Origin of the sequence: Kosakonia sp. SMBL-WEM22, assembly GCF_014490785.1 — a bacterium.
Taxonomy (GTDB): domain Bacteria; phylum Pseudomonadota; class Gammaproteobacteria; order Enterobacterales; family Enterobacteriaceae; genus Kosakonia.
The window spans coordinates 864,926-922,596 of sequence record NZ_CP051488.1 but is presented as its reverse complement, the minus strand read 5'-3'; the positions used below and the strand labels follow the sequence as shown (position 1 = coordinate 922,596).

Genomic DNA, 57,671 nt, shown 5'->3' with positions numbered 1-57,671 from the left:
CCTCACTGCGCGCGCCATACACATTGACCGTATCTTTCCAGCCTGCGCGATGCGCCGCGGGCGGCTTGCCGTTTTCGGAGAGGATGCGGAACTGCGTACCGTGAATATGGAACGGATGCAGCATCATGTCCCCCTCCCCGGAGATGACCCAGCGCTCAAACTGCCCTTTTTGCACCGCAAATTGCGGCGTCACCATATCAAACGCTTTACCGTTAATCCGGTTGGCATTGTGGAAATCAAAGCCCTGGCCACCGTGATCCCTATGGCCATGATCCATCTGCATGCTGTGCATATCGCCGTGATGCATTCCCATGCCTGCCATCGCGCCATCGCCATACTTCTGCTGCAGCGCCTGCATACCCATCATATCGAGCATCGGATCCATCGACAGTTGCAAGGTGCGCTGAGTTAAGCCCTCAAGCGCAGGTAGTGCGGGCAGCGTGGCGAGCGAATCTGGCAGATCGCCCGAGGCGGTCACCTGCAGCGGCTGAATACGCAGCACTGGCACCGGCTGGTCGAACGGCGCGACGGTCATCCCCATCTGCTTAACCGGCAGCGTCACCAGATCAAAAGCCTTACCATCGCTGATATCCACCAGCACCTCGAATCGCTCGCCCATCAACATCGGCAGCTCCGTCACCTTAACCGGCTCACTCAGCAGCCCGCCGTCGCTGGCGATGACATAGAGTGGGCGCTGGTCGCTGGTAGCGAAATTGAGCGAGCGCGCGTTGCAGCCATTGAGCAAGCGCAGACGCAGCCAGCCGCGCGGGGCCGCATGCTGCGGGTAGACGGCGCCGTTGGCGAGCAGCGTATCACCAAACCAGCCCACCGCCGCGCTCATCACATCGAGCTGGTAATCAATCTGCCCCTGCGCGTTAAATTTTTTGTCCTGCACAATCACCGGCACATCATCAATGCCCCACTGCTGGGGCAGGCGCAGTTTGCGGCTGTTCTCATCCTCTATCAGCACCAGCCCGGCGAGCCCCATCGCCACTTGACGCCCGGTTTTGCCATGCTGATGCGGGTGGAACCAGCAGGTGGCGGCCTGCTGCGTCGGCGTGAAGGTGACCGACCGGTTGTCGCCCGCCTTAATCACGCCCTGTGGCCCGCCGTCGACCTCGCCCGGCACTTCGAGACCGTGCCAGTGCACGGTGGTCTCCTCTGCAAGCTGATTGCGGATATCCACCGTCACCGCTTTTCCCTGGCGCAGCTGAATGGCTGGCCCCAGCAACGCACCGTTATAACCCCAGGTTGTCGCGCTTTTCTGCGCAAACTGGCTCTCCCCCGCCTGCACCGTTAAGACAATACGGCTCTCAGCATCCGGGGCAAGCAGCGGCGGAATGGGTAACGTGGGGCGGGTGGCGGCGAAGAGGGATCGGCTCCAGAGCGGTAGCGCGCTGGCAGCCCCGAGGAGCGCGGAATATTTAAGGAAATCTCGACGTTGCATGGGTATATCCTTATCAAGAATCGGCGATGCTTTAAGCGTAAACCTTTCCCCTGCCGGAAGGTCAAGAAAGCAGACGATAATAAATATCGTCGCGTTAACTGGACTGTGCTAACGTTTAATTTCCGTTACGCCGTGGTAGAGAGAATGAAAACGTTTTTCAGAAGTATCATCCTTGGCAGCCTGCTCGCTGTCTCCGCCAATAGTTATGCCCTGAGTGAATCTGAAGCTGAAGACATGGCCGATCTGACGGCGGTGTTCGTTTTTCTGAAAAATGACTGCGGTTATAACAACTTACCTAACGGGCAGATCCGCCATGCGCTGGTCTTTTTTGCCCAGCAAAATCAGTGGGATCTCAGCAACTACGATAGCTGGAACATGAAAGCGCTGGGCGAAGAGAGCTACCGCGATCTGAGCGGCATCGGCATTCCAACCGCTAAAAAGTGTAAGGCTCTTGCCCGTGACTCGTTGAGTCTGCTTGCCTACGTGAAGTAGCGCTTATCTTTTGACCGTGCATCGTTCGCCAGAGTTGGCTATCATGTTGCGCCCGTTTTTCACGGATGTTAACAAAGGAGCGACGAATGGCCGACAACACCATTTGGCAAGAAACGCTGCACGACAACTTTGGTCAGTACTTTGCCGTTGATAAGGTGCTGTACCACGAGAAGACCGATCATCAGGATCTGATTATCTTCGAAAACGCCGCCTTTGGCCGCGTAATGGCGCTGGATGGCGTGGTACAAACCACCGAACGCGATGAGTTTATCTATCACGAGATGATGACTCACGTTCCTCTGCTGGCGCACGGTCACGCAAAGCATGTGCTGATCATCGGCGGCGGCGACGGCGCGATGCTGCGCGAAGTCTCCCGCCACAAAAATATTGAAACCATCACCATGGTAGAGATCGACGCAGGCGTCGTCTCCTTCTGCCGCCAGTACCTGCCGAAACACAACGCCGGTGCTTACGACGACCCGCGTTTTGAGCTGGTGATTGATGATGGCGTCAACTTCGTCAACAACACGCAAAGAACCTTCGATGTGATCATCTCTGACTGTACCGATCCTGTCGGTCCGGGCGAGAGCCTCTTCACCTCGGCGTTTTATGAAGGGTGCAAGCGCTGCCTCAATCCCGGCGGGATTTTTGTCGCGCAGAACGGCGTCTGCTTCTTACAGCAGGAGGAGGCCGTCGGCAGCCATCGCAAACTGGGCCACTATTTTGCCGATGTCAGCTTCTACCAGGCGGCAATCCCGACCTATTACGGCGGCATTATGACCTTTGCCTGGGCGACGGATAACGAAGCGTTGCGCTCGCTCTCCACGGAGATTATCGCCGCGCGTTTCCACACCGCCGGGCTGTTCTGCCGTTACTACAATCCGGCAATCCATACGGCAGCATTCGCTCTGCCACAATATCTACACGATGCACTGTCTGCACAGTGACGCTAAGGGGGTGAGATAAATTGAAAAAGCTTAAACTACATGGCTTTAACAACCTGACCAAAAGCCTGAGTTTTTGTATCTACGATATCTGCTACGCCAAAACCGCCGAAGAGCGCGACGGCTATATTGCCTATATTGATGAACTCTATAACGCCAACCGCCTGACGGAGATCCTGACGGAGACCTGTAACATCATTGGCGCCAACATTTTGAATATCGCCCGCCAGGACTACGAGCCGCAGGGTGCGAGCGTGACGATTCTGGTAAGCGAAGAGCCAGTCGACCCGCACCTGATCGATAAAACCGAGCATCCGGGGCCGCTGCCGGAAGCGGTTGTCGCGCATCTGGATAAGAGCCATATTTGTGTGCACACCTACCCGGAAAGCCATCCTGAAGGCGGGTTGTGCACCTTCCGCGCCGACATCGAAGTTTCGACCTGCGGGGTGATTTCGCCGCTGAAAGCGCTGAACTACCTGATCCATCAGCTTGAATCGGATATCGTGACCGTCGACTACCGTGTGCGCGGCTTTACGCGCGACGTGAATGGCATGAAGCACTTCATCGACCACGAGATTAATTCGATCCAGAACTTTATGTCTGACGATATGAAATCGCTGTATGACATGATGGATGTGAATGTTTACCAGGAAAACATCTTCCATACCAAAATGCTGCTTAAGGAGTTCGACCTTAAGCACTACATGTTCCATACCAAACCGGAAGATTTGACGCCGCAGGAGCGGAAAGAGATCACGGAAGCGCTGTGGAAAGAGATGCGCGAGATCTACTACGGCCGCAATATCCCGGCCGTGTAAATGCGCTGCGGGAGCAGGGACGCTCCCCGATTAGCGCTGCTTGAGAAATTGCCGATAGGCGGCCACCACCTGAAGAAAATCCTCCACGCCGCAGAGGGATAAACTCTCCTCGTCGTAGTAGTTCATCCCCTCTTCCATCTCATCGCCGGTAAACTCCAGCAGATTGGCGCGGATCATCACCTCTTCGCCATCCAGCCACAGCGTATATTCATGGCCGACGCGCTGCCACGACCGCTCGCTGCCCTTCACTGTTTGCGCCGCCTGCTCCACTTCATCGAGCAGGGCGAGGTTCTCTTTCACCTCTTCGTTAAACCAGTGGCCGATCACTTCGTGCCCCATCGACATGCGCACTTTGACGCCGCCGGTGACATCGCGCAGAAATTCGTAATCCATCATTGCTCCTCATGGGGGCCAGAGAGCCGCCAGTGCTTTAATTATCGCAGCACAATACAGGAAAAAAAGCGCGGGAACGGGAAGTCGTGAAAAATTCTTACAGATAAACCTGAACGTGCTGGCTGGAACCATAAATCCGAAACCGTTTTCTGGCGATGCTCATCTTATTGAATATCTACCCTGCTCAGATCTTACTCATCACTTAACCGCACGACCTCTCCGTTTTCATTCATTCGATATCGTCCATCATTGATGGTAAATAACGTATCTCCGTTACGATCGCGCTCAACGCTAAAAATCTTATTCTTGTCGACACACCGTTTTTCCGTCTTCATATCATCGAAGCACAACCGATCATATTTATCCTGTTTCTTATAACCATCGCCAAAATCCCAGAACATAACATTGAAATACCCCCAGCTTGACGGGTTTGGAATACCGTATATTTTTTGCAGAATATTTTTATTTTGTAACCACCAATTTATTTTACCTTTATCAGTGATGGGAAATTGCTCCACCAACACAGAACTATAATGGCCATCTTCATGAACAGCGATGATTTTTACCGGACGCTGTGTAAGCCAGATGAATAAACCGGACAAAATTAAAATTGACAGAATCACGCTATAAGCGAGCCTGTTATTAAATTTCATTTCGCCCTCCGGTAATTTCAATAGTGGCTTCCATATTAGTCATAAATGGTTTATATCCAAACTTTTCATAACGCTCAGATAAGTCACCATAGCGCATATCAGGTGCACCATAATCATCCATCGTTTTTTGAGTTTTAAAGATCAGAGCGGGAAAACTTGCGCGACCATCGAACACCTCCATTTATTATCATCCTTTGGCGAAACTTGCCCAGGAAGAATAAAACGATAAAAATTGGAGGTTAAGTTGATGCAGGGTTACATATATATATTTCGGAATTTAACTTCTTTTAAAGACACAACGGGAAAAAAAGCCACTCCGGAGAGTGGCTTTCTGATTTAGACGGCGGTCTGGAATATCACGCCTTCAGCTTTGTCGGTGTATTGATCAAGCTGGTCAAAGTTGAGGTAGCGGTAGGTATCCACGGCGGTTTTATCCACCTGATCCATAAAGGTCAGATACTCTTGCGGCGTCGGCAGCTTGCCGATCAGCGCCGAGACGGCCGCCAGCTCCGCAGAGGCCAGGAAGACGTTCGCGCCGGTACCTAAACGGTTCGGGAAGTTACGGGTCGAGGTTGAAACGACTGTCGCACCGTCTGCCACGCGCGCCTGGTTACCCATGCACAGGGAGCAGCCCGGGATTTCGATACGCGCACCGCTCTTACCAAAGACGCTGTAGTAGCCCTCTTCGGTCAGTTGTGCGGCATCCATACGCGTCGGCGGCGCAACCCACAGGCGGGTCGGCAGCTGGCCTTTGTGGCTGTCCAGCAGCTTACCAGCGGCGCGGAAGTGGCCGATGTTGGTCATGCAGGAACCGATGAACACCTCATCGATGCTCTCGCCCTGCACATCAGAGAGCAGACGCGCATCGTCCGGATCGTTCGGCGCGCAGAGGATCGGCTCTTTGATTTCAGCCAGATCGATATCGATCACCGCCGCGTACTCAGCATCCGCATCCGCTTCAAGCAGCTGCGGGTCTGCCAGCCATTTCTCCATGCCCTGAATACGGCGCTCCAGCGTACGGCGGTCGCCGTAGCCTTCGGCAATCATCCACTTCAGCAGCACGATGTTGGAGGTCAGGTACTCGATAATCGGCTCTTTGTTCAGCTTGATGGTGCAACCCGCGGCAGAACGCTCAGCGGAGGCATCGGTCAGCTCGAACGCCTGCTCGACTTTCAGATCAGGCAAGCCTTCAATTTCGAGGATGCGGCCGGAGAAGATGTTTTTCTTACCCTTCTTCTCAACGGTCAGCAGGCCCTGTTTGATGGCGTAGAGCGGAATAGCGTGAACCAGATCGCGCAGGGTGATGCCCGGCTGCATTTTGCCTTTAAAGCGCACCAGCACCGATTCCGGCATATCCAGCGGCATCACGCCGGTCGCGGCAGCAAACGCCACCAGACCGGAGCCCGCCGGGAAGGAGATACCAATCGGGAAGCGGGTGTGGGAATCACCGCCGGTGCCAACGGTATCCGGCAGCAGCATGCGGTTCAGCCAGGAGTGGATAACGCCATCGCCCGGACGCAGCGACACGCCGCCACGGTTCATAATGAAGTCCGGCAGGGTATGGTGCGTGGTGACGTCAACCGGCTTCGGATAGGCCGCAGTGTGGCAGAAGGACTGCATCACCAGATCGGCAGAGAAGCCGAGGCACGCCAGATCTTTCAGCTCATCACGGGTCATCGGCCCGGTGGTATCCTGCGAGCCGACGGAGGTCATCTTCGGTTCGCAGTATGCGCCCGGACGAACACCGTCGACGCCGCAAGCACGGCCAACCATTTTCTGCGCCAGCGAGTAGCCGCGGCTGCTTTCCGCCACGTCTTTCGCCTGACGGAAGATCTCGCTCTGCGGCAGACCCAGCGCTTCACGCGCTTTGGTGGTCAGGCCACGACCGATAATCAGCGGAATACGACCACCGGCGCGCACTTCATCGATCAGCACGTCGGTTTTCAGTTCGAAGGTCGCCAGCAGTTCGCCGGTTTCGTGGTTACGCACTTCGCCTTTGAACGGGTAAACGTCAATTACGTCGCCCATATTCAGGTTAGAGACGTCAACTTCAATCGGCAGCGCACCGGCATCTTCCATGGTGTTGAAGAAGATAGGCGCAATTTTGCCGCCGAGCACCAGACCACCGCCGCGCTTGTTCGGCACGTTCGGAATGTCATCGCCCATAAACCACAGCACCGAGTTGGTGGCGGATTTACGTGAAGAGCCGGTACCAACGACGTCGCCGACGTAGGCCAGCGGGAAGCCTTTCTGCGCCAGCGCCTCGATCTGTTTGATCGGACCAACGCTGCCCGGCTGATCCGGTTCGATCCCTTCACGGGCGTTTTTCAGCATCGCCAGCGCGTGCAGCGGAATATCCGGGCGCGACCAGGCATCCGGTGCCGGTGAGAGGTCATCGGTGTTGGTTTCGCCGGTCACTTTAAAGACGGTAACGGTGATCTTTTCAGCCAGCGGCGGACGGCTCTGGAACCATTCAGCATCAGCCCAGGATTGCATCACCTGTTTGGCGTAGGCATTGCCCGCTTTCGCTTTCTCTTCCACATCATAGAAGTTATCGAACATCAGCAGGGTATGAGAGAGGGCTTTGGCCGCAATCGGTGCCAGCGCGTCGTTATCCAGGGCTTCAATCAGCGGATGGATGTTGTAGCCGCCCTGCATAGTACCCAGCAATTCGACGGCTTTTTCAGGGCTAACCAGTGGGGAGGTTGCTTCGCCTTTGGCGACAGCTGCAAGGAAACCCGCTTTCACATAGGCGGCTTCATCAACACCGGGCGGGACACGGTTAGCCAGAAGGTCTAACAGGAATTCTTCTTCGCCAGCAGGCGGACTCTTTAGCAGCTCGACAAGCGCGGCCATTTGGGTTGCATCTAATGGTTTTGGCGCAATCCCCTCAGCGGCACGTTCAGCTACGTGCTTACGGTATTCTTCTAGCACGACGGTTCTCCTCGCTCTCATTGTCATAATGCGGCAGGCGTTTCTCTTCACGCTCCTGTGAGACAGCAGTTTGTAGGGTAAATCCGCGAACCGCGCCGGGCAGCATAGCAGGAATTTTAGAGGGTGTTAATCTGTTTACAAAAAAGCAACATTAAATCCCGGCTGAATCGTTACAGATGGCATAAAGCAGTCGGCAGAGGGGTTTAGCGAAAAATAATCCTCGAACCGCCGATAAAACAAACGGCTCCGCAGAGCCGTTACGTTAAGACAATGTTAAAGCTTACCGAGAATATCCAGCCCCCAGCTACGGCTATATTTCTCCGGGTTCAGGCTCTCATCAACCAGTTTGCCCAGCAGATACTTCTTCACCGTTTCGCGGTTATCTACCTGCTGATGGTGCGCAACGTTCGCCAACTGACCACGTCCGTTGTAGTTGAGCGTGGTGCTGTTCTCCTCACTGTTTTCAACCATGTGGTAGTAGTAGCTTTGTGAGGATTTCTGCGTGCTCAACGCCAGCGGAATCGATGGATCGATCGCCTGGTGCCATGCAGCGCTCAGTTGGCTTCGCGTCGTCTGCTTCACGCTCCTGGAGCTGTCACTGTGGGAATTGGCTTCCGTTGTCTGCGAGGCGGTGTAGGCAAAGCGCTCTTTCTCCTGCAACTTCGCCGGGTTGACCGACTTCTCCGTCTGCGTCAGCGAGAGTGAGAAATCATGCAAACCGCTAAGCTGTGACGCGCCGTTATCACCGATACGGATCGCATTCGTCGCCACGACAGGCATTTTTTCAGCGCTGGTATTGCTGTTGAGCGCCCGGAAAACCGCTTTCAGGGCTGCCATCTGCTCATAATTGCCCTGCCCGGCAGTGCGCGCTTTATCAAATTTGCTATCCCACGCGCTCAGAGCGGATTGCTGCTGCACGGCGTTACCCGCAAAGGCGGAGTGCGCCATGTCGCTGCTCATCTTCAACGAGAAGTCGCCATCTTCATAAGCCGTGGTGCGCGTTTTGTTGTCCGCGTGGAAATTAAGAGACTGCAAGGACTTATCGTCGTTACGTAGATCGGTTTTCAGATCTACCGATTTCAGCAGGCGAGTATCAAACTGGGTTAAGCCGCTAATATCCAGCTGAGGCTGCTGTTTGCCCAGCCCGCTCAGGGCGTCGCCCAGCGCTTTACCGAGGCCCGCGATAGCGGTTGCTTCGTCGTCATTAAGCGCCTCGCCGTCGGTTTTCAGCTGGACGGTCATGCCGTCATCCTGCTGGCTCATCACCAGCTGCACTTTAGTGCCGGACTGGGTAACGATATCCATGGTGATGGCGGAATCGTAAGGCGCGCGGGCAATGCCCATATCCGCACCGCGTAGCGTCTGCACAACATCGCCACGATTATCATTGAGATTACTCAGCAGCGTGCTGCCGAGTGTGGCGAAGGCTGAAACAGATTTGCCGCCGGAAGCCAGCCCCATCAGCCCCTGAATCTGGCTATGCTGCTGCTCGGCAATCGCCGGATTCACTTTCTTAGGGATCAGTGAATAGACGGCGGCGATCTCCGGCGTCTGGCTGCCAAACATCACTTTTGTCGAGGCATCATCCGCAGGGGTAGCTTTATTTGCGACTGCGGGTGCGGCAATGCCGACCCGCACAGAGGTATTAACCCGCGCGGTTGATGGTAATAGCGCAGTTAGGTTAAGGCCGTTAATCATGGCGATGAAACTCCCTCTCACCGAAATAGTAAATAAGTTACATCGGCAGCCTGCGCGGAAGGTTTATCGCTTTTGCCTGAAAAGCAGGCCCCCGTCACTTTTGCGCATAAAAAAAGCGGGCCAGTTGCCTGCGCCCGCTTTTTTAGCTGCTAACAACCAACTTACATGATGTTAGCGACAGATTTTGCCAGCTGAGCTTCGAGGACAGGTTTCGCCTCTTCGAATTTCAGGTTTACTTTGTTAGCGTTAGAGACCACACGGGTCTGATATTTTGCGCGGTTACCCTCTTCAGTGCTGGTTTGCAGCTTGATCCCGGAGGTGCCCTGACGCAGTGCGGCGATATTATCGGTTGTCACTTTCGCTTTGCTGCGCTCGGAGATTTGCAGATCGGTGATCATAGTGAAGTTCACATCTTCCACCATCGCATCTGCCGCCAGACCAATCAGGCCAGCCGCCAGACCCACGCCCAGCGCGGCTCCGGAGGAGTTGCTGTTGTAGGCGGTGATACCAGCACCCAGACCAGCACCAATCGCCGCACCTTCGTAACCGCTTTTCAGGTAGCCCTGGGTTTCACGCAGATCCATCTTATCCGCTTTCAGCACGTTCGCCTGGATCCAGTAATAGGCCGAATCCGGCGAGGAGGTCACTTTGTAGCCTTTGTCGCTCAGCTCTTTTGCCAGCAAGCTCTGCAAGTTACTCATGTCTTTATCAGAGGTGTTTTTCACCTGAATAAACACAGTTTTCTCAGAGGCTGGCTCCAGCCAGATGGTCTGGCTCATCTGGGTTTTCACATCCAGATTGCGTTTTTTGATAGCCGTTGTCATCGCACCACAGCCAGAAAGGGTAAACGCTGCCAGAACCATACCGACGACAGCGAGTTTTTTAATAGACATAACGATTCCTTTATATTTCGTACACCAGAAGAACAACAAATGCGGCAAAGGCAGGACGGGAGCGATGAAACGAGGGTAAGTGACAAAGTCCATGTCGTGACGACGCCAGGCCGCTTGCCTGGAGCAAGCGTGCCAACACTATTCTTAAGTGAGTTATCGGCTTCTTTATCAATTAGTTGAGCAGCAATTACCTACTAAATGTGGTGGTTATGCGGCAGGCATAAAAAAAGCAGCCGTAAAGGCTGCTTTATTTTGAACACAGAAGCGAGGTGAAGAGGCTTATTTCTTCTTCGCTTTCGGGTTCGGCAGGTCGGTGATGCTGCCTTCGAACACTTCTGCGGCCAGGCCAACAGATTCGTGCAGCGTCGGGTGCGCGTGAATGGTCAGCGCGATATCTTCTGCATCACAGCCCATTTCGATCGCCAGACCGATTTCACCCAGCAGCTCGCCGCCGTTGGTGCCGACAACCGCGCCACCGATAACACGGTGCGTCTCTTTGTCGAAAATCAGTTTGGTCATACCGTCTGCGCAATCGGAAGCGATAGCACGGCCAGAAGCTGCCCACGGGAAGGTGGCGGTTTCGTAGCTGATGCCTTTCTCTTTCGCTTCTTTCTCGGTCAGACCTACCCATGCCACTTCTGGCTCGGTATAGGCGATAGACGGGATCACTTTCGGATCGAAGTAGTGTTTCTTACCGGCGATAACTTCTGCGGCAACGTGGCCTTCATGCACGCCTTTGTGCGCCAGCATCGGCTGACCGACGATATCGCCGATAGCGAAGATGTGCGGCACGTTGGTGCGCAGCTGTTTGTCGACACGGATAAAGCCACGGTCGTCCACTTCCACGCCCGCTTTACCGGCGTCGAGGTTTTTACCGTTCGGCACACGGCCGATAGCGACCAGCACGGCGTCGTAACGCTGCGGTTCAGCCGGAGCTTTTTTGCCTTCCATCGTAACGTAGATACCGTCTTCTTTTGCTTCAACGGCGGTCACTTTGGTTTCCAGCATCAGGTTGAACTTCTTGCTGATGCGTTTGGTGAAGACTTTCACCACATCTTTGTCAGCAGCCGGGATCACCTGGTCGAACATCTCAACCACGTCGATCTCTGAACCCAGCGCATGGTATACGGTGCCCATTTCCAGACCGATGATGCCGCCACCCATAACCAGCATACGCTTCGGTACGGATTTCAGCTCCAGCGCGCCGGTGGAGTCCCACACGCGCGGATCTTCATGGGGAATGAACGGCAGTTCAATCGGACGGGAACCCGCCGCGATGATGGCGTTGTCGAAGTTGATCACGGTTTTGCCGTTTTCGCCTTCCACTTCCAGGGTGTTCGCCCCGGTAAATTTACCCAGACCGTTAACCACTTTGACCTTACGGCCTTTTGCCATACCTGCGAGGCCGCCGGTCAGCTGGTTAATCACTTTGTCTTTCCAGGTACGGATTTTGTCGATGTCGGTCTGCGGTTCGCCGAAGACGATGCCGTGCTCGGCCAGCGCTTTAGCTTCTTCGATCACTTTCGCGACGTGCAGCAGCGCTTTAGAAGGGATACAACCTACATTCAGACAAACACCGCCGAGGGTGTTGTAGCGTTCAACGATGACGGTTTCCAGACCTAAATCAGCGCAACGGAAGGCAGCAGAGTAACCTGCCGGGCCTGCCCCAAGTACGACGACCTGAGTTTTGATTTCAGTACTCATCATGACCTCTTATTGATTTCCGGCGGTCAGGGGTACTTCATGTCGCCCTTCATCCACCGGGACGTTCTATCCGCCCGCAGTTTACAAAATTGTTAACATTTTTGAAACAACAAACGGCTAACGAATTATCCTTTGCCCCTGATAACCCCAAAAGCGCTATGAGATTAGCAGAAAAAAGCCGGCCGTCAGGCCGGCTTTTCGATTACATCACCAGACGGCGAATGTCGGACAGCATGTTATTGATGATGGTGATAAAGCGCGCCCCATCAGCACCGTCAATCACACGGTGGTCGAAGGAGAGCGAAATCGGCATCATCAGACGCGGAACGAACTCTTTACCGTTCCACACCGGTTCCATCGCGGACTTGGAGACGCCCAGGATAGCCACTTCCGGCGCGTTCACAATCGGCGCGAAGTGGGTCGTACCCAGGCCGCCGATGCTGGAGATGGTGAAGCAGCCGCCCTGCATTTCGCCGGCAGTCAGCTTACCATCACGCGCTTTTTTGGAGATGGTGGTCAGTTCGCGGGACAGTTCGGTCACGCTCTTCTTGTTCACGTCTTTAAAGACCGGAACCACCAGGCCATTCGGGGTATCAACCGCCACGCCGATGTTGATGTATTTTTTCAGCGTCAGACGCTGACCATCTTCGGACAGGGAGCTGTTGAAACGTGGCATCTGCTCAAGGGCCGCAGCAACGGCTTTCATGATGAAGACCACTGGGGTGAATTTCACGTCCAGTTTACGTTTCTCGGCTTCGGCGTTCTGCTGTTTGCGGAACGCTTCCAGATCGGTGATATCGGTTTTGTCGAAGTGGGTAACGTGCGGGATCATCACCCAGTTACGGCTCAGGTTAGCACCAGAGATTTTCTGGATACGGCCCAGTTCCACTTCTTCGATTTCGCCGAACTTGCTGAAGTCCACTTTCGGCCACGGCAGCATGCCTGGCAGACCACCGCCGGTAGCGGCAGCAGGTGCGGATTCCGCGCGTTTTACCGCGTCTTTCACGTAAGCCTGCACGTCTTCACGCAGGATACGGCCTTTACGACCGGAGCCCTTCACTTTCGCCAGGTTCACGCCAAATTCGCGCGCCAGGCGGCGGATCAGCGGAGTCGCGTGGACATAAGCGTCATTCTCTGTGAAGTCAGATTTGCCTTCTGCTTTAGCCGGAGCCGGTGCAGCAGCTGGTTTCTCAGCTTTTGCAGCCGGAGCCGGAGCCGCTTCCTGTTTCGCTGCCGGAGCAGCCGCAGGCGCAGCGCCTTCCACTTCGAAGACCATGATCAGCGAGCCGGTGGAGACTTTGTCGCCCACGTTCACTTTCAGCTCTTTAACCACGCCCGCGAACGGTGCCGGGACTTCCATCGAGGCTTTGTCGCCTTCAACGGTGATCAGCGACTGTTCGGCTTCTACTTTATCGCCGACTTTGACCATCACTTCAGTCACTTCAACTTCATCGCCGCCGATATCCGGTACGTTAACCTCTTTCGCACCTGCAGCCGCTGCCGGAGCAGAAGCCGCTTCTTCTTTGACCTGCGGTTTCGCGTCAGCAGCCGGTGCAGCACCCGCCACTTCGAAGACCATGATCAGAGAACCGGTGGAGACTTTGTCGCCGGTGTTAACTTTGATCTCTTTCACGGTGCCAGCGAACGGCGCCGGAACTTCCATGGAGGCTTTGTCGCCTTCCACGGTGATCAGGGACTGCTCAGCGGTCACGCTGTCGCCCACTTTCACCAGAATTTCGGTCACTTCGACTTCATCACCACCGATATCCGGCACGTGAACGTCTTTTGCGCTTGCAGCGGCCGGAGCAGCAGCTGCCGGCGCTGCTTCTTTCTTCTCTTCTGCCTGAGCAGGTGCAGCGTCAGCTGCACCGTCGGCGGAATCGAAAATCATGATCAGTTTACCGGTCTCGGTTTTGTCGCCGACAGAGACTTTGATCTCTTTCACGACGCCAGCCTGCGGAGACGGAACTTCCATAGAGGCTTTGTCGCCCTCTACGGTGATCAGCGACTGTTCAGCTTCAACTTTGTCGCCCACTTTGACCAGAATCTCGGTGATTTCTACTTCATCAGACCCGATGTCCGGTACGTTGATTTCGATAGCCATTGTCTCTTTACCTCTTACGCCAGACGCGGGTTAACTTTATCTGCATCGATGTTGAATTTGGTGATCGCTTCCGCCACCACTTTCTTGTCGATTTCGCCACGTTTAGCCAGTTCGCCCAGGGCTGCTACCACCACGTAAGAAGCATCAACTTCGAAGTGGTGACGCAGGTTTTCACGGCTGTCGGAACGACCGAAGCCATCGGTACCCAGTACGCGGTAATCATCAGCCGGTACATAAGTACGAACCTGTTCGGCGAACAGTTTCATATAGTCAGTAGATGCTACAGCCGGAGCGTCGTTCATCACCTGAGCGATGTACGGAACGCGCGGAGTTTCCAGCGGGTGCAGCATGTTCCAGCGTTCACAATCCTGGCCATCACGCGCCAGTTCGGTGAAGGAGGTGACGCTATAAACGTCAGAACCTACGCCGTAGTCGTTAGCCAGGATCTGCGCTGCTTCACGAACGTGACGCAGGATAGAACCGGAGCCCAGCAGCTGAACTTTACCTTTGTTACCCGCAACGGTTTCGAGTTTGTAGATACCTTTACGGATACCTTCCTCGGCACCTTCCGGCATTGCCGGCATGTGGTAGTTTTCGTTCAGCGTGGTGATGTAGTAGTAAACGTTCTCTTGTTTCTCGCCGTACATGCGCTGCAGACCGTCATGCATGATGACCGCAACTTCGTAAGCGTAAGACGGATCGTAAGAGATACAGTTCGGGATAGTCAGCGACTGGATGTGGCTGTGGCCATCTTCGTGCTGCAGACCTTCACCGTTCAGAGTCGTACGACCAGAAGTACCGCCTACCAGGAAGCCGCGCGCCTGCTGGTCGCCTGCCTGCCAGCACAGGTCACCGATACGCTGGAAACCGAACATCGAGTAGTAGATGTAGAACGGAATCATCGGCAGGTTGTTGGTGCTGTAAGAGGTCGCAGCCGCCAGCCAGGATGCGCCAGCACCCAGTTCGTTGATACCTTCCTGCAGGATCTGACCTTTCTCGTCTTCTTTGTAGTAAGCAACCTGCTCACGGTCCTGCGGGGTGTACTGCTGGCCGTTCGGGCTGTAGATACCGATCTGACGGAACAGACCTTCCATACCGAAGGTACGCGCTTCGTCGGCAATGATCGGAACCAGGCGATCTTTGATCGACTTGTTCTTCAGCATCACGTTGAGGGCACGAACGAAGGCGATGGTGGTGGAGATCTCTTTGTTCTGCTCTTCCAGCAGTTGAGAGAAATCTTCCAGCGCCGGCAGATCCAGTTTTTCGGTGAATTTCGGCTGACGTGACGGCAGATAGCCTTTCAGCGCCTGGCGACGTTCGTGCAGGTATTTGTGCTCTTCAGAGCCTTCATCGAAGGTGACGTAAGCGAGTTTTTCAACTTGCTCATCGGTCACCGGAACATTGAAGCGGTCGCGGATATAACGCACGCCGTCCATGTTCATTTTCTTCACCTGGTGGGCGATGTTTTTACCTTCGGCGGTGTCGCCCATGCCATAACCTTTAACGGTATGGGCCAGGATGACAGTTGCTTTGCCTTTGGTTTCCTGCGCTTTTTTCAGTGCAGCGTAGATTTTCTTCGGATCGTGACCACCGCGGTTCAGGGCCCAGATCTGCTCGTCGCTCCAGTCTGCAACCAGTGCGGCAGTTTCCGGGTATTTACCGAAGAAGTGTTCGCGAACGTACGCACCATCTTTCGATTTGAAGGTCTGGTAGTCGCCATCAACGGTTTCGTTCATCAGCTGGATCAGTTTACCGCTGGTGTCTTTACGCAGCAGCTCGTCCCAACGAGAACCCCACATCACCTTGATTACGTTCCAGCCAGCACCTGCGAAGATGCCTTCCAGTTCGTTGACGATTTTGCCGTTACCGGTGACTGGGCCATCAAGACGCTGCAGGTTACAGTTGATGATGAAGCAGAGGTTGTCCAGTTTCTCACGGGTAGCGATGGTGATCGCACCTTTGGATTCCGGCTCATCCATCTCACCGTCACCGAGGAAGGCGTAAACGGTCTGTTCAGAGGTATCTTTAAGACCACGGTGTTCCAGATATTTCAGGAACTTCGCCTGATAGATGGCACCAATCGGACCCAGACCCATGGAAACGGTCGGGAACTGCCAGAATTCCGGCATCAGTTTCGGGTGCGGGTAAGAGGAGAGGCCTTTACCGTGAACTTCCTGACGGAAGTTGTTCATCTGCTCTTCAGTCAGACGACCTTCAACAAATGCACGTGCGTACACGCCCGGAGAGATGTGGCCCTGGAAGTAAACCAGATCGCCGCCATCTTTCTCGTTACGAGCGCGGAAGAAGTGGTTAAAGCAGACTTCGTAAATGGTTGCGGAAGACTGGAAGGAGGCCATATGACCGCCCAGCTCGAGGTCTTTTTTAGACGCACGCAGAACTGTCATGATTGCGTTCCAGCGGATAGCTGAACGAATACGGCGTTCCAGTTCCAGATTGCCCGGGTATTCCGGTTCATCTTCAACGGCAATAGTGTTTACGTAGTTGCTCGCCCCTGTGCCAGCTGCCACTTTCACACCGCCTTTGCGGGCTTCAGAAAGGAGCTGGTCAATCAGATACTGAGCACGCTCAACACCTTCTTCACGGATGACCGATTCGATCGCCTGTAGCCAGTCGCGAGTTTCGATCGGATCCACGTCATTTTGTAAACGTTCTGACATGGGGGGTATTCCTTATCTATCTAATCGTTGATTGTCTGGAACCTGTCCCATTGCACTCTGACGGCCTGTAAAGGTTCGTAAAAGTGCAATAAGACAGGTTCTGCGTTTAGTTGCCGCGCTCTAAAAGTTGGCGCTGTTGTTACAACTCTTCCGGCACAAATAGCGCCAGAAAATTCTAATTCTTGCGCTGCTCCAGCCGACGCAGAGAGCGTTCACGACGACTCTGTTCACGGCTGCGATCCAGCAAAATCTCTTCGATAAACGCCAGATGGCGGTGCGACGCTTCACGCGCCTCTTCCGGTTCGCCAGCCATGATCGCGGCAAAAATACTCGCACGATGATTGCTGACAAGCGGAAGCATCTCGCGGCGGGCGTAGAGCAGTTCGAAGTTTTGACGAACGTTCTGCGCCAGCATCGGCTCCATGCAGCGTAGCAGATGAAGCAGGACTACATTATGTGCCGCTTCCGTTACGGCGATTTGATACTGCACGACCGCGCTGGACTCGGCGTCCAGATCGCCAGACTGTTGCGCCAGCTCAATGGCGCGGTGCAGCTCACCAATCCGCACTTTATCTTCGTCAGTACTGCGCAGCGCCGCGTAATAAGCTGCAATGCCTTCCAGTGCATGGCGCGTTTCGAGAAGATCAAATTGGGATTCGGGATGATCGGTCAGAAGCTCTACCAGCGGATCGCTGAAGCTCTGCCACAGACTGCTTTGGACAAAGGTCCCGCCACCCTGGCGACGGAGAAGCAGGCCTTTCGCTTCGAGACGCTGGATGGCCTCGCGCAGTGAAGGACGAGAAACGTCGAACTGTTTGGCCAGTTCGCGCTCTGGAGGAAGCTTTTCGCCGGGACGGAGTGTGCCCTCGAGAATCAAAAACTCCAGCTGCTGCTCAATCACATCGGAAAGTTTAGGTTGGCGGATTTTGCTGTAGGCCATTGTTCCCTGTCTCTGCCACTCGCCCGGAGTAAATTGGTCTTACCAATTTCATATTGTTGACGCTAAAGTAACAAAGTATTCACCTTCTGTCCATACAGGTTTTGATTGAAATCAGGAAACCACGCACATTTTAACAACCAAACAGAAATGGCGTTTCAAAGATGTAACCTTACGCAAATGACTCGTTTACCCCTTAAGAGTGAGTTTTAACTTTTCCAAAACGCAAATTAATGAATGTGAAGCGATTCAGTTCATTATCTAATGATTTTTTATTCATTTTTAATGAATAAAAAGAGAGGTATTTTTCAATGAGGGGGTAAGAGGGTTAACTGCGGGCGCTCTTTTTTTCATCAGCTCGTCATGGATGCATCATAAAGCAGATGCATTCCCGTTCGCTTACCACTATTGTGGAGCGTGCGAAAGGCCTTTAGTCAAAATCACCTTTCTACACTGTAAAGCAAAAAATACATATAAATGGAACTTATTCCTTACGCGCGTAATATCGCGTAACCATAATAACCACACACGAGGTTTCATAATGGAAGGTCAACAGCACGGCGATCAGCTAAAGCGCGGCCTTAAGAACCGCCATATACAGCTTATCGCGCTGGGCGGTGCTATTGGGACTGGGCTGTTTCTGGGCAGCGCGTCAGTCATCCAGTCGGCCGGCCCCGGCATTATTCTCGGCTACGCCATTGCCGGTTTTATCGCGTTTCTGATTATGCGCCAGCTCGGTGAGATGGTGGTAGAAGAGCCGGTTGCCGGCTCCTTCAGCCATTTCGCCTATAAATACTGGGGCAGTTTTGCCGGCTTCGCCTCCGGCTGGAACTACTGGGTGCTTTATGTGCTGGTCGCCATGGCTGAACTGACGGCGGTCGGTAAATATGTTCAGTTCTGGTGGCCGGAGATCCCAACATGGGTTTCCGCTGCCCTCTTCTTTGTTGTTATCAACGCCATTAACCTGACCAACGTAAAAGTGTTCGGCGAGATGGAGTTCTGGTTTGCCATTATCAAAGTGGTGGCCGTGGTGGCGATGATCCTCTTCGGCGGCTGGCTGCTGTTTAGCGACAGCGCAGGCCCGCAGGCGACGGTTCGCAACTTATGGCAACAGGGCGGCTTCCTGCCGCACGGCATCGGCGGTCTGGTGATGATGATGGCGATCATCATGTTCTCCTTCGGCGGACTGGAACTGGTCGGTATCACCGCTGCGGAAGCGGATAACCCGGAGCAGAGTATTCCCAAAGCAACCAACCAGGTTATCTACCGCATTCTGATCTTCTATATCGGCTCGCTGGCGGTGCTGCTCTCCCTGCTGCCGTGGACCCGCGTAACGGCTGACACCAGCCCGTTTGTACTGATCTTCCACGAACTGGGCGACTCCTTTGTCGCTAACGCGCTGAATATCGTGGTGCTGACGGCGGCGCTGTCGGTCTACAACAGCTGCGTTTACTGCAACAGCCGCATGCTGTTTGGCCTGGCCAAACAGGGTAACGCGCCGAAGATGCTGCAAAAAACCGACAAGCGCGGCGTGCCGGTCAATACCATCCTCGTCTCTGCACTCTTCACCGCGCTCTGCGTGCTGATTAACTACCTCGCACCGGAATCCGCCTTTGGGCTGCTGATGGCGCTGGTGGTCTCCGCGCTGGTGATTAACTGGGCGATGATCAGCCTCGCGCATATGCGTTTTCGTCGTGCGAAGCAGCAACAGGGCGTGAAACCGCGCTTCCCGGCGCTCTTCTACCCGCTGGGGAACTGGATCTGCCTGATCTTTATGGCGGCAGTGCTGGTTATCATGGTGATGACGCCGGGCATGGCGATCTCCGTGTGGCTCATCCCGGTATGGATTGCCATCCTTGGCGTCGGCTACCTGGTGCGGCAGAAAAATGCAAAAGCGGTAAAAGCGCACTAATACCTTCTCCCCTCCCCTCTCCCGTCCGGGAGAGGGTTGTTAAATCAATGTTACCTTCCTCACACTTTCCTTTACGTAGCCATTTTGTCCATCTCTGCGGCGTGATCCTGCTACGCAAATAGAAATTTGCGGGCGAATAATCGAACTCATACCTCAGAGGGAGACCCGTCGATGGACACCAATAAACTGTCTGTAAAAGAGAAGATTGGTTATGGCATGGGCGATGCCGGATGCAATATCATCTTTGGCGCCATCATGCTGTTTGTTAACTATTTTTATACCGACATCTTCGGTCTGGCTCCCGCGCTGGTCGGCGTGCTGCTGCTGTCGATTCGCGTTATTGATGCTATTACCGACCCGTTAATGGGCGCGCTAGCCGACCGTACGCAGAGCAAATATGGTCGGTTTCGCCCATGGCTGCTGTGGATTGCCGTGCCTTACGCGGTCTTCAGCGTGCTGATGTTTACCACGCCGGAGTGGAGCTACAGCAGCAAAGTTATCTATGCCTTTGTCACCTACTTCCTGCTCTCGCTCACCTATACCGCCATTAACATTCCCTACTGTTCACTGGGCGGCGTCATCACCAACGATCCGAAAGAGCGCGTGGCCTGCCAGTCTTACCGTTTTGTGATGGTCGGCATCGCGACGCTGCTGCTGTCGCTGACGCTGCTGCCAATGGCAGAGTGGTTTGGCGGCGCGGATAAAGCCAAAGGTTATCAAATGGCGATGACGGTGCTGGCCTTTATCGGCATGTGTATGTTCCTGTTCTGCTTTGCCACAGTGCGCGAGCGCGTGCGCCCGGCGGTGCCAACGCACGATGACATGAAGAAAGATCTGAAAGACGTGTGGAAGAACGATCAGTGGGTACGCATTCTGCTGCTGACGCTGTGCAACGTCTGCCCCGGCTTTATCCGTATGGCCGCTACCATGTACTACGTCACCTGGGTGATGCAGGAGAGCACCCACTTCGCCACGCTGTTTATCAGCCTTGGCGTGGTCGGCATGATGTTCGGCAGCATGCTGGCAAAAGTGCTGACCGACCGCTGGTGCAAACTGAAAGTCTTCTTCTGGACCAATATCGCGCTGGCGATTTTCTCCTGCGGCTTCTACTTCCTCGACCCGCGCGCAACGGTGATGATTGCCGTGCTCTACTTCCTGCTCAACATCCTGCACCAGATCCCCTCCCCGCTGCACTGGTCGCTGATGGCCGATGTTGATGACTATGGCGAGTGGAAGACCGGCAAACGTATTACCGGCATCAGTTTTTCCGGCAACCTCTTCTTCCTGAAAGTGGGGCTGGCGGTCGCAGGCGCAATGGTTGGCTTCCTGCTCTCATGGTATGGCTACGACGCCGGTGCTAAACAGCAGAGTGCCAGTGCCATCAACGGTATTATGTTGCTGTTTACAGTGATCCCGGGCGTCGGTTATCTCATCACCGCAGGCGTGGTGCGTCTGTTAAAAGTTGACCGTGAACTGATGAAACAGATCCAGGCGGATCTGGAAAAACGCCGCATTAACTACCACGAACTGAGCGAGAGCCAGAGCGCACCGGTGGCGAAAAACGTAAGGAATGCATAATGAAAACCTGGCCGAATCCCTTTATTGAGCAGCGCGCAGACCCGTTTATTCTACGCCACGAGGAACACTACTACTTTGTCGCTTCAGTGCCAGAGTACGATCGCCTGGAGATCCGCCGCGCCGCAACGATCGACGGGCTGCGCAGTGCAGAAGGCGTGGTGGTGTGGCGCAAGCCGCAAAGCGGGCCGATGAGCGAACTCATCTGGGCACCGGAGCTGCACCATATTGAGGGCAAATGGTATTTATACTTTGCCGCCGCTGGCACAAAAGCGCTCGATAAGCTGAATATGTTCCAGCACCGTATGTTTGTGCTGGAGTGCGCAGATGCCGACCCGCTCAGCGGAGAGTGGGTTGAGAAAGGCCAGGTTAAGACCCCGTTCGATACCTTCGCGCTCGATGCCACCACTTTTGTCCATCAGGGTAAGCGCTGGTATTTGTGGGCGCAAAAAGCGCCGGATATAGCAGGCAACTCCAACCTCTATCTGGCTGAGATGGAGAATCCGTGGACGCTGAAAGGCGAGCCGGTGATGTTAAGCAAACCGGAGTATGAGTGGGAGTGCCGCGGCTTTCTGGTTAACGAAGGCCCGGCGGTGCTGTTTCACGAAGATAAGCTCTTTATCAGCTACTCCGCCAGCGCGACGGACGAGAACTACTGCATGGGGCTGCTGTGGATCGATCTCGACGCCAATCCGCTTGCGCCGCAAAACTGGCATAAATCGCCGGAGCCGGTGTTTAAAACCAGTTATGAAAACCGCCAGTATGGACCGGGACACAATAGCTTTACGCAGACACCGGAGGGGGAAGATGTGTTGGTGTATCACGCGCGTAACTACACCGAAATTGAGGGCGACCCGCTCTACGATCCCAACCGTCATACGCGCCTGAAAACGATTCGCTGGCAGGAAAACGGGATGCCTGACTTCGGCATCCCGGCGGCGGATAATCAGTAAACCGACGGCACGCGGTTACATCAGCGTGCCGTAAATCGTCAGCAGCGCTACCACCACGACCACGGCAAACGAGGTCTTCTTCGCCATCGACACCGCCGCTTTCGGCGTGGCGACCTTATCGTGATGCGGCTCGCGTGCCAGCGAGAACTGCGCCAACCGCGTTAACACATGGTATTGGGAAGTATGGGTATCGCCGAGCGAGGCAAACCAGGCGGGCAGCGCTTTCTCACCATGACCGATCAGCGCATAGACTACGCCCGCAAGGCGCACCGGCACCCAATCGAGCAGATGTAAAATGGCGTCGATACCCGATTGCTGGCGCTCTGTCGGCGTCTGGAAGCGCGCCAGCCAGTACTGCCAGGCGCGTAAAAAGGCGTAACCAACCAACAATACCGGCCCCCAGGGGCCGCCAACCACAAACCAGAAGAGCGGCGCGAGGTAGAAGCGGAAGTTGATCCACAGCAGCGCATTTTGCAGTTCGCGCAGGAACTCGCGCTCGTCGCAACCGGGCGGCACACCGTGAATCAGCGTCAGCTCGCTGGCCATTGCCGTATGGGCGTGGCTGTCGTTTCGTGCCGCCGCTTTCAGATAGGCATGGTAGTGCAACCGCACCTTCCCCGCACCGATGCACAGCAGGCCAATGAGGATCCACACCACCAGTAACGGGACGTTAAAAAACAATCCCCACAGCGCGCGCAGAATCAGGAAGGTCACCAGCATGGCTGCCGCCGTCATTAACAGCGTTGCTGGCATCGAATAGCGCTTTATGCGCCGGAACAGCACCTCCAGCCGGTGGTCCAGTTGCCAGTGCTCTCCCAGTTTAAACAGCCGCTCCGCTGCCAGCACCAGCAGCATGGTGAATAACGTCATGGCTTCTCCTTTTCTGACAACGCGGCGACCAGGGCGCGAAATTTGCCCCAGTCAAACGCAGGGCCGGGGTCGGTCTTACGTTCAGGCGCGATATCGCTGTGTCCGGTCATATTGTCGGCAATCGCCGGGTAGAGCTCAATTACCGTTCCTGTTACCGCCGCCAGTTGGCGGTACTGCGCGTCGGTATACGCCAGATCGTCCGTTCCCTCAAGCTCAATACCGATTGAGAAATCGTTGCAGCGCTCGCGCCCCTGATAAGAGGAGACGCCCGCATGCCAGGCGCGCTTATCGAAAGGCACATATTGCACTATTTCTCCGTCGCGGCGAATCAGACAGTGCGCAGAAACGCGAAGATGAGCAATGCCGGCAAAGTAGGGATCGGCGCTGGGATCCAGCGTGCCGGTAAAGAGCGCGTCAATCCACGGACCGCCAAATTTGCCGGGAGGTAGGCTGATATTATGTACCACTAACAGTGATGGCGACTCATCGTCCGGGCGGCAATCATAATGCGGAGAGGGCACATGGCGCGCCTCTACCAGCCAACCCTTGCGTAACTGCATAAGGAACTCCTTATAGAGGATGGTGCTGAAACACGCTTCAGAGTAGCATGCTTAGGCCGCCTCCCGTAATGCCGGAGCTGCACAACCAAACGCTAACTTTGTGATTCGTTACACTTTTTGGAGCCTATCATGCCGCCTCGCCGCTATAACCCCGATCTTCGCCGTGACGTGTTGCTCAAACGCATCGAACTGGATATTCCTGCTGCCGTCGCACTGGCATTGCGTGAAGATCTGGGTGGAGAAGTCGATGCGAACAACGACATTACCGCGCAATTATTACCGCCAGAGAATCGCTCCCATGCGGTAGTGATCACCCGTGAAGAGGGGGTGTTCTGCGGTAAACGCTGGGTTGAAGAGGTGTTTATACAGCTGGCGGGCGACGACGTAACGCTCACCTGGCACGTGGCGGATGGCGACACGGTGCACGCCGATCAGCCGCTGTTTGAGCTGGATGGCCCTTCACGCGTGCTGCTCACCGGTGAACGTACGGCACTCAATTTTGTCCAGACCCTCTCCGGCGTCGCCAGCGCGGTGCGCAGCTATGTCGCTCTGCTTGAGGGCACCAAAACACAACTGCTTGATACGCGCAAAACTCTGCCCGGCCTGCGCACGGCGCTGAAATATGCGGTGCTCTGCGGCGGCGGCGCGAACCACCGTCTCGGGCTTTCCGATGCATTTCTGATCAAAGAGAACCACATTATCGCCGCAGGTTCGGTGCGTCAGGCGGTGGAGAAGGCTTTCTGGCTGCATCCCGATGTGCCGGTCGAGGTTGAAGTCGAAACGCTGGAAGAGTTCGACGATGCGCTGAAGGCAGGGGCGGATATCATCATGCTGGATAACTTTGTACCCGAACAGATGCGCGAAGCGGTAAAACGGGCCAATGGCCAGGCAAAACTGGAAGTCTCCGGCAATGTTACCGAGCAAACGCTGCGCGAATTTGCGCAAACCGGCGTCGATTACATCTCTGTTGGCGCGCTGACAAAGCACGTTCACGCCCTCGATCTCTCGATGCGCTTTAGCTAATTTTCTGCCAATCTTGCGGGCCGATGGCCCGTTTTTTGCGGCTTATCTCGCAGCAAAACTGTTCCGTTGTGCAAATGAAATAAAAAAGCCGGAATCCGCTTTCCGGGCTGCTCTTTTGCCGCTCGCCCCGCGTATATCTGCCTGGCACAGTAACGGCTCTGCATAAGGAGCCATCTATGAACAGACAACAAGGATTTACCCTCATTGAGCTAATGGTGGTGATTGGCATCGTTGCCATTCTGAGCGCCATTGGCATTCCCGCCTACCAGAACTACCTGCGCAAAGCCGCGCTCACCGACATGCTGCAAACGTTTATCCCCTATCGTACCGCCGTTGAGCTCTGCGCACTGGAGCGCGGTGGCATCGATAACTGCGATGCCAGCAGCAATGGCATTCCTGCGCCGACGACGACGCGTTATGTCGCCGCGCTCAGCGTTGCCAAAGGCGTGGTTTCGCTCTCCGGGCAGGAGAGTCTTAACGGTTTAAGCGTAGTGATGACGCCACAGTGGAGCAGTGCCAATGGCATTCAGGGCTGGATGCGCAGCTGTAATACCGAGGCAGATAGCTCGCTGCAGCAGGCGTGCGAAGACGTTTTCCGTACCGGTCGATAAGGAGATCTGATGAAAGAGAACAAACTGGAGGCGCTGTGCCGACGCCACAACGCAGCATTGTTGAGCAAAGATAATGAAGCGCTGGTCATTGCTGTGGTCGGCAGCCCAAGCATGGAACTAATGGAATCACTCAGCTTCGTTGCCCAACAGCGCGTTGATATTCGCTGCTGGACGCAGGATGAAATGGAAAAGCATCAACAACTCACCGCGCAGGCGCTACCCGCCACGCATGGCTCTCTCAGCGAAGAGAGCGTTTCGGCGGTAGAGATTATCAACCATACGCTGCAGCAAGCGCTGATGCTCCGCGCATCGGATATCCATTTCGAGCCGGGCGAGATGCACTACGTGATTCGCCTGCGGGTGGATGGCGTACTGCATCCTCTGTCGCCCCTGCCCTGTACACTCTCCGATACCCTGACCGCGCGGTTAAAAGTGATGGGCAATCTGGATATCGCCGAGCGGCGGTTGCCGCAGGATGGGCAGTTTACCGTTACCCTTACCGATCAGCCGGTGTCATTTCGTATTGCCACACTGCCCTGCCGCCACGGCGAAAAAGTGGTACTACGGCTGCTGCACCAGGTAAACCAGGCGCTGGCGCTGCCCGCGCTCGGCATGACCGAGGCGCAGCTTGTGCAGTTCAACGCCGCACTGGCGCAGCCGCAGGGTTTACTGCTGGTGACCGGTCCTACGGGCAGCGGAAAAACCGTCACGCTCTATAGCGCGTTGCAGGCGCGCAATAAACCAGAGGTTAATATCTGCAGCGTGGAGGATCCGGTAGAGATCCCGCTTGCCGGTCTGAATCAAACGCAGATTGCCCCGCGCGCCGGGCTTACCTTTCAGAGCGTGCTGCGCGCCCTGCTGCGCCAGGATCCCGACGTCATTATGGTGGGTGAGATCCGCGATGGCGAAACTGCCGAGATTGCCATTAAGGCCGCGCAGACGGGCCATTTAGTGCTGTCGACGCTGCATACCAACTCCACCAGCGAAACGCTGGTGCGGATTGAGCAGATGGGCGTGGCGCGCTGGATGATCTCTTCAGCACTCTCATTGGTGGTTGCCCAAAGGCTGGTGCGTAAACTCTGTCCCCACTGCCGAAAACTGGCGACGGAGAGTATTCCTCTGCCGAATAACGTCTGGCCACGCCCGCTGCCACGCTGGCGCGCGCAGGGGTGCGAAGCCTGTTATCACGGTTTTTATGGTCGGGTAGCGTTGTTTGAGATCCTCAACATCACGCCGCCAATACGCCAGGCGATTGCCAGCGGCATGAGCGTGAACGAGATTGAGCAGTGCGCGCGTGAAGAGGGTATGACAACGCTGTTTCACCATGGCTGCCAGGCGGTTGAAGAGGGGCTGACCACCTTCGAGGAGCTGGTACGGATATTGGGTTACCCGCATGGCGAGTAAGCAACTCTGGCAATGGTCGGGGCTGAATGATAACGGTGAACTGCAAGCGGGGCTGCTCTGGAGTGAAAGCCGCGCAGCGGCGGTATTGTGCCTGCTACAGCAACAATGCCATCCGCTGTCGCTGAAACGTCGGCCGGTGCGCGCTCGCCTCTGGAGCCCTGAGCAGAGTACGCCGCTGCTAAACCAGCTTGCCACCTTGCTTCAGGCCGGGCTGACGCTGCCGGAAGGGTTGCAGCTGATGGCGGAGCAGCATCCAGCCAGGCAGTGGCAGGCACTGCTGCACAGCCTGTCAGCGGCACTCGAAGAAGGAGAAACCTTCTCTGCGGCGCTGCGTCAGTGGCCGGAGGTCTTTCCGCCGCTCTGGCAGGCGATGATCCGCACCGGTGAACTCACCGGCAAGCTGGACGAGTGCTGCTTCAGGCTGGCTGCACAACAAAAAGCGCAGCATGAACTGAAGCTAAAGGTGAAAAAAGCGCTGCGCTACCCACTGATTATTCTGTCCCTGACTGCGGCGGTGGTGCTGGCGATGATCTACCTGGTGCTGCCGGAGTTCGCCGCCATCTACCAGACTTTCAATACGCCGCTGCCAGCATTAACGCGCGGGGTAATTGCGGGGGCCGGGATAATCAAACAGTGCGCGCTGCCTTTAATGCTGGTTAGCGTGCTGGCAGGCGCAGCGCTGTTACGGCTACGTAATAACGACAACTGGCTCCATGCGTGTCAGCGGTTGCTCCTTGCCAGCCCGGTTATCGGGCCGCTGGTGCGCGGGCAGCGCCTGAGCCAGATCTTTACCGTCCTGTCGCTGACCCAGCGTGCCGGTATCGCTTTTTTACAGGGGCTGGAGAGCGTGACCGAGACGGTGGTCTGCCCCTACTGGCGAGATCTGTTAGTGCGGGCGCAGCGGGAGATTACTGAGGGTGCGCCAATATTTGCCGCGTTAAAAGCGAGCGGCGAGTTTCCGCCGCTCTGCATACAGCTGGTGCGAACCGGGGAACTCTCCGGCGCGCTCGACAGCATGCTGGATAATCTGGCGCAGTACTACAGTGAACAGACGCAGCGCCAGGCCGACGGGCTGGCGGCAGTGCTGGAACCGCTGATGCTGATAGCAACAGGGGTTATTATTGGTGTGCTGGTGGTGGCGATGTACCTACCCATCTTTCATCTTGGTGATGCGATGGGCGGCACAGGCTGATGGCGGTACAACACGTCAAGCCGCATTTACCGCCAGCGGATCAGAGGCTATTGAAAACGCGGTTTTCCTGTTCCTGAACGCGAATAAAGGTGGTGCGTTTGGTCAGCTCTTTCAGACGAGAGGCACCCACATAAGTGCAGGCGGAGCGTAAACCCCCGAGGATATCGCGCGCGGTGTTCTCAACTGGGCCACGCAGCGGAAGCTTGACGGTTTTGCCTTCAGCGGCACGGTAGCCTGCCACGCCACCAACGTGACGATTCATTGCGGACTCAGAACTCATGCCGTAGAAAAGCATGAACTTCTCGCCGTTCTCTTCCATCAGCGTGCCGCCGCTCTCTTCATGACCTGCCAGCATACCGCCAAGCATCACGAAGTCTGCGCCGCCGCCAAACGCTTTAGCAACGTCGCCCGGCACGGTGCAACCGCCGTCGCTAACGATCTGGCCGCCGAGGCCGTGCGCCGCATCGGCACACTCAATAACCGCAGAGAGCTGCGGATAACCGACGCCGGTTTTTACGCGCGTCGTGCAGACAGAGCCAGGGCCAATGCCCACTTTGACGATATCTGCGCCGGAGAGGATCAGCTCTTCGCACATTTCGCCAGTCACTACGTTGCCCGCACAGATGGTTTTGTCCGGCCAGGCTTCACGCGCCTTCGCCAAAAACTGCACGAAGTGTTCGGAGTAGCCATTAGCAACGTCGATGCAGACAAAATTAAGGGACGGGTGCAGTGCGAGGATCTGTTTGGTTTTTTCGAAATCAGCATCGGATGTGCCGGTTGATACCATTACATGGCGCAGCACGGAGTCGGCCTGCGCCTGCACAAAACCTCGCCACTCTTCAACCGAGTAGTGCTTGTGTACGGCAGTCAGGATATCGAACGAGGCCAGCGCTTTCGCCATAGAGAAAGTCCCTACGGTATCCATATTGGCAGCGATAACCGGTACGCCAGACCAGCGCATTCCTGAGTGCTTGAAAGTGAATTCGCGCTCCAGTTCAACGTCGGAACGGCTTTTGAGAGTGGAACGTTTAGGGCGGATAAGAACGTCTTTGAAACCTAACTTCAAATCTTCTTCGATACGCATGTAGGGATTCCTGGGGTTAATGGCGCTAAGACAAACTCACAACTCCAGTGACGCTATCATACGCACTAATAAGGGCCGCGCAAGACTGCGAAAATCTCTTTTTTTACGCTACAATCCAATAAATTTACCTGGTGAGTATGCCAGTTTCAGTTAATTGATTTCTTTATTGTCTCATTGATTTTCAACTTACTGATTCCTATAAATAAAAAAAGAGTGGCTTTGCTTTTTTTCACGCTATGTCTGCTGCGGTTTCGTTATGATGAATGGCGAAAATAACAGCAGATAATGAGTCTGGCAGCCCCTTACAGGATTGAGCATTATGAAGTATAAGGTCGCGTTAACGGGCGGTATCGGCAGCGGTAAAAGTACCGTCGCGGATGCGTTCGCCAAACAGGGCGTTAACGTTATCGATGCAGACGTGATTGCCCGCCAGGTCGTCGAACCGGGCACGCCTGCGCTACGCGCTATCGCTGCGCAGTTTGGCGATGAAATGATCCTCGCAGACGGTTCACTCAACCGTCGCTTACTCCGCGAATATATTTTTGCGTCTGAAAATGATAAACGCTGGCTTAACAGTTTGCTGCATCCGCTGATACAGCAAGAGACCGAGCGCCAGATGACGAGGGCAACATCACCTTATGTGCTATGGGTGGTTCCGCTGCTGGTGGAGAACCAGCTTTACCACAAAGCCGATCGGGTATTAGTCATTGACGTTCCGGTTGAGACGCAAATTTTACGCACCATGCGCCGTGACGGCGTGACCCGCGAACATGCCGAACAGATCCTCGCCGCGCAAGCTACGCGCGATGCGCGGCTTGCCGTCGCGGATGATGTCATTGACAATAATGGCGCACCAGATGCAATCGCATCGGATGTTGCCCGCCTGCACGCGCGCTATCTCGCTCTCGCCGCGCAGGCCGTATCACAGGAAAAACCGTAATGCATACCCACATCCTTTTTGAGCATCCACTTAATGAAAAGATGCGCACCTGGCTGCGTGTCGAGTTCTTACTGCAACAACTCACGGTCCACTTGCCCGTCAGCGACCATGCCGGCGCGCTGCACTTCTTCCGTAATGTGGGCGATCTGTTGGATGTATTCGAGCGCGGTGATACCCGAACTGAATTGTTGAAAGAGCTGGAGCGTCAGCAGCGTAAACTGCAAGCCTGGAGCGAAGTACCAGGCGTGGATCCCAATCGTATTGAAGAGATTCGCCAGCAGCTGAAATCCAGTGGCGCTGTATTGATGAATGCGCCGCGAATTGGTCAGCAGTTACGTGAAGATCGGCTGGTTGCGCTGGTACGCCAGCGTTTAAGCATTCCCGGCGGCTGCTGCAGCTTCGATCTGCCGACGCTGCATATGTGGTTACACTTACCGCAGGAGCAGCGTGATACACAGGTACATTACTGGCTGGAGAGCCTTGAGCCGCTGCGCGCCACACTGACATTAATCCTCGACCTGATCCGCAATGCCGCCCCCTATCGCCGCCAGACCAGCCTGAACGGTTTCTACCAGGATAACGGTGATGATGCCGATCTGCTGCGTCTGCAACTGCCGCTTGATGCGCGGCTTTACCCGCAAATCTCCGGCCATAAAAGCCGCTTTGCCATTCGTTTTATGCCCCTCGACAGCGAACACGGCACGGTGCCGGAGCGGCTCGATTTTGAATTAGCCTGCTGTTAAGGAACCCTGATGACTGATAAGACAATTGTGAATTGCCCGACCTGCGGCAAACCAGTGGTATGGGGCGAAGAGAGCCCATTCCGCCCTTTTTGCTGCAAACGCTGCCAGCTGATTGACCTCGGCGAATGGGCTGCGGAAGAGAAACGTATTCCCAGCTCAGGTGATCTCTCCGACAGTGATGAGTGGAGCGAAGAGCAACAGTGATGCTTGCTGCCCGCTGGCGTAACGTCAGTGGGCCTGGCTTTCCTGAATCAATTTTGTAATGACAGGTTCGTTAGCCGGCGGAAAATCTTCTGGTTTCAGCGCGCTCTGCGCAATCCACTCGCCCGGCTGCCCCTCTTTACCCCACGGTTCGCCCAGCCATTTGTCCACCAGCCAGAACCAGAGCGTGATATGGCGATCGGGAAACTGATACTCCAGCTTATCGAACAGCGTGGCGCTCTGCGTGGTGATGCCCACCTCTTCCTGTAATTCACGGATCATCGCCTGCTCCGGCGTCTCGCCCGCTTCGATTTTGCCGCCGGGGAATTCGCGCATGTTTGCCATGTGCGCATCGGCCGCACGCCGGGTAATAAAAATTTCGCCCTGCGGGTTACGAATAATTCCGACGGCGATATTGAGTATTTTCATCCTGCTGACTCCATAAAAAAGGCGCAGATCTCTGCGCCTTTTCATTTATTGATTAGCCGTTATGCGAGACGACCGTGGCACTGCTTATATTTCTTACCGGAACCGCACGGGCATGGATCGTTCCGGCCGACTTTACGCTCACCTGTTTGATCGGCAAGTGCAGCCGCAGCGGCGGCTTCATCGTCCTGATGGCTCAGCTGCTGCATCTGTGCCAGACGCTCGGCCTCTTCGCGGCGCTGCTGCTCCATCGCTTCCACCTCTTCCGGCATCCGCACCTGAACCTTGCTCAGGGTGCTGATCACTTCATACTTCAGCGACTCCAGCATCGCGGCGAACATAGCGAAGGATTCACGCTTGTACTCCTGCTTCGGATCTTTTTGCGCGTAGCCGCGCAGATGGATCCCCTGACGCAGATAATCCATCGCTGCCAGGTGCTCTTTCCACAGGGAGTCAAGAGTTTGCAGCATGACGCCCTTCTCGAAGTGACGCATCATCTCCGCGCCAACCACTTCCTCTTTACGCTGGTAGGTCTCTACCGCGCTCTGCAGAATACGCTCACGCAGCGTCTCTTCATGCAGGTTCGGCTCTTTATCCAGCCACTCCGCAATCGGCAGATCGAGATCGAAATCGTTTTTCAGACGCTCTTGCAGGCCAGGGACATCCCACATCTCTTCCAGAGACTGCGGCGGGATGTGCCCGTCGATGGTCGCTTTGAAGACATCTTCACGAATGCTGTTGATGGTTTCGCTTACGTCTGTCACGTCCAGCAGTTCGTTACGCTGAGTGTAGATTGCGCGACGCTGATCGTTCGCTACATCATCATATTCCAGCAGCTGCTTACGGATATCGAAGTTGCGGCTTTCAACTTTACGCTGCGCGTTGGCAATCGCTTTTGTCACCCACGGGTGCTCAATCGCTTCACCCGGTTTCATACCAAGCTTACGCATCATGCCGGAGACGCGATCGGAGGCGAAAATACGCATCAGCGCATCTTCCATCGAGAGGTAGAAACGGGAAGAACCCGCATCACCCTGACGACCGGAACGACCGCGCAGCTGGTTATCGATACGGCGCGATTCATGGCGCTCGGTACCAATAATGTGCAGACCGCCCGATGCCAGCACCGCGTCATGACGTTTCTGCCACTCGGCTTTCAGCTCTGCAACCTGTTCAGGGGTCGGATCTTCAAGCTCGGCAAGCTCAGACTGCCAGCTGCCGCCAAGCACGATATCGGTACCACGGCCCGCCATGTTGGTGGCGATAGTGACCGCGCCTGGATAACCGGCCTGCGCTACAATATCCGCCTCTTTGGCGTGGAACTTGGCGTTCAGAACGTTATGCTTGATGCCCGCTTTGGTTAACTCATTCGACACCACTTCTGATTTTTCAATCGAGATGGTACCAACCAGCACTGGCTGACCGTTGGCAGTACGCTCTTTGATATCTTCGATAATCGCCTGAATTTTTTCCGCTTCGGTCATATAGACCAGATCCGCCATATCTTTACGGATCATCGGGCGGTTAGTCGGCACAACTACGGTATCGAGCTTGTAGATGGAGCTAAATTCGAACGCTTCGGTATCTGCAGTACCGGTCATACCGGCCAGCTTTTCATACAGACGGAAGTAGTTCTGGAAGGTAATGGACGCCAGGGTCTGGTTTTCGTTCTGGATCTCAACGCCTTCTTTAGCTTCAACGGCCTGGTGCAGGCCATCGGACCAGCGGCGGCCCTGCATGGTACGGCCGGTGTGCTCATCGACGATGATCACTTCGCCCTCTTTGACGATGTAATCAACATCACGGGTGAAGAGCACATGAGCGCGCAGCGCGGCGGTAACGTGGTGCATCAGCATGATGTTGGTTGGGGAGTAAAGCGACTCGCCCTCCTCCATGATGCCCTCTTTCACCAGCAGCTCTTCAATCAGCACCAGACCGCGCTCGGTCAGGGTAACCTGACGCGCTTTCTCGTCGACGGAGAAGTGGCCTTCGCCCTGGAAGGTGTCAGAGTCTTCCTTCTCCTGACGCACCAGGTGAGGAATGATTTTGTTCACTTTTTTGTAGAGGTCGGAGCTATCTTCCGCCGGACCGGAGATGATAAGCGGCGTACGCGCTTCATCGATCAAGATGGAGTCCACTTCATCCACCAGCGCGTAGTGCAACTTACGCTGGACGCGCTCTTCCGGGCTAAATGCCATGTTGTCGCGCAGGTAGTCGAAACCATATTCGTTGTTAGTACCGTAGGTAATATCCGCGGCGTAAGCTTCGCGTTTGGCAACAGACGGCATGCCTGGCAGGTTGATGCCGACGGTCAGACCGAGGAATTCGAACAGCGGACGGTTGTTTTCGGCGTCACGCTGGGCCAGATAGTCGTTGACGGTAACCACATGCACGCCTTTGCCGCTCAGCGCGTTCAGATAAGCAGGCAGGGTTGCAGTCAGGGTTTTACCTTCACCGGTGCGCATCTCGGCGATGCAGCGATCGTTCAGCACCATGCCGCCGAGCAGCTGCACATCAAAGTGGCGCATACCAAAGACGCGTTTACTTGCTTCACGTACCACCGCGAAGGCTTCCGGCAGCAGGGAATCGACGCTTTCGCCCTTCTCAAGACGCGCGCGGAACTCTACCGTTTTGCCTTTCAGCTCATCATCGCTGAGCTTCTCAAGAGCCGGTTCCATGGCGTTGATCTGGTTGACGGTTTTACGCATGCGACGCAGCGTACGATCGTTGCGGCTACCGAATACTTTTGTTAACAAATTTAGCATGATAAAAATCTCTGATACTCCGCTCAGCGAAGCGAAAAAAATGGATGAATAGTTTTTTAGCTGAGGGAGTATGGCCCGGCGCGAATACCCTGTGCCTGGCTAATCCAGTTCGGGACACTGAAGGTTGTGTAAGGTGTAAAAGAGAGGCGAGCCGCAAGGCGTACAATTGCCGGCGGCTTGCTTTCGACGTTAAGCAGGGCGCTTAACGTATCGAGCAGAGCAAGATGGTGTGCCTGAATTGGCAAAGGCTCTTCCGTTGCGGCGGCCAGCGTCTGCGGTGCCATGGCGAACGAAAGATGACGAATAACGGTGCGGATGGCGTGCTGATGCCAATAATCGACAGTGAAGTTCGGGCGGCGTTTCGCTTCGAGCAGCGCGAGGCTGGTGAAATTCGCCGTGGTCGCCGAAGCGTGATTGCGCGTCGTTTCGCGCGTGGCGTGGGTTTCGGTATTACTCGCAAGCGCGGGCAAGCCAAAACTTGCCGCGACCATCCCTAATAAGAGATGCGGCCAGAAATAGCGTCTGCCAAATTGTCGCCAACGCGTCAGTATTCCGCTCACTTGCTCCACCAAAAAAGACGCGTCCATGATATTGCGTCTATGAAAGTCGATTGCGCCCAAATCTTATCACTAATGCCGCCGCCACACAGCAGGAAACAGGCCTGACGCGTGCGAAAACTGGCGAGGAAAGCAGCAATCAAACGCAGGATCGCAGCGTTGAAAAGATTTCCGGAAAGATTAGTCGTAAAGAGAGGGTTTTGCGGCGCGCAAAAAGAAAAACGACTGGTTCCCCTGACCGGAGAGAGTGCCAGGTTAACCAGTCGATTTTTAGGTTATGGCGTTACGCCAGAACCATTGAAGGTGCTTTGAATGCCAGCGGCAGTTCAGCTTCGTCTTCGAAGGTCACGTATTCCCAGGCTTCCTGTTTTGCCAGAACAGCCTGCAGAAGTTTGTTGTTCAGCGCATGACCGGACTTATAAGCGGTAAACGCACCGATAATGTTGTGACCACACATAAAGAGGTCGCCGATTGCATCGAGCATTTTGTGGCGCACGAATTCATCTTCAAAACGCAGGCCGTCTTCGTTCAGTACGCGATAATCGTCAACTACGATGGCACAATCGAAGCTTCCGCCCAGGCACAGGCCGCGGGACTGAAGGTATTCGATATCACGCATGAAACCGAAAGTACGCGCGCGGCTAATCTGGCGCATAAATGCGTCCGCAGAGAAGTTCATCGCGTAGCGTTGCGTGCTGGCATCAATCGCCGGGTGGTTGAAGTCGATGGTGAAATCGAGCGTAAAACCGTTATGCGGTTTGAACTCGGCCCACTTATCGCCATCTTCAACGCGCACCGTCTCTTTGATGCGAACGAATTTCTTGGCGCTGTTCAGCTCCTCTACCCCTGCGTCAAGCAACAGGTAGACGAAAGGTGCTGCACTGCCATCCATAATTGGAATTTCCGGTGCATCGACTTCGACAATAATGTTGTCGATACCCAGCCCCGCCAGAGCCGCATTTAAGTGCTCAACGGTGGAAATCCGCACGTCATGCTCGTTAACCAGACAAGTACAGAGCATAGTATCACGCACAGATTTAGCATCAGCCGGAAAGTCTACCGGTGGATTTAAGTCGGTGCGACGATAGATGACCCCGGTATTTGCCGGCGCAGGGCGCAACGTCAGTGTGACTTTCTTGCCGGTATGTAAACCGACACCAGTCGCCTGAACGATACGTTTAAGAGTCCTTTGTTTGATCATCGTATAATCTCGCCTTATTACCAATCCAACCAAATTGTATAACACAATGGGTGGGCCAGTTTAGCACAAAGAGCGAACATGCCCAACTTCCAGTAAATTCTTAGTCGGCTTGCTTACGCAGAAACGCCGGAATATCCAGATAATCGGGCTCTTTAGTGGTCTGCGGCGTATTGTCGTTAACCACTTTCGCCGGCTTCTGCTCCTGCTGCATAGGCTGCATGCCGTGCTGCTGGTAGCGATCCATCACCGGCTGCTGTGCCTGCTTGTTAGTGACCAGAGTAATCTCAGGACGTTTGTCCATACCGATACCGGTAGCAACAACGGTTACACGCAGTTCGTCGTTCATATCCGGGTCAAGAGAAGTACCGATAACCACCGTCGCGTTATCAGAAGCGAACGCACGAATGGTGTTACCGACGGTCTCGAACTCATCCAGACGCAGGTCGAAGCCCGCGGTGATGTTAACCAGCACACCGCGCGCGCCAGAGAGGTCGATATCTTCCAGCAGCGGGCTGGAGATCGCCATTTCTGCCGCTTCTTCCGCACGATCTTCACCGCTTGCCACACCGGAGCCCATCATCGCGTAGCCCATTTCGGACATCACGGTGCGCACGTCGGCGAAGTCAACGTTCATCAGACCCGGACGGGTAATCAGCTCGGCGATACCCTGTACCGCGCCTTTCAGCACGTCATTTGCCGCGCCGAATGCGTCAAGCAGAGAGATGCCGCGACCCAGCACTTTCAACAGCTTGTCGTTCGGGATAGTGATCAGGGAATCGACATGTTTTGAGAGCTCGGTTATACCCTGCTCTGCAAAGGCCATGCGCTTCTTGCCTTCAAAGTTGAACGGCTTAGTCACCACCGCAACGGTCAGAATGCCTAAGTCTTTCGCGACTTCAGCTACCACAGGCGCCGCACCGGTACCGGTACCGCCACCCATGCCCGCTGCGATAAAGACCATGTCAGCGCCTTCCAGCGCAGCGCGCAGCGCTTCACGATCCTCTTCAGCCGCATTGCGACCCACTTCAGGGTTAGCCCCTGCGCCCAGACCTTTAGTGATACCGCCACCAATCTGGATGGTCTGCCCTACCGCCGTCTTACGCAACGCTTGAGCGTCGGTATTCACCGCGAAGAACTCAACCCCTTCGATGCGCTCACGCACCATATGCTCTACGGCATTACCGCCGCCGCCACCGACGCCGATGACTTTAATCACCGCGTCGTTGGTTAATTCCATTGGTTCAAACATAATCTCTCTCCGTCTTTACGCCTCATCCACCGGACAGCCCGTGGGCCGCTTATCAGGATTGGCGTATGTGCCTGTCGCCTGAAACCGCTAATTTTCTACGGTCTCTGAAAAAAATTAAAACTCTTTTCGCAGCCAGCTGTTGATTCGTTTGAACCACGAACCGACTGACGTCCGCTTTTCCACTTCCGCTTCACCACTTAAATGGGTCTCTTTCCCGTAGTGCAGCAGCCCAACCGCCGTAGAGTAATACGGCTCCTGGGCGTAATCAGTTAAGCCAGTAATATTGAGCGGTGCACCGATACGCACCTGCGTATGGAACACACGTTGCGCGCAGGCCGCCAGACCTTCAATCTGCGCCGCGCCGCCGGTTAATACAATCCCCGCAGCAAGATGATGTTTCACGCCCTGCTGGCGAAGCTGCTCCTGCAACTGCAATATCTCGTCGTTGACCAGGTTGAGCAGCTCGGTATAGCGCGGCTCAATCACATCTGCCAGCGTCTGGCGCTGCAGGCTGCGCGGCGGTCGACCGCCCACGCTTGGCACTTCCACGCTCTCATCTTTACCGACCAGCGATCCCAGCGCACAGCCGTGGCGAACTTTAATCGCTTCTGCGTCGCTCGGCGGTGTGCCGAAGGCGTAAGCGATATCGCTGGTCACTACGTTCCCCGCGTAAGGGATCACTTTGGTGTGGCGCAGCGCGCCGCCGGTATAAACGGCCATGTCCATTGTACCACCGCCGATGTCAACGACGCAGACGCCCAGTTCGCGTTCATCTTCCGTCAACACCGAATAGCTGGAGGCCAGCCCGGCAAAGATAAGTTGGTCAACTTTCAAACCACATCGTTCAACGGCTTTAACGATGTTTTTCGCCATATCGTTATGGCAAGTAATCAGGTGTACTTTCGCCTGCATGCGCACGCCAGAAAGGCCTACCGGGTTTTTAATCCCCTCCTGGTAGTCAATGGCGTACTCCTGCGGAATCACGTGCAGCACGCGGTGTTCATCGCGTACGCGGACTGATTTCGCGGTATGCACCACGTTTTCCACATCTTCCAGCGTCACTTCTTCTTCTGAAATCGGCACCATACCAATTTCGTTCTGGCAACTAATGTGTTTCCCCGAGAGCGCAAGGTAGACCGAGGAGATCTGGCAATCCGCCATCAGTTCGGCCTGATCGATGGCGCGCTGTACGCACTTCACCACCGACTCCAGATCGTTCACTCCGCCTTTGTCCATCCCACGGGATGGGCAACTGCCTACGCCAATGATATTCACAATACCGTCGGGCAGAACTTCCCCTACTAAAGCGGCGACCTTCGCGGTGCCAATCTCCAGTCCAACTACCAGTTTTCTGTCCGTCGCCTTGATCATTGTTGCTCTGCCTGTGCCTGATTCTGTTGTGCCTGATTTTGCTGCTGATCCGGTTGTTCCTGTACCGGGGCAGGCTTCCAACCCACCGCCGCGCCTGAGTCATAGCGCAAATCCACGTAGCTTATCTCTTTGCCATCCGTCTGAGCCTGCTGCTGCAGCACCGGGTAGAGTTCGACAAAGCGCGCCAGGCGCTTCATCGTATCGCCTCGGCCCAGGTTGAGCTTAATATCATTGCTCAGCGTGACCTGCCAGGAGCGCCGCGCGGTCATCGCTGCTTCTTTCAGCGTGAACTTATCCTTTGCCAGCACCTGTCCCATATCGCGATAACCCTGCAGCACTTCACTTTCGCTGCCCTCCGGGCCATACAGCATCGGCAATATCTGCTTGCTGGTGCGTTCCGCCGGTACGCTAAAGGCGTTGCCGTCCGCATCAACCATATGCTGGTCATTCCACCGCGCAATGGGCACATATTCAACCAGATGAATCTTCAATTCGTCCGGCCACTGCTTTCTTACGCTTGCCTGTTTGATCCACGACAGGCGCTCAATCTGGCTCTGAATGATATTGACGTCCTGCGACATAAAGGTCCCGGGTGCGCCAAGCGCCAGAATCGACTGGCGAATATCATCATTGCGCGTGTAGTGGCGATCGCCGGTAAGCACCAGCTTCGACAGCGGTAACCGCTGCGCGTCATCCATCCAGCCGAGCACGATCCAGCCACTCACCAACACGGTGCACAGTACCGTCAACAGAAACACTATCCCGGCGAGGCGCGTTCCATTGTTGCGGCGGGAGGTCGTTACCGCCTCCGCTTCGCGATTTCGCGTGTTCAGCGCAGCCTGAGACATATCACTCCGCCAGTTCCAGAATACGAACAACAAGCTGGGTAAAGCTCAGCCCCGCCTGACGTGCCGCCATCGGCACCAGGCTGTGGCTAGTCATACCCGGCGAGGTATTCGCTTCCAGCAGATAAAATTGACCATCACTGTCGAGCATCGCATCGATTCGCCCCCAGCCGCGGCAGCCTAAAACCTGCCACGCTTTGGCGATCAGCGCCTGTAAAGCCGCTTCCCGCTCTGCTTCCAGACCTGATGGACAGAAATACTGCGTCTCATCAGAGAGATACTTCGCCTCATAATCATAGAAGATTCCCGCCGGTTGAATGCGAATCGACGGTAAAATTTCATTTCCAAGCAACGCGACGGTAAATTCCGGGCCACTGAGCCATTTTTCGATCAGAACTTCATCATCGTGTTGAAAAGCAAGTGCTAAAGCCGCCTGCAGATCGCTACTTTCATTGACCTTTGACATCCCAACGCTGGAGCCTTCCCGGCTTGGCTTAACAATCAGAGGTAAGCCCAGCGCCTCAATGCGTTCAATATCAGTGGTTTGCAGGCCAGATTCAAACTCGCTACGCGTTAAAGCAACCCACGGTGCCACCGGTAAACCCGCACCCTGCCACAGCAATTTGCTGCGCAGTTTATCCATTGAGATCGCAGAGGCCATCACGCTGCTGCCGGTATACGGAACGCCGGTGAGCTCCAGCAGCCCTTGCAGCGTGCCATCTTCGCCACCACGGCCATGCAGCGCGATAAACGCTTTACTAAAGCCCATCTCTTTCAGGCGAGTCACATCGACCTCACGCGGATCGACTGCATGGGCGTCAACGCCACCTTCACGCAACCCGGCAAGCACCGCCGCGCCTGAGTTAAGCGACACATCGCGCTCAGCGGAGGTTCCCCCCAGCAGAACGGCAACTTTCTCAGCCATGCTGGACCTCCTCGCTCTGCGGCACCAGTTTGCACTGCGCCAGGCTACGGGCAATCTTGCCGATATTGCCTGCGCCCTGAATCAGGATCAGATCGTTGCCCGTCAGCACCGGTGCCAGCATTGTCGCCACCTGATCCGGTTCGGAAACCAGGATCGGATCGATCTTGCCGCGACCACGGATAGTGCGGCACAGCGAGCGGCTGTCTGCTCCTGGAATCGCCGTTTCGCCCGCCGAGTAAACTTCCAGCATCAGCAGCTTATCCACCTGCGTCAGCACGTTGGCGAAGTCGTCATAGAGATCGCGCGTACGTGTATAACGATGCGGCTGGAATATCATCACCAGGTTTTTATCCGGCCAGCCAGCGCGCGCAGCTTTGATCGTTGCGTCCACTTCCGTTGGATGATGGCCGTAATCATCAACCAGCATCGCGCTGCCACTATTGCCATTCACCGCCTCCAGCGGGAACTCGCCGAGGAAATCAAAGCGGCGACCGGTGCCCTGGAAGCTCTCCAGCGCGCGCAAAATCGCTTCGTCGTCAATCCCCTCTTCCGTCGCCACGGCCACCGCCGCTGCGGCATTGAGCGCGTTGTGGCGACCCGGCGCGTTAAGCGTTACGCGCAGCGCCGGTTTATCCTGGCGCACCAGCGTAAAGTGACCTTGCGGCCCCTGCTGGCGGTACTCTTCCACGCGCACGTCCGCGTCGTCGCTGAATCCATAGGTGGTAATTTGACGCCCGACGCGCGGCAGCAGCTCGCGGATCACCGGGTCGTCTACGCACATCACCGCACGGCCATAAAACGGCAGGTTGTGCAGGAAGTTGATAAAGGTTGCTTTCAAATTCTCGAAGTCGCCCTGGTACGTATCCATATGGTCAGCTTCGATATTGGTCACAATGGCCACCATCGGTTGCAGGTGCAGGAAGGAGGCGTCGCTCTCATCCGCTTCCGCAATCAGGTAACGGCTATGGCCCAGGCGCGCATGCACCCCGGCCGCTTTTACCAGCCCGCCATTGACAAAAGTCGGGTCCAGACCCGCTTCCGCGTAGATACTGGAGACCATGGCGGTGGTAGTGGTCTTTCCGTGCGTCCCGGCAATAGCGATACCGTGACGAAAACGCATTAATTCAGCCAGCATTTCCGCGCGGCGGATCACCGGGATACGCGCTTCCTGGGCGGCCACGATCTCTGGGTTATCGGCAGAGATCGCGCTGGAGACCACTACAACACTCGCATCCAGCACATTTTCCGGGCGATGATTGAAGTAGATGGTGGCACCAAGGGACGTCAGCTGCTGCGTCACCGGGTTTGGCGCTAAATCAGAACCGCTAATCTGGTAGCCTTCGTTGGCCAGCACTTCGGCAATACCGCCCATGCCAGCACCGCCGATGCCAACGAAGTGAATGTGCCGGACGCGACGCATCTCGGGCACGATTAAACGCAGTTTCGCAAGTTCTTGTGTATTCATTTTCTAAACGCCATCAACTTCTAAAAAATTGGCGCGACGCAAACAGGCGTCGCCACGATTTAACCCTGAGCCGCAAGGCTCACTTCATGCGCCACCCGCTCGGTGGCGTCGGGGATGGCTGCCGCGCGCGCGCGTTCCGCCATCTCTCTTAATGCTTCACGATCCCAGCCCGCAAGCGTTGCTGCCACGGCATCAACGGTAAACTGCGGCTGCTCGAGGATCTTCGCCGCGCCCACCTTCTCCAGCGGCAGGGCATTCCAGTACTGCTGTCTGTCTTTGTGCTGAAACGGCACAAACAGCGCCGGCAGACCGGCAGCGGCGATCTCGCTTACCGTCAGCGCGCCGGAGCGGCAAACAACCACATCCGCCCACGCATAGGCTTTAGCCATATCGTCAATAAATTCAGTTACTTTATGCTGCGCCTGACCCGCAGTGGCATAGGCCTGCTCCACATCCTGCTGCGCGCCCTTCCCGCTCTGATGCCAGATGGTGACCGCCGCGCCCAGTTTAGCCGCCACCTGCGGCATAGTCTGGTTCAGCACGCGCGCGCCCTGCGAGCCGCCAACCACCAGCACGCGAATTGGCCCTTCGCGGCCCGGCAGACGCATCTGCGGCAGTGGCAGCGCCAGCACATCGACGCGCACCGGGTTCCCCACTACTTCTGCTTTCGGAAATGCGCCGGGAAACGCCTGCATCACTTTGGTAGCGATCTTTGCCAGCCACTTATTGGTCAATCCGGCAATACCGTTCTGCTCATGCAGGACAACCGGAATCCCGAGCGACCAGGCGGCAAGACCACCGGGGCCGGAGACATACCCGCCCATGCCCAGCACCACGTCCGGCTTGAAGCGCTTCATAATGTCGCGCGCCTGACGCCAGGCATTAAAGATACGCACCGGCGCGAGCAGCAGTGCTTTCAACCCTTTGCCACGCAGGCCGGAGATGCGGATGAAGTCGATATCGATGCCATGTTTTGGCACCAGGTCAGCCTCCATACGATCGGCGGTTCCGAGCCAGCGTACTTGCCAGCCCTGATCCATCAAATGGTGCGCCACGGCGAGACCGGGGAAAACATGCCCGCCGGTTCCGCCTGCCATCACCATTAACCGCTTAGGTTGACCACTCATCACACACCTCGTGTAAACGCCTGAGCTTTCTTCAGGCGCGTTTCATAATCTATCCGTAGCAACAGCGTAATCGCCGTCGACATAATCAATAAACTCGAGCCGCCGTAACTGATCAGCGGCAGGGTTAAGCCTTTGGTCGGCAGCATACCGGCTGCCGCACCGACGTTAACCAGCGCCTGGAAGCTGAACCAGATACCTATAGAGCAGGCAAGGAAACCGGAGAAACGGTGGTCAATCTCCAGCGCTTTTCTGCCAATGGACATGGCGCGGAAAGCGACGAAGAATACCATTAAAAGTGCGGCTACCACACCGATATAACCGAGTTCTTCGCCGATGATGGAGAAGATAAAGTCGGTATGTGCTTCCGGTAGATACTCAAGTTTCTGTACCGAGTTGCCGAGTCCCTGCCCCCACAGCTCGCCGCGGCCAAACGCCATCAGCGACTGGGTTAACTGATACCCGCTGCCAAACGGATCTTCCCACGGGTTCCAGAAGGAAGTTACGCGGCGAATACGATAGGGTTCAGCGAGGATCAGCAGTATCACCGCCGAGATCCCCATGCCGATAATGGCGATGAATTGCCACAACTTCGCACCCGCGAGGAACAGCATCGCCAGCGTGGTGATAAACAGCACCACCACTGTACCGAGGTCAGGCTGCGCCAGCAGCAGGATCGCCAGCACGAGGATCACGCCCATCGGTTTTAAGAAGCCGCGCAGGTTGTTACGCACCTCGTCCACTTTGCGCACCAGGTAGTTCGCCAGGTAGCAGAAGAGCGACAGCTTGGTGAACTCCGCCGGCTGGAAGCGCATGATGCCAAGGTCAATCCAGCGCGATGCACCGTTGATCGAGCTGCCCACCACCAGCACCACTAACAGCATAATGATCGCGGCGATCAGCATCACCGAGCTGTACTTCTGCCAGAACTCCATCGGCAGGCGCAGCGTGATCATTGCCATACAGAAGGACAGGAATAGATAGAGCCCGTGGCGTTTGGCGAAGAAGAAGGGATCGTCCGTCAAACGCTGACCGACCGGCATTGATGCCGAGGTCACCATAATGAAGCCGATCGCCGCCAGGCCCAGCGTCAACCACAGCAGCGTGCGGTCATACATCACCAGGCTGTCAGTATCTTTCTGTCGCGAGCCCATGACCCAGCCTTTCAATGCCGCAAACAGCCATGCCAGGATCCCATAACCTGGCAGACGCGGCATTCTCGGGCGGGGAAGCGTTAAACGCATTAGCCTAACTCCTGCGCCAGACGGGTGAACTGGTCGCCCCGTTGTTCGAAATTCTTAAACTGATCGAGGCTGGCACAGGCGGGTGACAACAGCACCATGTCGCCCGGCTGCACGCGCGCGGCAATTACGCGCATCGCCTGATCCATTGTCTCTGTCTGCTCAGCCACATCCGGGCGCAGCGCAGCCAGTTCAGCGCCATCGCGCCCAAAACAGTAAAGGCGAATACGTTCGCCGCCGAGGTAACGCTTGAGCGGCGAGAAGTCTGCCGATTTGCCATCGCCGCCCAGCAGCAGATGCAGCATACCTTCGACTTGCAAGCCATTAAGCGCCGCTTCGGTGCTGCCGACGTTGGTCGCTTTCGAGTCGTTGATCCAGCGCACGCCGTTATGCTCGTAAGCCAGCTGGAAGCGGTGCGCCAGCCCGCCAAAGGTGGTCAGCGCCTTCAGGCTGCTGGCGCGCGGTAAACCGGCCGCGTCCGCCAGAGCCAGCGCCGCCAGCGCGTTAGTGTAGTTGTGCTGGCCGCTCAGTTTCATCTCTTTGACGTTCAGCACCTTCTCACCTTTTACCCGCAGCCAGATTTCGCCCTGCTGGCGGTTGAGGTGATAGTCACCGACGTCGACGCCAAAGCTGACGCAGCGCTCATCGGCACCGCGAACCGGCATGGTCAGAGCGTCATCGGCATTGACCACGCACACTTTAGCGTTTTCATAGATACGCAGTTTGGCGGCGCGGTACTGCTGCAGGCCAAACGGATAGCGATCCATATGATCTTCCGTGACGTTAAGAATGGTTGCCGCCACGGCACGCAGGCTGGAGGTGGTTTCCAGCTGGAAGCTGGAGAGCTCAAGCACATAGAGCTCACGCGCCTCATCCAGCAGCATCAGCGCTGGCAGGCCGATATTGCCGCCGACGCCCACATTCTTACCGGCCGCTTCCGCCATCTCACCGACCAGTTTGGTGACGGTGCTCTTGCCGTTCGAACCGGTAATAGCGATGATCGGTGTCTGCGCTTCCCGGCAGAAGAGTTCGATATCGCCGACAATCTCGACGCCCGCGTCCGCTGCCGCACTAAGCGATGGGTGCGCCAGCGCCATACCGGGGCTGGCGACAATCAGATCGGCACTCTGCAACCAATCATCGTTAAGACTACCAAGATGGCGCTCGACCGTTTCCGGCAGCTTATCCAGCCCCGGCGGCGACGTGCGGGTATCCATCACCCTCGGCGTGACGCCGCGCGCGAGGAAAAAGTCCACGCAGGAGAGGCCCGTCAGGCCTAAACCGATAATGACGACTTTTTTACCCTGGTAATCTGCCATGATTAACGTACCTTCAGCGTTGCCAGGCCAATCAGCACCAGCATCAGCGAAATAATCCAGAAGCGCACAATCACGCGCGGCTCCGGCCAGCCCTTCAATTCATAGTGGTGGTGAATCGGTGCCATACGGAAAATGCGCTGGCCGCGCAGTTTGAACGAACCAACCTGCAAAATCACCGACAGGGTTTCCACCACAAAGACGCCGCCCATGATCACCAGCAGGAACTCCTGGCGCAGCAGCACAGCGATAATGCCGAGCGCGCCGCCGAGCGCCAGCGAGCCGACATCGCCCATAAAGACCTGAGCCGGATAGGTGTTAAACCACAGGAAACCGAGCCCCGCACCGACAATCGCTGTACAGACGATCACCAGCTCACCCGCGTGGCGCAGATAAGGGATATGCAGGTAGTTGGCGAAGTTCATGTTACCGGTGGCCCAGGCCACCAGCGCAAAGCCGCCAGCAACAAAGACGGTCGGCATAATCGCCAGGCCGTCGAGACCATCCGTCAGATTGACGGCGTTACCGGTACCGACAATCACAAAGTAAGCGAGCAGCACATAGAAGAGGCCGAGCTGCGGCATCACATCTTTAAAGAACGGCACCACCAGTTCGGTGGCGGGAGTATCTTTACCGGCAAGATAGAGGGCAAACGCCACGCCCAGCGCAATCACCGACATCCAGAAGTACTTCCAGCGAGCGATTAGCCCCTTCGTATCTTTGCGCACCACTTTTCGGTAATCATCAACAAAGCCGATGATGCCGTAGCCCACCAGTACCACCAGTACGCACCAGACGTAGGGGTTGGAGGGGTAAGCCCACAGCAGCACAGAAACGACGATCGCGGTGAGGATCATAATTCCGCCCATCGTCGGCGTACCGCGTTTACTGAAATGCGATTCCGGGCCGTCGTTACGCACAACCTGGCCAAAAGAGAGTTTCTGCAAGCGGGCAATCATGCGCGGCCCCATCCACAACGAGATGAAGAGCGCGGTCAGCAGGCTGACAATGGCGCGAAACGTCAGATAGGAAAAGACGTTAAAGCCGGAATAATATTTGACCAAATGCTCGGCCAGCCAAACTAACATGTCCCGTTCTCCTGTAATTCGCGTACCACCTCTTCCATGGCGGAGCTACGTGAACCTTTCACTAAAATGGTAATGATTGGGTGCTCGGCAATCAGCGCTTTTAAACGCGCCGTAGCCGCAGCTTTATCGTTGAAATGCTCGCCGACGCCGCTGGCGTCGCTGAGCGCTTGACTTAATGTGCCGACGCTCAGCACCTTGTCGATACCGACGGATTTTGCCGCTTCGCCGACCTGAACATGGCAGGCTTCGCTTTCGTCGCCCAACTCCGCCATATCGCCCACCACCATTACGCGGTAGCCGGGCATCTCTGCCAGCACGTGCGCAGCGGCGGTCATCGACCCGACGTTGGCGTTATAGGTATCATCCAGCAGCAGCTGGTTTTCGCCGAGGCGCACCGGGAAGAGACGGCCCGGCACCGCTTTCAGCTTCGCCAGACCCTTTTTCACCGCATCGAGGGATGCGCCTACCGCCATCGCCAGCGCGGTCGCCGCCAGCGCGTTAGCAATGTTGTGACGTCCCGGCAGGGGTAAAATCACGTCGGCATTGCCGGTCGGCGTTTGCAGCGTGAACTCGGTACCGTGCGAGGTGATATGCACATTGGTGGCGGTAAAATCGCTGTTCGCCGCGTTGGGCGAGAAGCGCCACACTTTGCGATCGCCAATAATGCTCTGCCAGTTCAGCCAGTCATTGTTATCGGCATTGAGGATGGCGATGCCGTTGGCCGGCAGGCCGGTGTAAATTTCACCTTTCGCCTTCGCCACGCCAGCCAGCGATCCGAACCCTTCCAGATGCGCAGCGGCCAGGTTGTTAACCAGCGCCGCTTCCGGGCGGGTTAAGCTAACGGTCCAGGCGATCTCACCCTGGTGATTAGCGCCCAGCTCAATCACCGCGTACTGATGTTCTCTGGTCAGACGCAGCAGGGTCATCGGCACGCCGATGTCATTGTTGAGGTTGCCCGCAGTGTAGAGGGTGTTGCCGCACTCGCTAAGAATGGCAGCGGTCATCTCTTTCACCGAGGTTTTGCCGGAGGAGCCGGTCAGCGCGACGACGCGCGTCGGCACCTGCTGACGCACCCACGCCGCCAGTTCGCCGAAGGCCTGGCGGGTATCACTCACCACCAGCTGCGGCAGATCGGTATTCAGTTTGCGGCTCACCAGCAGCGCGCCCGCACCGCCCGCTTTAGCCTGGTCGGCAAAATCGTGGGCGTCGAAACGTTCGCCTTTCAGCGCCACAAACAAGCAGCCCGGCGTCAATTTGCGGGTATCGCTGGTCACGGCGTCAATTGTGACGTCCTGACCCAAAAGTTCACCGTGCAGCGTGCCGGCAAGCTGGTTGAGCGTTACGCTAATCATGCTACTCCCCCCAGCAGACGCGCGGCGGTGACCCGGTCGGAATAATCCAGACGGTGCGTGCCGACAATCTGATAATCTTCATGGCCTTTACCTGCCAGCAGCACCACATCGTTCTCTTTAGCCTGCATAATGGCGTTGGTCACCGCTTCGGCACGACCCTCTACGACATGCGCGCGCCCTGCGTCGAGCATGCCGGCGAGAATGTCATTAATAATGGCGCGCGGCTCTTCGGTGCGCGGGTTGTCATCAGTGACGACCGGCACATCGGCAAACTCTTCGGCAATCGCGCCCATCAGCGGACGTTTGCCCTTGTCGCGATCGCCACCGCAGCCAAAGACACACCACAGTTTCCCGGTGCAGTGCAGGCGCGCGGCCTGCAGCGCTTTTTCCAGCGCATCCGGCGTGTGGGCATAATCCACCACCACCGTCGGTTTGCCCGGCGCGCTGAATACTTCCATCCGGCCGCAAACGGGTTGCAGACGGGAGGCGGTTTTCAGCAGATCGCTGAGCGGATAGCCGAGCGCCAGCAGGGTTGCCATTGCCAGCAGCAGATTACTGACGTTAAACGCGCCCATCAGGCGGCTTTCGATTTCGCCTTTGCCCCAACTGGAGTCGAAGCGAATTGTCGCCCCGCTGTCGTGGTAATCGACGCTCAGGGTTTTGAGCCAACGCCCGTGGCAGTCCGGGTTGATATGGCCTTCCATCGACACCGCAACCGCATCAGGCAGGTTTGCCAGCCAGCGGCGGCCCACTTCGTCATCAGCGTTGATGATCGCCTGACCATAGTTGTGCGAGGAGAAGAGCAGCCATTTGGCCGCTTCGTAATGGGTCATATCGCCGTGATAATCGAGATGATCGCGACTTAAATTGGTGAACACCGAGGCGGCGAATTTGAGAGCCGCAACGCGATGCTGAACTAAACCGTGAGAGGAGACCTCCATCGCAGCAAGGGTAGCGCCCTGCTCCGCGAGACCGGCAATCACATGCTGGACGTCGACCGCAGAACCGGTGGTGTTTTCCGTCGGCACCACTTTGCCGAGCAGGCCGTTGCCGACCGTGCCCATTACCGCGCTGGTTTCACCCAGCAGTTGGCTCCACTGCGCTAACAGCTGCGTAGTGGTGGTTTTACCGTTGGTACCGGTGACGCCGATCAGGCGCAGCTGGTCTGACGGCTCGCCGTAGAAGCGGCCCGCCAGCGCAGAGAGGCGCTCGTTCAGCTGGCTTAAGTAAACCACCGGCACACCGTGCATTTCACGAACTTCACCGTCATTTGCCTCGTCTTTCGCTTCAGCAATAATGGCAGCAACACCTTGCGCAATCGCCTGCGGGATATAACGACGCCCGTCCGCCTGATGACCGACCACCGCCACGAAGAGATCGCCCGACGCAGCCACACGGCTGTCGAGTGTCATCTCTCGTAGTGCTCGCGCAGGTAGCATAGGTACCCACGGAGCGAGAAGGTCGCGCAAATTACGATCTGCCACCTGATCCCTCGCCTTGATTAATTACAAACTCACTTTTTTCGCCCGTGGTCAGCGCATCCGGCTCGATGTTCATGGTGCGCAGTACGCCGCCCATGATGGCACCGAAGACCGGCGCAGAGACCGCGCCACCGTAGTATTTGCCCGCTTGCGGATCGTTAATGACCACCACCAGCGCAAAACGCGGCCGGCTGGCAGGCGCGACGCCCGCAGTGTATGCAATGTATTTGTTGATATAGCGCCCATCCGGCCCGACTTTTTTCGCCGTACCGGTTTTGATGGCGATACGATAGCCCTTGATGGCCGCTTTTACCCCGCCGCCGCCCGGCAACGCCACGCTCTCCATCATGTGCACCACGGTGCGGACGATGGATTCGTTGAAGACGCGCTCACCCGGTACGGGCGGGTCGACTTTGGTAATCGACAGCGGGCGATAGATGCCGTAGCTGCCAATGGTTGCGTAGACTCGCGCTAACTGTAACGGCGTTACCATTAGCCCGTAGCCGAAAGAGAAGGTGGCCCTCTCTATGTCAGACCACCGTTGTTTTTGAGGAAATAAGCCACTGCGTTCTCCGACCATCCCCAAATTGGTCGTTTTTCCCAGTCCAAAACGTGAGTAAGTATCTACTAACGCTGAGGAGGGCATCGCTAACGCCAGCCTGGATACGCCAACGTTACTCGACTTCTGCAGCACCCCGGTGAGGGTCAATTCGCTATAGCGCGCCACGTCTTTGATTTCGTGACCGTTGATTCGGTAAGGCACGGTGTTGAGCACCGTATTGGGGTTGACCACGCCGCGCTGCAGGGCGGTCATCACCACCATCGGCTTCACCGTTGAACCGGGTTCGAAGACGTCGGTGATGGCGCGGTTACGCATCGAATCTTTGGAGGTGCCGGAGAAGTTGTTCGGGTTATAGGAGGGGCTATTCGCCATCGCCAGCACTTCGCCGGTATTGACATCTACCAGCACGGCGCTGCCGGATTCGGCTTTGTTAAACGCCACGGCGTTATTCAGCTCACGATAAACCAGCGCCTGCAGGCGCTCATCAATGCTCAGCGCAAGATTATGCGCCGCCTGGCTGTCGGTCGAGGAGATATCCTCAATCACCCGGCCATAGCGGTCTTTACGCACGATACGCTCGCCCGGCTGGCCGGTAAGCCACTTATCAAAGCTCTTCTCAACCCCTTCGATCCCCTGGCTGTCGACGTTGGTAAAGCCGATCAGGTGAGCGGTCACTTCCCCGGACGGGTAGTAGCGGCGCGACTCTTCGCGCAGATGAATGCCGGGAAGCTTGAGTTTTTTGATGTAGTCCCCCAGATCCGGATTGACCTGACGGGCAAGATAGATGAAGCGCATCTTCGGGTTGGCGTTGATACGCGAGGCGAGCTGATCGAGCGGCATGTTGAGCGCATCGGAGAGCGCTTTCCAGCGGTTATCCAGCGTCACGCCGCCTGCGTCATGCAGCTCTTTCGGGTCCGCCCAGATCGCTTTTACCGGCACGCTGACCGCCAGCGGGCGGCCAGAGCGGTCGGTGATCATGCCGCGCGAGGTCGCCACTTCCTGCACGCGCAGCGAGCGCATATCGCCCTGACGCACCAGCATATCGGGGTTGATGATTTGCAGATAAGCGACGCGGCCAATAAGGAAGCCGAGCGCCAGTAAAATACAGCCGCAAAGCAACGCAAAACGCCAACTTATAAAGTTGGCCTGCTCTTCCTGGCGTTTCGCTTTAACCATCTTCGCCGCGGCTTTCATGCGCTGGGTTGTTCCTTTTTCATCGCTATTTCTGCACCACAATATTTTCCTGTGAAGGATCGACGTGCTGCATCTGCAGCTTCTCGGTGGCAATCCGTTCGACCCGGCTATGATCGCCGAGAGCGTTCTCTTCAAGAATCAGGTTGCGCCATTCGATATCCAGCGCGTCGCGCTCAATCACCAGTTGTTCACGCTGTGCGGTCAACAAACGGGTGTGGTGCGCGGTGGTGACGACCGTAATGGCCGTCATGATGATGCAAATGAACAGGCAGAGTGGCAGTTTCCCGAACCGCAAAAGATCGTCGCCGATCACACCAGGCAAGGCATGGCGCTCGCTGCTTCCTAACGATCCCTTAACTTTGCTGAGGGTCTCTGTCACTCTGCCGATCATGCGTTCGTCCTCTCTGCGATACGCAGAACTGAACTACGGGCGCGTGGGTTTTCCGCCACTTCTTCTTCGCCCGGCATCATTTTTCCTAAGGCTCGCAGTTGACGGCCACCCAGCTTGCTGAGTTGCGCTTCGGTCATCGGCAGCCCGGCAGGAACCTGCGGCCCACGGCTTTGCTCGCGCATAAAGCGCTTCACAATACGGTCTTCCAGCGAGTGGAAGCTGATGACAGAAAGCCGGCCTCCCGGGGCCAGCACATCGAGCGAGTTTTTTAGCGCCTGCTCTATCTCCTCCAGTTCACTGTTCACCCAGATGCGCACCGCCTGGAAGGTACGGGTCGCGGGATGTTTAAACTTATCTTTTATCGGCGTCGCTGCTGCCACCACTTCCGCCAGCGCTTTGGTGCGGGTCATCGGATCGAGGCGGTTACGCTCGACGATGGCGCGGGCGATGCGTTTGGCAAAGCGCTCTTCGCCAAAGGTTTTTAGCACCCAGGCGATATCCGCCTCGTCTGCGGTTTGCAGCCACTGGGCGGCAGACTGGCCGCGCGTCGGATCCATACGCATATCCAACGGGCCGTCACGCATAAAGGAGAAGCCGCGTTCCGGATCGTCAAGCTGCGGTGAAGAGACGCCAAGATCGAGAAGAATGCCGTCGATCTTGCCAATAAGATCGCGCTCGCCGACATACTCAGCGAGCGCAGAAAAGGGTCCATGAATGATGGAGAAGCGCGGATCATTAATGGTCTTCGCAACTTCAATTGCCTGCGGATCGCGATCGATTGCCAGCAAGCGGCCTTCCGCGCCCAGTTGGGAGAGGATCAGGCGCGAGTGACCACCGCGACCAAAAGTGCCATCAATGTAAATGCCATCCGGACGGATATTCAGGCCGTTAACGGCCTCATCCAGCAGCACCGTTGTGTGTTTAAAATTTTCCATCATCATTAAAGAGACAAATCCTGCAACCGCTCCGAAAGCCCTTCGGAACCAGATTGCTCAGCGTCAATATCTTCCCTGACCTGTTGATACCACGTCGTTTCATCCCACAGCTCAAATTTATTGAACTGTCCGACCAGCATCACTTCTTTGGTTAGCCCGGCATGCTGCCGTAAGACAGGCGCAATTAAGATACGACCGGCGCTATCCATCTGGCACTCGCTGGCATGCCCCAGCAATAAACGTTGTACGCGCCGCTCAAGCGGGTTCATGCTCGATAGCCGCGACAGTTTTTGCTCGATAATTTCCCATTCGGGCAGAGGGTAAAGCAGCAGGCATGTATGGCGAATATCAATGGTACAGACCATCTGACCGGAGGCACTCTCCTGCAGCGAATCCCGATAACGGGTCGGAACGGATAACCGCCCTTTGCTGTCGAGATTGACTAACGTCGCGCCACGGAACATGTCCGGTTTACCCCCGCATGATCATTACCACCACTTTATCCCACAAATCCCCACCGAGGGAGTTTACGGAGCGGAGGAAAAGCTTGTCAAGCCAGCGCAAAGGCCAACAAGAACAAAAGATCCCTTATTCGTAATGAATATCAGCGTCGGTGAAATAGTGCTCAGCTTACGAGGCAAATTAACGTCATGAATATTTGCAAGAAAAAAGAGGAGAATATAGGGTCCGGGGTTTCAGACCATTCCGTTTTTGTACGCAAAATATAAAGTGTCAGTTTGCGACGCGGGCGGCATTTTAAGGCATAACGACGCCACTTAACAGCGCCAGATGCATGACCAGGCGCTAACTTAGCCCCTGTTTCACTGAGGCGATCATCGCCTCAGCGAAAGTGGTTGTTAATTAATCGAATGTGTTCAGGAGATGTAACAATTCAATACAGAAAACATCATCAGTAACTTCTTAATGGGCGCTGAGAATTTGGAAGTAAAGAAACTTAAAGAAATAATAAATCAGAGCATCTGCGTAAATTAAGGATTTATCCGAGGAGTAAAAAAGCACTATTTTGATTAAGGCCAAATGTTGAAAAGAAAAAAGGCAGCTTGTGCTGCCTTAATTTCATTTATTTATACCCGGCTTAATATGCCGCGGCGGTAGAGATTACGTCGAATTCGGCTCAACCCCGGTTTCGGCTTACGCGGTTCGTCAAGACTTGCCAGCACGATCTCCAGCACCCGCTCGGCGACGTCACGGTGACGCTGCGCGACGGCCAGCACCGGACACTGCAGGAAATCGAGCAGTTCATGATCGCCAAAGGTGGCTATCGCCAGATTGGATGGCAGTTTGCCGTCGCGGCGTAGCGTCACATCCAGCACACCCTGTAGCAGCGCAAACGAGGTGATAAACATCGCTTCCGGCATCTCATTTGTTTCCAGCCACTTTTCGAATAATTGGGCGGCGGCTTCACGCTCATAGCCATTGGCATAGAGATATTTCACTTCGCGCGGGTCGTCTTTCCAGGCGGTGCGGAAACCCTGCTCGCGCAGGAAGCTCACCGAAAGCTCCGGCAACGCGCCTAAATAGAGCACGCGCTCCGCCGGCATTTTACGCAGCTCCGCCGCCAGCATCTCTGAATCCTCCTGATCGGCACCCACAACGCTGGTGAAATGTTCACGATCCAGCGCACGATCGAGCGCGACAATCGGGAAGGCGTCATTAGCCCAGCGCTGATAGAAGGGGTGCTCCGGCGGAAGCGAAGTCGAAACGATGATCGCATCAACCTGCCGTTGCAGAAGATGCTCGATGCAACGCATCTCGTTATCGGGCTGATCTTCAGAACAGGCGATCAGCAGCTGGTAGCCGCGCTGGCGCGCCTGGCGCTCCAGATAGTTGGCGATACGGGTATAGCTTGTGTTTTCCAGATCGGGAATGACCAGTCCAATCGATCGAGTGCGTCCTGCTCGTAACCCAGCCGCCACCGCGTTCGGGTGGTAGTTATGCTCACGAACGACCGCCATAACTTTCTCAACGGTTTTATCGCTGACACGATACTGCTTCGCCTTTCCGTTGATGACGTAGCTTGCCGTGGTTCGTGAGACGCCGGCGAGCCGGGCGATTTCATCCAGTTTCACAATTGCCCCTTAAAATGATGCGCACCATAACCTTTTTAGGGATATAGGTTAATTTCCATAACATCTAAGCGCAGAAAGGTAACTGCGGCAACCGCTTTTCTCTCTGCTTCCGGCTGATTTCGCAAAAAAAAGCCCGGCACAATCAGCCGGGCTTTAAAATGTGGAACCTTACGCACATCAGCGCATGATTTTATCGCCGCGTGATAAACCGACGACGCCGGAGCGCGCCACTTCAACAATCTTCGCTACATCACGAATGGTGGCGAGGAACGCATCCAGCTTGTCGCTGGTGCCGGCAAGCTGAACCGTGTAAATCGAGGGCGTAACGTCAATGATCTGCCCGCGGAAGATCTCCGCGTTGCGTTTAACCTCCTCCCTGCCATAGCCGCTGGCCTGGATCTTCACCAGCATGATCTCCCGCTCAACATAGGCCCCCTGCCCCAGCTCGTGAACGCGCAAGACATCCACCAGCTTGTGCAGCTGTTTCTCAATCTGTTCAAGAACTTTTTGATCGCCCACGGTCTGGATGGTCATCCGCGACAGAGTGGGATCGTCCGTTGGCGCGACCGTCAGGCTCTCAATGTTGTAGCCGCGCTGTGAGAAGAGGCCGATGACGCGCGACAACGCGCCCGATTCGTTTTCCAGTAAGACAGACAATATCCGGCGCATAATCAGGTTCTCTCCGTTTTGCTTAACCACATCTCATCCATACCGCCGCCGCGGATCTGCATCGGATAAACGTGTTCACTTCCGTCAACGGTCACATCAACAAAGACCAGACGATTGTTTTTCACCTGCTCCAGCGCCTCAGCGAGCTTCGCCTCCAGCTCATCCGGGCGGGTAATGCGGATACCGACATGACCGTACGCTTCGGCTAAACGGGCAAAATCTGGTAAAGACTCCATGTAGGATTGCGAGTGGCGTCCGGAGTAGATCATATCCTGCCACTGCTTCACCATGCCGAGGTAGCGGTTGTTCAGATTGAGAACTAGCACCGGCAACTCATATTGCAGCGCCGTTGAAAGCTCCTGAATATTCATCTGGATACTGCCATCGCCGGTAACGCAAATTACCATCTCGTCCGGCAGCGCCATTTTGACGCCCAGCGCGGCAGGCAAGCCGAAGCCCATGGTGCCGAGCCCACCGGAGTTGATCCAGCGCCGCGGTTTATCGAAGCGGTAATAGAGGGCGGCAAACATCTGGTGCTGACCAACATCCGAGGTGACATAAGCGTCACCGTTGGTCAAACGCCAGACAGTTTCAATCACCGCCTGCGGTTTAATGCTTTCGCTTTGGGTGTCATATTTCAGGCACTGGCGCGCACGCCACTGCTCAATACGTAACCACCAGTCACGGATCTCATCGTGCGGCTGTGACGCACGCTCATGCTCAAGTATCTCCAGCATCTGATCCAATACCTGACGCGCATCGCCAACAATTGGCACATCAGCCTGCACAGTTTTAGAAATTGAGGTGGGATCGATATCGATATGCAGTACGGTCGCGTCGGGGCAGTACTTAAGAAGATTATTGGTGGTGCGATCGTCAAAACGTACGCCGACTGCAAAGATCACGTCGGCGTGATGCATGGTCATATTCGCTTCATAGGTACCGTGCATACCAAGCATGCCGAGCGACTGGCGATGGGAAGCAGGAAAGACGCCGAGTCCCATTAATGAGGAGACTACTGGCGCATTCAGCGTTTCAGCAAGCTGGCGCAGCGGCGTATCGCAGGCAGAGGTAATCGCTCCGCCCCCCACATAGAAGACCGGCTTTTTGGCGGCTACCAGCGTTTGCAGCGCACGTTTGATCTGCCCTTTATGGCCCTGCGTTGTTGGATTATAGGAGCGCATGCTGACCGACTCCGGCCAAAGATAGGGCAACTTGTTCGCGGGGTTCATAATATCTTTCGGCAGATCCACCACCACCGGACCAGGGCGTCCGCTGGCGGCGAGCCAGAATGCCTTTTTTAATACGCCGGGAATATCTTCCGTCTGTTTCACCAGGAAGCTGTGTTTCACTACCGGACGAGAGATGCCTACCATGTCGCACTCCTGGAAGGCGTCGTATCCAATCAGCGAAGTCGCGACCTGGCCTGAGAGTACTACCAACGGGATGGAATCCATATAGGCTGTCGCAATACCGGTGATAGCATTCGTTGCGCCGGGACCGGAGGTGACCAGCACTACACCCACTTCACCTGTCGCGCGCGCCAGCCCGTCTGCCATGTGAACGGCCGCCTGCTCGTGGCGCACCAGTACATGCTCGATGCCGCCGACGGTATGCAGGGCGTCGTAGATATCGAGTACCGCGCCTCCGGGATAGCCGAACACCTTCTTTACGCCTTGATCGATGAGCGATCGGACGACCATCTCGGCTCCAGACAACATCTCCATGCTTTGCCTCCAGGCTTACGTTTGTCGACTGACGGCAGAACTTATTCCCGCACTGTCGATCTGTTCAGAACAGGACATCCTGCTTTCTGATTATGAATGGCAGTTACCATAACCGCTCAAAATCTGGCAGGCAATCCGACCTCCAGCGCGGTAAAGTGACAGGAAAAGCAGAAATACGAGGTCTTATATAAAGAGCTGGTGAAAACGTCTGTAATAAGCCGCGACGATGACCATTGATCCCTGTGATAAGGGAATGTTCAGTAATTCATGCATTTTTAACGTCGAGCAGCGATCTGCACCGGGGATAAATCAGAATAAAATAGTGGTTATAACGCCAAATAAAGAATAAACCGGAAGTTTATCATCCGGTTTATTCCGCACCTCGCTTAATGGCTACAGACCGATACCAGCAGCTCCTCCATCCACTGATGGCCCTTATCACGACCAGCAGATTCATGCCACGAAAGAGAGCAGGTTCGGCTGTTTAGCGTAAGCGGCAACGGTAGCGTATGCAGCGCCAGCCCTCCGGCAAAGCGATCTACCAGCCAGCGCGGTGCAATAGCGACCAGGTGGGTTTGAGAGACAACGTTTAATACGCTTGGCAGCGCCATTCCCTGATAGGCAATGCGGTTGCGCTTTTCGACCGTATCATACCAGGGCTGGCTGAAAGAGGCGTAGCGCTCCAGCGAAACAACGGCGTGCTGCTCGTTAAATATGCTGCTTTCCGTAGTCAGTTCAGCGATGCGCGGATGGTGCAGGCTTACTGCCAGTACCATTTCATCTTTAAACAGCGGTACGCAGGAAAACTCCGGACGGCGAAACTCCTCATAGCCGATCACAAATTCTATTTCCTGATAGCGCAACTGATGCTCGGTACTGTGATTTAGATCAGATCTAAATATCAGTTTTATATTTGGCGCGACAGTTTTCACAT

General features: G+C 55.7%; 49 protein-coding genes and 1 pseudogene (2 of these 50 running past the window's edge). 13 read left to right on the top strand and 37 right to left on the bottom strand.

The window, feature by feature from the left end; translation table 11 throughout:
* Positions 1-1,447, bottom strand: the 5' portion of a protein-coding gene (gene cueO / locus HF650_RS04390) for a multicopper oxidase CueO (RefSeq protein WP_187801339.1). It extends 110 nt beyond the left edge of the window; the window shows 1,447 of its 1,557 coding nt (coding positions 1-1,447); it begins with the start codon at positions 1,445-1,447; the stop codon falls past the left edge of the window.
* 144 nt (positions 1,448-1,591) lie between these two features.
* Between cueO and HF650_RS04385 the strand changes: the two genes are divergently transcribed.
* The 3 genes from HF650_RS04385 (at position 1,592) to speD (ending at position 3,701) form a co-directional block, all read left to right on the top strand.
* The gene (locus HF650_RS04385) at positions 1,592-1,939 is read left to right on the top strand and encodes a YacC family pilotin-like protein (protein ID WP_187801338.1); all 348 of its coding nucleotides are present in this window, start codon (positions 1,592-1,594) and stop codon (positions 1,937-1,939) included.
* A gap of 86 nt (positions 1,940-2,025) precedes the next feature.
* Positions 2,026-2,886 (top strand): polyamine aminopropyltransferase, encoded by an 861-nt coding sequence (speE, locus tag HF650_RS04380; RefSeq protein WP_187801337.1) that lies wholly within the window; start codon positions 2,026-2,028, stop codon positions 2,884-2,886.
* 20 nt (positions 2,887-2,906) lie between these two features.
* The gene (gene speD / locus HF650_RS04375) at positions 2,907-3,701 is read left to right on the top strand and encodes an adenosylmethionine decarboxylase (RefSeq protein ID WP_023480253.1); all 795 of its coding nucleotides are present in this window, start codon (positions 2,907-2,909) and stop codon (positions 3,699-3,701) included.
* A gap of 30 nt (positions 3,702-3,731) precedes the next feature.
* Here speD and yacL read toward each other — a convergent pair whose 3' ends face one another.
* The 10 genes and pseudogenes from yacL to pdhR form a co-directional block, all read right to left on the bottom strand.
* Positions 3,732-4,094: a protein YacL gene (gene yacL / locus HF650_RS04370; RefSeq protein WP_023480494.1), complete on the bottom strand. Its 363-nt coding sequence runs from the start codon at positions 4,092-4,094 to the stop codon at positions 3,732-3,734.
* 191 nt (positions 4,095-4,285) lie between these two features.
* Complete coding sequence (locus HF650_RS04365; protein WP_187801336.1) at positions 4,286-4,747, bottom strand: DUF943 family protein; 462 nt, start codon at positions 4,745-4,747, stop codon at positions 4,286-4,288.
* Positions 4,737-4,829, bottom strand: a pseudogene (locus HF650_RS25455) (DUF3289 family protein); the annotation flags it as partial. The pseudogene HF650_RS25455 and the gene HF650_RS04365, both read right to left, overlap by 11 nt.
* 254 nt (positions 4,830-5,083) lie before the next feature.
* Positions 5,084-7,681 (bottom strand): bifunctional aconitate hydratase 2/2-methylisocitrate dehydratase, encoded by a 2,598-nt coding sequence (acnB, locus tag HF650_RS04355; protein ID WP_187801334.1) that lies wholly within the window; start codon positions 7,679-7,681, stop codon positions 5,084-5,086.
* Positions 7,682-7,954: 273 nt separating this feature from the next.
* Complete coding sequence (locus HF650_RS04350) at positions 7,955-9,379, bottom strand: hypothetical protein (RefSeq protein WP_187801333.1); 1,425 nt, start codon at positions 9,377-9,379, stop codon at positions 7,955-7,957.
* Positions 9,380-9,540: 161 nt separating this feature from the next.
* On the bottom strand, positions 9,541-10,272 hold the full coding sequence (gene traT / locus HF650_RS04345; protein WP_187801332.1) for a conjugal transfer complement resistance protein TraT: 732 nt from the start codon (positions 10,270-10,272) through the stop codon (positions 9,541-9,543).
* Positions 10,273-10,551: 279 nt separating this feature from the next.
* Positions 10,552-11,976: a dihydrolipoyl dehydrogenase gene (lpdA, locus tag HF650_RS04340; protein WP_023480442.1), complete on the bottom strand. Its 1,425-nt coding sequence runs from the start codon at positions 11,974-11,976 to the stop codon at positions 10,552-10,554.
* Between the two features lie 202 nt (positions 11,977-12,178).
* Complete coding sequence (aceF, locus tag HF650_RS04335) at positions 12,179-14,080, bottom strand: pyruvate dehydrogenase complex dihydrolipoyllysine-residue acetyltransferase (RefSeq protein ID WP_187801331.1); 1,902 nt, start codon at positions 14,078-14,080, stop codon at positions 12,179-12,181.
* A 14-nt stretch (positions 14,081-14,094) separates the two neighbouring features.
* A complete protein-coding gene (aceE, locus tag HF650_RS04330) occupies positions 14,095-16,758 on the bottom strand; it encodes a pyruvate dehydrogenase (acetyl-transferring), homodimeric type (RefSeq protein ID WP_187801330.1) in 2,664 nt (887 codons plus the stop codon).
* Between the two features lie 175 nt (positions 16,759-16,933).
* On the bottom strand, positions 16,934-17,698 hold the full coding sequence (gene pdhR, locus HF650_RS04325; RefSeq protein WP_187801329.1) for a pyruvate dehydrogenase complex transcriptional repressor PdhR: 765 nt from the start codon (positions 17,696-17,698) through the stop codon (positions 16,934-16,936).
* A gap of 535 nt (positions 17,699-18,233) precedes the next feature.
* Between pdhR and aroP the strand changes: the two genes are divergently transcribed.
* The 3 genes from aroP (at position 18,234) to HF650_RS04310 (ending at position 22,135) form a co-directional block, all read left to right on the top strand.
* Complete coding sequence (gene aroP, locus HF650_RS04320) at positions 18,234-19,607, top strand: aromatic amino acid transporter AroP (protein WP_187802605.1); 1,374 nt, start codon at positions 18,234-18,236, stop codon at positions 19,605-19,607.
* Positions 19,608-19,778: 171 nt separating this feature from the next.
* On the top strand, positions 19,779-21,185 hold the full coding sequence (locus tag HF650_RS04315) for an MFS transporter (RefSeq protein WP_187801328.1): 1,407 nt from the start codon (positions 19,779-19,781) through the stop codon (positions 21,183-21,185).
* Entirely contained in the window at positions 21,185-22,135 is a 951-nt protein-coding gene (locus tag HF650_RS04310; protein WP_187801327.1) for a family 43 glycosylhydrolase, read from the top strand. The genes HF650_RS04315 and HF650_RS04310 overlap by 1 nt, the downstream gene beginning before the upstream one ends.
* A 15-nt stretch (positions 22,136-22,150) precedes the next feature.
* On the opposite strand, the gene ampE is transcribed toward HF650_RS04310, so the two are convergent.
* Entirely contained in the window at positions 22,151-23,005 is an 855-nt protein-coding gene (gene ampE / locus HF650_RS04305; protein WP_187801326.1) for a beta-lactamase regulator AmpE, read from the bottom strand.
* On the bottom strand, positions 23,002-23,565 hold the full coding sequence (ampD, locus tag HF650_RS04300; RefSeq protein ID WP_187801325.1) for a 1,6-anhydro-N-acetylmuramyl-L-alanine amidase AmpD: 564 nt from the start codon (positions 23,563-23,565) through the stop codon (positions 23,002-23,004). The genes ampE and ampD overlap by 4 nt, the downstream gene beginning before the upstream one ends.
* Before the next feature lie 129 nt (positions 23,566-23,694).
* Between ampD and nadC the strand changes: the two genes are divergently transcribed.
* The 4 genes from nadC to hofC all read left to right on the top strand — a co-directional run bounded on the left by nadC (position 23,695) and on the right by hofC (position 27,795).
* Positions 23,695-24,588, top strand: a complete 894-nt coding sequence (gene nadC, locus HF650_RS04295) for a carboxylating nicotinate-nucleotide diphosphorylase (RefSeq protein ID WP_187801324.1) — start codon at positions 23,695-23,697, stop codon at positions 24,586-24,588.
* A 176-nt stretch (positions 24,589-24,764) separates the two neighbouring features.
* Positions 24,765-25,199, top strand: coding sequence for a prepilin peptidase-dependent pilin (ppdD, locus tag HF650_RS04290; RefSeq protein WP_187801323.1), 435 nt, complete (start codon positions 24,765-24,767; stop codon positions 25,197-25,199).
* A gap of 9 nt (positions 25,200-25,208) precedes the next feature.
* Positions 25,209-26,603: a type II secretion system protein GspE gene (gene gspE / locus HF650_RS04285; protein WP_187801322.1), complete on the top strand. Its 1,395-nt coding sequence runs from the start codon at positions 25,209-25,211 to the stop codon at positions 26,601-26,603.
* A complete protein-coding gene (hofC, locus tag HF650_RS04280) occupies positions 26,593-27,795 on the top strand; it encodes a protein transport protein HofC (RefSeq protein ID WP_187801321.1) in 1,203 nt (400 codons plus the stop codon). The genes gspE and hofC overlap by 11 nt, the downstream gene beginning before the upstream one ends.
* Before the next feature lie 40 nt (positions 27,796-27,835).
* Here the strand turns inward: hofC and HF650_RS04275 are convergent, their stop codons facing one another.
* A complete protein-coding gene (locus tag HF650_RS04275) occupies positions 27,836-28,879 on the bottom strand; it encodes a GMP reductase (RefSeq protein WP_187801320.1) in 1,044 nt (347 codons plus the stop codon).
* Positions 28,880-29,198: 319 nt separating this feature from the next.
* Between HF650_RS04275 and coaE the strand changes: the two genes are divergently transcribed.
* From coaE to yacG, 3 genes are read left to right on the top strand one after another with little or no spacing between them, the layout of a single operon-like run.
* Positions 29,199-29,819 carry a dephospho-CoA kinase gene (coaE, locus tag HF650_RS04270; RefSeq protein ID WP_187801319.1) on the top strand — a complete coding sequence of 207 codons (621 nt, stop codon included), beginning with the start codon at positions 29,199-29,201 and terminating at the stop codon, positions 29,817-29,819.
* A complete protein-coding gene (zapD, locus tag HF650_RS04265) occupies positions 29,819-30,562 on the top strand; it encodes a cell division protein ZapD (protein WP_187801318.1) in 744 nt (247 codons plus the stop codon). Before coaE ends, zapD begins: the two co-directional genes overlap by 1 nt.
* A 9-nt stretch (positions 30,563-30,571) precedes the next feature.
* On the top strand, positions 30,572-30,766 hold the full coding sequence (gene yacG, locus HF650_RS04260) for a DNA gyrase inhibitor YacG (RefSeq protein ID WP_187801317.1): 195 nt from the start codon (positions 30,572-30,574) through the stop codon (positions 30,764-30,766).
* Between the two features lie 24 nt (positions 30,767-30,790).
* Here yacG and mutT read toward each other — a convergent pair whose 3' ends face one another.
* The 23 genes from mutT to leuO form a co-directional block, all read right to left on the bottom strand.
* Positions 30,791-31,192 carry an 8-oxo-dGTP diphosphatase MutT gene (gene mutT, locus HF650_RS04255; RefSeq protein WP_187801316.1) on the bottom strand — a complete coding sequence of 134 codons (402 nt, stop codon included), beginning with the start codon at positions 31,190-31,192 and terminating at the stop codon, positions 30,791-30,793.
* 59 nt (positions 31,193-31,251) lie between these two features.
* Positions 31,252-33,957 (bottom strand): preprotein translocase subunit SecA, encoded by a 2,706-nt coding sequence (gene secA / locus HF650_RS04250; protein WP_187802604.1) that lies wholly within the window; start codon positions 33,955-33,957, stop codon positions 31,252-31,254.
* Positions 33,958-34,010: 53 nt separating this feature from the next.
* Entirely contained in the window at positions 34,011-34,514 is a 504-nt protein-coding gene (gene secM, locus HF650_RS04245) for a secA translation cis-regulator SecM (RefSeq protein ID WP_223284271.1), read from the bottom strand.
* Positions 34,515-34,794: 280 nt separating this feature from the next.
* Complete coding sequence (gene lpxC, locus HF650_RS04240; protein ID WP_023480366.1) at positions 34,795-35,712, bottom strand: UDP-3-O-acyl-N-acetylglucosamine deacetylase; 918 nt, start codon at positions 35,710-35,712, stop codon at positions 34,795-34,797.
* 100 nt (positions 35,713-35,812) lie between these two features.
* On the bottom strand, positions 35,813-36,961 hold the full coding sequence (gene ftsZ, locus HF650_RS04235; RefSeq protein ID WP_007373153.1) for a cell division protein FtsZ: 1,149 nt from the start codon (positions 36,959-36,961) through the stop codon (positions 35,813-35,815).
* A gap of 114 nt (positions 36,962-37,075) precedes the next feature.
* Positions 37,076-38,332 carry a cell division protein FtsA gene (gene ftsA / locus HF650_RS04230; protein WP_023480191.1) on the bottom strand — a complete coding sequence of 419 codons (1,257 nt, stop codon included), beginning with the start codon at positions 38,330-38,332 and terminating at the stop codon, positions 37,076-37,078.
* A complete protein-coding gene (ftsQ, locus tag HF650_RS04225) occupies positions 38,329-39,180 on the bottom strand; it encodes a cell division protein FtsQ (RefSeq protein ID WP_187801314.1) in 852 nt (283 codons plus the stop codon). The genes ftsA and ftsQ overlap by 4 nt, the downstream gene beginning before the upstream one ends.
* A gap of 1 nt (position 39,181) precedes the next feature.
* Positions 39,182-40,102 carry a D-alanine--D-alanine ligase gene (locus HF650_RS04220; RefSeq protein ID WP_187801313.1) on the bottom strand — a complete coding sequence of 307 codons (921 nt, stop codon included), beginning with the start codon at positions 40,100-40,102 and terminating at the stop codon, positions 39,182-39,184.
* Positions 40,095-41,567: a UDP-N-acetylmuramate--L-alanine ligase gene (gene murC / locus HF650_RS04215; protein WP_187801312.1), complete on the bottom strand. Its 1,473-nt coding sequence runs from the start codon at positions 41,565-41,567 to the stop codon at positions 40,095-40,097. The genes HF650_RS04220 and murC overlap by 8 nt, the downstream gene beginning before the upstream one ends.
* 59 nt (positions 41,568-41,626) lie before the next feature.
* Positions 41,627-42,694 carry an undecaprenyldiphospho-muramoylpentapeptide beta-N-acetylglucosaminyltransferase gene (gene murG / locus HF650_RS04210; RefSeq protein ID WP_187801311.1) on the bottom strand — a complete coding sequence of 356 codons (1,068 nt, stop codon included), beginning with the start codon at positions 42,692-42,694 and terminating at the stop codon, positions 41,627-41,629.
* Positions 42,694-43,935 (bottom strand): cell division protein FtsW, encoded by a 1,242-nt coding sequence (gene ftsW / locus HF650_RS04205; protein ID WP_023480426.1) that lies wholly within the window; start codon positions 43,933-43,935, stop codon positions 42,694-42,696. Before ftsW ends, murG begins: the two co-directional genes overlap by 1 nt.
* Complete coding sequence (murD, locus tag HF650_RS04200; protein ID WP_187801310.1) at positions 43,935-45,251, bottom strand: UDP-N-acetylmuramoyl-L-alanine--D-glutamate ligase; 1,317 nt, start codon at positions 45,249-45,251, stop codon at positions 43,935-43,937. Before murD ends, ftsW begins: the two co-directional genes overlap by 1 nt.
* A gap of 2 nt (positions 45,252-45,253) precedes the next feature.
* A complete protein-coding gene (gene mraY, locus HF650_RS04195) occupies positions 45,254-46,336 on the bottom strand; it encodes a phospho-N-acetylmuramoyl-pentapeptide-transferase (RefSeq protein WP_023480302.1) in 1,083 nt (360 codons plus the stop codon).
* Complete coding sequence (murF, locus tag HF650_RS04190; RefSeq protein WP_187801309.1) at positions 46,330-47,688, bottom strand: UDP-N-acetylmuramoyl-tripeptide--D-alanyl-D-alanine ligase; 1,359 nt, start codon at positions 47,686-47,688, stop codon at positions 46,330-46,332. Before murF ends, mraY begins: the two co-directional genes overlap by 7 nt.
* The gene (gene murE / locus HF650_RS04185; RefSeq protein WP_187801308.1) at positions 47,685-49,172 is read right to left on the bottom strand and encodes a UDP-N-acetylmuramoyl-L-alanyl-D-glutamate--2,6-diaminopimelate ligase; all 1,488 of its coding nucleotides are present in this window, start codon (positions 49,170-49,172) and stop codon (positions 47,685-47,687) included. Before murE ends, murF begins: the two co-directional genes overlap by 4 nt.
* Positions 49,159-50,925, bottom strand: coding sequence for a peptidoglycan glycosyltransferase FtsI (locus HF650_RS04180; RefSeq protein ID WP_187801307.1), 1,767 nt, complete (start codon positions 50,923-50,925; stop codon positions 49,159-49,161). The genes murE and HF650_RS04180 overlap by 14 nt, the downstream gene beginning before the upstream one ends.
* 25 nt (positions 50,926-50,950) lie before the next feature.
* A complete protein-coding gene (ftsL, locus tag HF650_RS04175) occupies positions 50,951-51,316 on the bottom strand; it encodes a cell division protein FtsL (RefSeq protein WP_023480380.1) in 366 nt (121 codons plus the stop codon).
* On the bottom strand, positions 51,313-52,254 hold the full coding sequence (gene rsmH, locus HF650_RS04170) for a 16S rRNA (cytosine(1402)-N(4))-methyltransferase RsmH (protein WP_187802603.1): 942 nt from the start codon (positions 52,252-52,254) through the stop codon (positions 51,313-51,315). Before rsmH ends, ftsL begins: the two co-directional genes overlap by 4 nt.
* Positions 52,255-52,256: 2 nt before the next feature.
* Entirely contained in the window at positions 52,257-52,715 is a 459-nt protein-coding gene (gene mraZ, locus HF650_RS04165; RefSeq protein ID WP_187801306.1) for a division/cell wall cluster transcriptional repressor MraZ, read from the bottom strand.
* A 621-nt stretch (positions 52,716-53,336) separates the two neighbouring features.
* Entirely contained in the window at positions 53,337-54,341 is a 1,005-nt protein-coding gene (cra, locus tag HF650_RS04160; RefSeq protein WP_187801305.1) for a catabolite repressor/activator, read from the bottom strand.
* A 177-nt stretch (positions 54,342-54,518) separates the two neighbouring features.
* Positions 54,519-55,010: an acetolactate synthase small subunit gene (ilvN, locus tag HF650_RS04155; RefSeq protein WP_187802602.1), complete on the bottom strand. Its 492-nt coding sequence runs from the start codon at positions 55,008-55,010 to the stop codon at positions 54,519-54,521.
* 2 nt (positions 55,011-55,012) lie between these two features.
* Positions 55,013-56,737: an acetolactate synthase 3 large subunit gene (gene ilvI / locus HF650_RS04150; RefSeq protein WP_187801304.1), complete on the bottom strand. Its 1,725-nt coding sequence runs from the start codon at positions 56,735-56,737 to the stop codon at positions 55,013-55,015.
* A gap of 386 nt (positions 56,738-57,123) precedes the next feature.
* Positions 57,124-57,671: the 3' portion of a transcriptional regulator LeuO gene (gene leuO / locus HF650_RS04145; RefSeq protein ID WP_187801303.1), read on the bottom strand. The gene runs 415 nt beyond the window's last position; the window shows 548 of its 963 coding nt (coding positions 416-963); its start codon lies off the right edge, out of view; the stop codon is at positions 57,124-57,126.

Bases quoted from the DNA above. Each gene is read 5' to 3' on its own strand.
- ilvN (WP_187802602.1), bottom strand. From the start codon at position 55,010: ATGCGCCGGATATTGTCTGTCTTACTGGAAAACGAATCGGGCGCGTTG.
- ftsA (WP_023480191.1), bottom strand. From the start codon at position 38,332: ATGATCAAGGCGACGGACAGAAAACTGGTAGTTGGACTGGAGATTGGC.
- nadC (WP_187801324.1), top strand. From the start codon at position 23,695: ATGCCGCCTCGCCGCTATAACCCCGATCTTCGCCGTGACGTGTTGCTC.
- murD (WP_187801310.1), bottom strand. From the start codon at position 45,251: ATGGCAGATTACCAGGGTAAAAAAGTCGTCATTATCGGTTTAGGCCTG.
- ilvI (WP_187801304.1), bottom strand. From the start codon at position 56,737: ATGGAGATGTTGTCTGGAGCCGAGATGGTCGTCCGATCGCTCATCGAT.
- HF650_RS04180 (WP_187801307.1), bottom strand. From the start codon at position 50,925: ATGAAAGCCGCGGCGAAGATGGTTAAAGCGAAACGCCAGGAAGAGCAG.
- ppdD (WP_187801323.1), top strand. From the start codon at position 24,765: ATGAACAGACAACAAGGATTTACCCTCATTGAGCTAATGGTGGTGATT.
- hofC (WP_187801321.1), top strand. From the start codon at position 26,593: ATGGCGAGTAAGCAACTCTGGCAATGGTCGGGGCTGAATGATAACGGT.
- HF650_RS04275 (WP_187801320.1), bottom strand. From the start codon at position 28,879: ATGCGTATCGAAGAAGATTTGAAGTTAGGTTTCAAAGACGTTCTTATC.
- traT (WP_187801332.1), bottom strand. From the start codon at position 10,272: ATGTCTATTAAAAAACTCGCTGTCGTCGGTATGGTTCTGGCAGCGTTT.
- yacL (WP_023480494.1), bottom strand. From the start codon at position 4,094: ATGGATTACGAATTTCTGCGCGATGTCACCGGCGGCGTCAAAGTGCGC.
- HF650_RS04365 (WP_187801336.1), bottom strand. From the start codon at position 4,747: ATGAAATTTAATAACAGGCTCGCTTATAGCGTGATTCTGTCAATTTTA.
- mraZ (WP_187801306.1), bottom strand. From the start codon at position 52,715: ATGTTCCGTGGCGCGACGTTAGTCAATCTCGACAGCAAAGGGCGGTTA.
- murF (WP_187801309.1), bottom strand. From the start codon at position 47,688: ATGATTAGCGTAACGCTCAACCAGCTTGCCGGCACGCTGCACGGTGAA.
- lpdA (WP_023480442.1), bottom strand. From the start codon at position 11,976: ATGAGTACTGAAATCAAAACTCAGGTCGTCGTACTTGGGGCAGGCCCG.
- yacG (WP_187801317.1), top strand. From the start codon at position 30,572: ATGACTGATAAGACAATTGTGAATTGCCCGACCTGCGGCAAACCAGTG.
- HF650_RS04310 (WP_187801327.1), top strand. From the start codon at position 21,185: ATGAAAACCTGGCCGAATCCCTTTATTGAGCAGCGCGCAGACCCGTTT.
- murG (WP_187801311.1), bottom strand. From the start codon at position 42,694: ATGAGTGGTCAACCTAAGCGGTTAATGGTGATGGCAGGCGGAACCGGC.
- aceF (WP_187801331.1), bottom strand. From the start codon at position 14,080: ATGGCTATCGAAATCAACGTACCGGACATCGGGTCTGATGAAGTAGAA.
- rsmH (WP_187802603.1), bottom strand. From the start codon at position 52,254: ATGATGGAAAATTTTAAACACACAACGGTGCTGCTGGATGAGGCCGTT.
- ftsW (WP_023480426.1), bottom strand. From the start codon at position 43,935: ATGCGTTTAACGCTTCCCCGCCCGAGAATGCCGCGTCTGCCAGGTTAT.
- coaE (WP_187801319.1), top strand. From the start codon at position 29,199: ATGAAGTATAAGGTCGCGTTAACGGGCGGTATCGGCAGCGGTAAAAGT.
- ftsL (WP_023480380.1), bottom strand. From the start codon at position 51,316: ATGATCGGCAGAGTGACAGAGACCCTCAGCAAAGTTAAGGGATCGTTA.
- pdhR (WP_187801329.1), bottom strand. From the start codon at position 17,698: ATGGCCTACAGCAAAATCCGCCAACCTAAACTTTCCGATGTGATTGAG.
- zapD (WP_187801318.1), top strand. From the start codon at position 29,819: ATGCATACCCACATCCTTTTTGAGCATCCACTTAATGAAAAGATGCGC.
- ampE (WP_187801326.1), bottom strand. From the start codon at position 23,005: ATGACGTTATTCACCATGCTGCTGGTGCTGGCAGCGGAGCGGCTGTTT.
- ampD (WP_187801325.1), bottom strand. From the start codon at position 23,565: ATGCAGTTACGCAAGGGTTGGCTGGTAGAGGCGCGCCATGTGCCCTCT.
- ftsZ (WP_007373153.1), bottom strand. From the start codon at position 36,961: ATGTTTGAACCAATGGAATTAACCAACGACGCGGTGATTAAAGTCATC.
- murC (WP_187801312.1), bottom strand. From the start codon at position 41,567: ATGAATACACAAGAACTTGCGAAACTGCGTTTAATCGTGCCCGAGATG.
- HF650_RS04315 (WP_187801328.1), top strand. From the start codon at position 19,779: ATGGACACCAATAAACTGTCTGTAAAAGAGAAGATTGGTTATGGCATG.
- gspE (WP_187801322.1), top strand. From the start codon at position 25,209: ATGAAAGAGAACAAACTGGAGGCGCTGTGCCGACGCCACAACGCAGCA.
- HF650_RS04350 (WP_187801333.1), bottom strand. From the start codon at position 9,379: ATGATTAACGGCCTTAACCTAACTGCGCTATTACCATCAACCGCGCGG.
- mutT (WP_187801316.1), bottom strand. From the start codon at position 31,192: ATGAAAATACTCAATATCGCCGTCGGAATTATTCGTAACCCGCAGGGC.
- mraY (WP_023480302.1), bottom strand. From the start codon at position 46,336: ATGTTAGTTTGGCTGGCCGAGCATTTGGTCAAATATTATTCCGGCTTT.
- lpxC (WP_023480366.1), bottom strand. From the start codon at position 35,712: ATGATCAAACAAAGGACTCTTAAACGTATCGTTCAGGCGACTGGTGTC.
- HF650_RS04385 (WP_187801338.1), top strand. From the start codon at position 1,592: ATGAAAACGTTTTTCAGAAGTATCATCCTTGGCAGCCTGCTCGCTGTC.
- aceE (WP_187801330.1), bottom strand. From the start codon at position 16,758: ATGTCAGAACGTTTACAAAATGACGTGGATCCGATCGAAACTCGCGAC.
- speE (WP_187801337.1), top strand. From the start codon at position 2,026: ATGGCCGACAACACCATTTGGCAAGAAACGCTGCACGACAACTTTGGT.
- ftsQ (WP_187801314.1), bottom strand. From the start codon at position 39,180: ATGTCTCAGGCTGCGCTGAACACGCGAAATCGCGAAGCGGAGGCGGTA.
- HF650_RS04220 (WP_187801313.1), bottom strand. From the start codon at position 40,102: ATGGCTGAGAAAGTTGCCGTTCTGCTGGGGGGAACCTCCGCTGAGCGC.